The organism is Leptospira barantonii (genome assembly GCF_002811925.1).
GTDB classification, from domain to species: Bacteria; Spirochaetota; Leptospiria; order Leptospirales; family Leptospiraceae; genus Leptospira; species Leptospira barantonii.
Genome location: NZ_NPDS01000001.1, coordinates 401,787 through 459,457 on the forward strand (window position 1 = coordinate 401,787; position 57,671 = coordinate 459,457).

The 57,671-nt window shown below is 45.0% G+C and carries 55 protein-coding genes (2 of these 55 cut by a window edge); 22 read left to right on the forward strand and 33 right to left on the reverse strand.

Annotation, left to right across the window (positions count from 1 at the left end; genetic code table 11):
* On the forward strand, window positions 1-481 hold the 3' portion of the coding sequence (gene kdsB, locus CH367_RS01875; RefSeq protein ID WP_100760806.1) for a 3-deoxy-manno-octulosonate cytidylyltransferase. It extends 260 nt beyond the left edge of the window; 481 of the gene's 741 nt are visible here — the last part of the coding sequence; its start codon lies off the left edge, out of view; its stop codon occupies window positions 479-481.
* Here kdsB and CH367_RS01880 read toward each other — a convergent pair.
* The 6 genes from CH367_RS01880 to CH367_RS01905 form a co-directional block, all read right to left on the reverse strand.
* Complete coding sequence (locus CH367_RS01880) at window positions 474-812, reverse strand: STAS domain-containing protein (protein WP_100760807.1); 339 nt, start codon at window positions 810-812, stop codon at window positions 474-476. The two genes, kdsB and CH367_RS01880, sit on opposite strands and share 8 nt — an antisense overlap.
* A gap of 49 nt (window positions 813-861) precedes the next feature.
* Window positions 862-1,074, reverse strand: coding sequence for a hypothetical protein (locus CH367_RS01885; RefSeq protein ID WP_100760808.1), 213 nt, complete (start codon window positions 1,072-1,074; stop codon window positions 862-864).
* A gap of 91 nt (window positions 1,075-1,165) precedes the next feature.
* Entirely contained in the window at window positions 1,166-1,582 is a 417-nt protein-coding gene (locus CH367_RS01890) for a c-type cytochrome (protein ID WP_020985592.1), read from the reverse strand.
* 115 nt (window positions 1,583-1,697) lie between these two features.
* A complete protein-coding gene (locus CH367_RS01895) occupies window positions 1,698-2,054 on the reverse strand; it encodes a Zn-ribbon domain-containing OB-fold protein (RefSeq protein ID WP_100760809.1) in 357 nt (118 codons plus the stop codon).
* A 2-nt stretch (window positions 2,055-2,056) separates the two neighbouring features.
* Window positions 2,057-3,217, reverse strand: coding sequence for a thiolase C-terminal domain-containing protein (locus tag CH367_RS01900; RefSeq protein ID WP_100760810.1), 1,161 nt, complete (start codon window positions 3,215-3,217; stop codon window positions 2,057-2,059).
* A 262-nt stretch (window positions 3,218-3,479) separates the two neighbouring features.
* Entirely contained in the window at window positions 3,480-4,532 is a 1,053-nt protein-coding gene (locus CH367_RS01905) for an Lsa36 family surface (lipo)protein (protein ID WP_100760811.1), read from the reverse strand.
* Between the two features lie 253 nt (window positions 4,533-4,785).
* Between CH367_RS01905 and CH367_RS01910 the strand changes: the two genes are divergently transcribed.
* On the forward strand, window positions 4,786-5,748 hold the full coding sequence (locus CH367_RS01910) for an ABC transporter permease (protein ID WP_100760812.1): 963 nt from the start codon (window positions 4,786-4,788) through the stop codon (window positions 5,746-5,748).
* A 48-nt stretch (window positions 5,749-5,796) separates the two neighbouring features.
* A complete protein-coding gene (locus CH367_RS01915; RefSeq protein WP_100760813.1) occupies window positions 5,797-6,507 on the forward strand; it encodes a class I SAM-dependent methyltransferase in 711 nt (236 codons plus the stop codon).
* A 160-nt stretch (window positions 6,508-6,667) separates the two neighbouring features.
* Here the strand turns inward: CH367_RS01915 and CH367_RS01920 are convergent, their stop codons facing one another.
* Window positions 6,668-7,435, reverse strand: coding sequence for a beta-ketoacyl-ACP reductase (locus tag CH367_RS01920; RefSeq protein WP_100760814.1), 768 nt, complete (start codon window positions 7,433-7,435; stop codon window positions 6,668-6,670).
* Between the two features lie 160 nt (window positions 7,436-7,595).
* Between CH367_RS01920 and CH367_RS01925 the strand changes: the two genes are divergently transcribed.
* The 4 genes from CH367_RS01925 to CH367_RS01940 all read left to right on the forward strand — a co-directional run bounded on the left by CH367_RS01925 (window position 7,596) and on the right by CH367_RS01940 (window position 10,397).
* Window positions 7,596-8,303, forward strand: coding sequence for an alpha/beta hydrolase (locus CH367_RS01925; protein WP_100760815.1), 708 nt, complete (start codon window positions 7,596-7,598; stop codon window positions 8,301-8,303).
* Window positions 8,300-8,974: a hypothetical protein gene (locus CH367_RS01930; protein ID WP_100760816.1), complete on the forward strand. Its 675-nt coding sequence runs from the start codon at window positions 8,300-8,302 to the stop codon at window positions 8,972-8,974. The genes CH367_RS01925 and CH367_RS01930 overlap by 4 nt, the downstream gene beginning before the upstream one ends.
* A 230-nt stretch (window positions 8,975-9,204) precedes the next feature.
* Window positions 9,205-9,561, forward strand: coding sequence for an FxLYD domain-containing protein (locus tag CH367_RS01935; protein ID WP_244284475.1), 357 nt, complete (start codon window positions 9,205-9,207; stop codon window positions 9,559-9,561).
* 26 nt (window positions 9,562-9,587) lie between these two features.
* Window positions 9,588-10,397: an SPFH domain-containing protein gene (locus CH367_RS01940; protein ID WP_100760818.1), complete on the forward strand. Its 810-nt coding sequence runs from the start codon at window positions 9,588-9,590 to the stop codon at window positions 10,395-10,397.
* A gap of 108 nt (window positions 10,398-10,505) precedes the next feature.
* Here CH367_RS01940 and CH367_RS01945 read toward each other — a convergent pair whose 3' ends face one another.
* The 6 genes from CH367_RS01945 to CH367_RS20955 all read right to left on the reverse strand — a co-directional run bounded on the left by CH367_RS01945 (window position 10,506) and on the right by CH367_RS20955 (window position 15,591).
* On the reverse strand, window positions 10,506-12,731 hold the full coding sequence (locus tag CH367_RS01945; protein ID WP_100760820.1) for a WGR domain-containing protein: 2,226 nt from the start codon (window positions 12,729-12,731) through the stop codon (window positions 10,506-10,508).
* 140 nt (window positions 12,732-12,871) lie between these two features.
* Window positions 12,872-13,588, reverse strand: a complete 717-nt coding sequence (locus CH367_RS01950) for a phosphate signaling complex PhoU family protein (RefSeq protein ID WP_100760821.1) — start codon at window positions 13,586-13,588, stop codon at window positions 12,872-12,874.
* A 57-nt stretch (window positions 13,589-13,645) separates the two neighbouring features.
* A complete protein-coding gene (locus CH367_RS01955) occupies window positions 13,646-14,077 on the reverse strand; it encodes a PRC-barrel domain-containing protein (RefSeq protein WP_100760823.1) in 432 nt (143 codons plus the stop codon).
* Window positions 14,061-14,510 (reverse strand): hypothetical protein, encoded by a 450-nt coding sequence (locus CH367_RS01960; protein ID WP_100760825.1) that lies wholly within the window; start codon window positions 14,508-14,510, stop codon window positions 14,061-14,063. The genes CH367_RS01955 and CH367_RS01960 overlap by 17 nt, the downstream gene beginning before the upstream one ends.
* A gap of 4 nt (window positions 14,511-14,514) precedes the next feature.
* On the reverse strand, window positions 14,515-14,937 hold the full coding sequence (locus CH367_RS01965) for an MAPEG family protein (protein ID WP_100761314.1): 423 nt from the start codon (window positions 14,935-14,937) through the stop codon (window positions 14,515-14,517).
* Between the two features lie 87 nt (window positions 14,938-15,024).
* The gene (locus tag CH367_RS20955; protein ID WP_244284442.1) at window positions 15,025-15,591 is read right to left on the reverse strand and encodes a hypothetical protein; all 567 of its coding nucleotides are present in this window, start codon (window positions 15,589-15,591) and stop codon (window positions 15,025-15,027) included.
* Window positions 15,592-15,770: 179 nt separating this feature from the next.
* On the opposite strand from CH367_RS20955, the gene CH367_RS01975 reads away from it, so the two are divergent.
* Complete coding sequence (locus tag CH367_RS01975) at window positions 15,771-16,982, forward strand: WD40/YVTN/BNR-like repeat-containing protein (RefSeq protein WP_244284443.1); 1,212 nt, start codon at window positions 15,771-15,773, stop codon at window positions 16,980-16,982.
* 91 nt (window positions 16,983-17,073) lie between these two features.
* Here CH367_RS01975 and CH367_RS01980 read toward each other — a convergent pair whose 3' ends face one another.
* The 9 genes from CH367_RS01980 to ppk1 all read right to left on the reverse strand — a co-directional run bounded on the left by CH367_RS01980 (window position 17,074) and on the right by ppk1 (window position 30,250).
* Window positions 17,074-18,291: an imelysin family protein gene (locus CH367_RS01980; protein ID WP_100760826.1), complete on the reverse strand. Its 1,218-nt coding sequence runs from the start codon at window positions 18,289-18,291 to the stop codon at window positions 17,074-17,076.
* Complete coding sequence (locus CH367_RS01985; RefSeq protein ID WP_425268777.1) at window positions 18,288-19,811, reverse strand: di-heme oxidoreductase family protein; 1,524 nt, start codon at window positions 19,809-19,811, stop codon at window positions 18,288-18,290. Before CH367_RS01985 ends, CH367_RS01980 begins: the two co-directional genes overlap by 4 nt.
* A 31-nt stretch (window positions 19,812-19,842) precedes the next feature.
* On the reverse strand, window positions 19,843-21,165 hold the full coding sequence (gene lruB, locus CH367_RS01990; RefSeq protein WP_100760828.1) for an imelysin LruB: 1,323 nt from the start codon (window positions 21,163-21,165) through the stop codon (window positions 19,843-19,845).
* 184 nt (window positions 21,166-21,349) lie between these two features.
* The gene (locus tag CH367_RS02000; protein ID WP_100760830.1) at window positions 21,350-23,827 is read right to left on the reverse strand and encodes a TonB-dependent receptor family protein; all 2,478 of its coding nucleotides are present in this window, start codon (window positions 23,825-23,827) and stop codon (window positions 21,350-21,352) included.
* A gap of 301 nt (window positions 23,828-24,128) precedes the next feature.
* Entirely contained in the window at window positions 24,129-24,758 is a 630-nt protein-coding gene (locus CH367_RS02005; RefSeq protein WP_100760832.1) for a VTT domain-containing protein, read from the reverse strand.
* On the reverse strand, window positions 24,745-25,113 hold the full coding sequence (locus CH367_RS02010) for a transmembrane 220 family protein (RefSeq protein WP_100760833.1): 369 nt from the start codon (window positions 25,111-25,113) through the stop codon (window positions 24,745-24,747). The genes CH367_RS02005 and CH367_RS02010 overlap by 14 nt, the downstream gene beginning before the upstream one ends.
* Window positions 25,095-26,678, reverse strand: coding sequence for a bifunctional GNAT family N-acetyltransferase/carbon-nitrogen hydrolase family protein (locus tag CH367_RS02015; protein WP_100760834.1), 1,584 nt, complete (start codon window positions 26,676-26,678; stop codon window positions 25,095-25,097). Before CH367_RS02015 ends, CH367_RS02010 begins: the two co-directional genes overlap by 19 nt.
* Window positions 26,678-28,096, reverse strand: a complete 1,419-nt coding sequence (locus tag CH367_RS02020; protein ID WP_100760836.1) for an FAD-binding oxidoreductase — start codon at window positions 28,094-28,096, stop codon at window positions 26,678-26,680. Before CH367_RS02020 ends, CH367_RS02015 begins: the two co-directional genes overlap by 1 nt.
* A 15-nt stretch (window positions 28,097-28,111) precedes the next feature.
* Window positions 28,112-30,250 (reverse strand): polyphosphate kinase 1, encoded by a 2,139-nt coding sequence (ppk1, locus tag CH367_RS02025; RefSeq protein WP_100761317.1) that lies wholly within the window; start codon window positions 30,248-30,250, stop codon window positions 28,112-28,114.
* A gap of 418 nt (window positions 30,251-30,668) precedes the next feature.
* Here ppk1 and CH367_RS02030 point away from each other — a divergent pair, with 418 nt between their 5' ends.
* Together CH367_RS02030 and CH367_RS02035 are read left to right on the forward strand one after the other, a co-directional pair.
* Entirely contained in the window at window positions 30,669-31,112 is a 444-nt protein-coding gene (locus CH367_RS02030; protein WP_100760837.1) for an Rrf2 family transcriptional regulator, read from the forward strand.
* A 115-nt stretch (window positions 31,113-31,227) separates the two neighbouring features.
* Complete coding sequence (locus CH367_RS02035; protein ID WP_208861967.1) at window positions 31,228-31,875, forward strand: NAD(P)H-dependent oxidoreductase; 648 nt, start codon at window positions 31,228-31,230, stop codon at window positions 31,873-31,875.
* A gap of 23 nt (window positions 31,876-31,898) precedes the next feature.
* Here the strand turns inward: CH367_RS02035 and CH367_RS02040 are convergent, their stop codons facing one another.
* Window positions 31,899-33,095 carry a M23 family metallopeptidase gene (locus tag CH367_RS02040; protein ID WP_100760839.1) on the reverse strand — a complete coding sequence of 399 codons (1,197 nt, stop codon included), beginning with the start codon at window positions 33,093-33,095 and terminating at the stop codon, window positions 31,899-31,901.
* Between the two features lie 129 nt (window positions 33,096-33,224).
* Window positions 33,225-33,947, reverse strand: coding sequence for an MIP/aquaporin family protein (locus CH367_RS02045; protein WP_100760840.1), 723 nt, complete (start codon window positions 33,945-33,947; stop codon window positions 33,225-33,227).
* A gap of 135 nt (window positions 33,948-34,082) precedes the next feature.
* Here CH367_RS02045 and fliD point away from each other — a divergent pair, with 135 nt between their 5' ends.
* Entirely contained in the window at window positions 34,083-36,002 is a 1,920-nt protein-coding gene (gene fliD, locus CH367_RS02050) for a flagellar filament capping protein FliD (RefSeq protein WP_100760841.1), read from the forward strand.
* Between the two features lie 14 nt (window positions 36,003-36,016).
* Complete coding sequence (locus CH367_RS02055) at window positions 36,017-36,973, forward strand: hypothetical protein (RefSeq protein WP_100760843.1); 957 nt, start codon at window positions 36,017-36,019, stop codon at window positions 36,971-36,973.
* Between the two features lie 11 nt (window positions 36,974-36,984).
* Here CH367_RS02055 and CH367_RS02060 read toward each other — a convergent pair whose 3' ends face one another.
* The 4 genes from CH367_RS02060 to CH367_RS02075 form a co-directional block, all read right to left on the reverse strand.
* On the reverse strand, window positions 36,985-38,781 hold the full coding sequence (locus tag CH367_RS02060; RefSeq protein WP_100760844.1) for a SpoIIE family protein phosphatase: 1,797 nt from the start codon (window positions 38,779-38,781) through the stop codon (window positions 36,985-36,987).
* A 2-nt stretch (window positions 38,782-38,783) separates the two neighbouring features.
* Window positions 38,784-40,523 carry a SpoIIE family protein phosphatase gene (locus CH367_RS02065; RefSeq protein ID WP_100760845.1) on the reverse strand — a complete coding sequence of 580 codons (1,740 nt, stop codon included), beginning with the start codon at window positions 40,521-40,523 and terminating at the stop codon, window positions 38,784-38,786.
* A gap of 169 nt (window positions 40,524-40,692) precedes the next feature.
* On the reverse strand, window positions 40,693-42,117 hold the full coding sequence (locus tag CH367_RS02070) for an OmpP1/FadL family transporter (RefSeq protein WP_100761319.1): 1,425 nt from the start codon (window positions 42,115-42,117) through the stop codon (window positions 40,693-40,695).
* Window positions 42,118-42,423: 306 nt separating this feature from the next.
* Window positions 42,424-43,365, reverse strand: coding sequence for a bifunctional riboflavin kinase/FAD synthetase (locus tag CH367_RS02075; protein WP_100760847.1), 942 nt, complete (start codon window positions 43,363-43,365; stop codon window positions 42,424-42,426).
* Window positions 43,366-43,397: 32 nt separating this feature from the next.
* Between CH367_RS02075 and CH367_RS02085 the strand changes: the two genes are divergently transcribed.
* Window positions 43,398-44,003 carry an LIC10729 family protein gene (locus CH367_RS02085; RefSeq protein ID WP_100760848.1) on the forward strand — a complete coding sequence of 202 codons (606 nt, stop codon included), beginning with the start codon at window positions 43,398-43,400 and terminating at the stop codon, window positions 44,001-44,003.
* A gap of 26 nt (window positions 44,004-44,029) precedes the next feature.
* On the opposite strand, the gene CH367_RS02090 is transcribed toward CH367_RS02085, so the two are convergent.
* A complete protein-coding gene (locus tag CH367_RS02090) occupies window positions 44,030-44,362 on the reverse strand; it encodes an STAS domain-containing protein (RefSeq protein ID WP_100760849.1) in 333 nt (110 codons plus the stop codon).
* Window positions 44,363-44,484: 122 nt separating this feature from the next.
* On the opposite strand from CH367_RS02090, the gene CH367_RS02095 reads away from it, so the two are divergent.
* From CH367_RS02095 to CH367_RS02115, 5 genes are read left to right on the forward strand one after another with little or no spacing between them, the layout of a single operon-like run.
* Window positions 44,485-45,186 carry an LIC_12936 family protein gene (locus CH367_RS02095; protein WP_100760850.1) on the forward strand — a complete coding sequence of 234 codons (702 nt, stop codon included), beginning with the start codon at window positions 44,485-44,487 and terminating at the stop codon, window positions 45,184-45,186.
* Window positions 45,187-45,195: 9 nt separating this feature from the next.
* Window positions 45,196-45,921 (forward strand): DnaJ domain-containing protein, encoded by a 726-nt coding sequence (locus CH367_RS02100; protein ID WP_100760852.1) that lies wholly within the window; start codon window positions 45,196-45,198, stop codon window positions 45,919-45,921.
* 5 nt (window positions 45,922-45,926) lie between these two features.
* The gene (locus CH367_RS02105; RefSeq protein ID WP_100760853.1) at window positions 45,927-46,919 is read left to right on the forward strand and encodes a type I phosphomannose isomerase catalytic subunit; all 993 of its coding nucleotides are present in this window, start codon (window positions 45,927-45,929) and stop codon (window positions 46,917-46,919) included.
* Between the two features lie 9 nt (window positions 46,920-46,928).
* Window positions 46,929-47,231 (forward strand): HNH endonuclease, encoded by a 303-nt coding sequence (locus CH367_RS02110; RefSeq protein WP_100760854.1) that lies wholly within the window; start codon window positions 46,929-46,931, stop codon window positions 47,229-47,231.
* Window positions 47,228-47,560 carry a DUF1292 domain-containing protein gene (locus tag CH367_RS02115; RefSeq protein ID WP_100760856.1) on the forward strand — a complete coding sequence of 111 codons (333 nt, stop codon included), beginning with the start codon at window positions 47,228-47,230 and terminating at the stop codon, window positions 47,558-47,560. The genes CH367_RS02110 and CH367_RS02115 overlap by 4 nt, the downstream gene beginning before the upstream one ends.
* Window positions 47,561-47,611: 51 nt before the next feature.
* Here CH367_RS02115 and CH367_RS02120 read toward each other — a convergent pair whose 3' ends face one another.
* Entirely contained in the window at window positions 47,612-48,100 is a 489-nt protein-coding gene (locus tag CH367_RS02120) for a hypothetical protein (protein WP_100760857.1), read from the reverse strand.
* A gap of 233 nt (window positions 48,101-48,333) precedes the next feature.
* On the opposite strand from CH367_RS02120, the gene CH367_RS02125 reads away from it, so the two are divergent.
* Window positions 48,334-50,094, forward strand: coding sequence for a hypothetical protein (locus tag CH367_RS02125; RefSeq protein WP_100760858.1), 1,761 nt, complete (start codon window positions 48,334-48,336; stop codon window positions 50,092-50,094).
* A 3-nt stretch (window positions 50,095-50,097) separates the two neighbouring features.
* Window positions 50,098-51,486 carry a cytochrome-c peroxidase gene (locus tag CH367_RS02130; RefSeq protein ID WP_100760859.1) on the forward strand — a complete coding sequence of 463 codons (1,389 nt, stop codon included), beginning with the start codon at window positions 50,098-50,100 and terminating at the stop codon, window positions 51,484-51,486.
* Here the strand turns inward: CH367_RS02130 and CH367_RS02135 are convergent, their stop codons facing one another.
* Window positions 51,487-52,713 (reverse strand): molybdopterin-dependent oxidoreductase, encoded by a 1,227-nt coding sequence (locus CH367_RS02135; RefSeq protein WP_100760860.1) that lies wholly within the window; start codon window positions 52,711-52,713, stop codon window positions 51,487-51,489.
* 159 nt (window positions 52,714-52,872) lie between these two features.
* Here CH367_RS02135 and CH367_RS02140 point away from each other — a divergent pair, with 159 nt between their 5' ends.
* Window positions 52,873-53,670 (forward strand): TOBE domain-containing protein, encoded by a 798-nt coding sequence (locus CH367_RS02140; protein ID WP_100760861.1) that lies wholly within the window; start codon window positions 52,873-52,875, stop codon window positions 53,668-53,670.
* An 8-nt stretch (window positions 53,671-53,678) separates the two neighbouring features.
* Here CH367_RS02140 and eat read toward each other — a convergent pair whose 3' ends face one another.
* Together eat and CH367_RS02150 are read right to left on the reverse strand one after the other, a co-directional pair.
* On the reverse strand, window positions 53,679-55,034 hold the full coding sequence (gene eat, locus CH367_RS02145) for an ethanolamine permease (protein WP_244284444.1): 1,356 nt from the start codon (window positions 55,032-55,034) through the stop codon (window positions 53,679-53,681).
* Window positions 55,035-55,105: 71 nt separating this feature from the next.
* A complete protein-coding gene (locus tag CH367_RS02150; RefSeq protein ID WP_100761320.1) occupies window positions 55,106-55,843 on the reverse strand; it encodes a motility protein A in 738 nt (245 codons plus the stop codon).
* A 470-nt stretch (window positions 55,844-56,313) separates the two neighbouring features.
* On the opposite strand from CH367_RS02150, the gene CH367_RS02165 reads away from it, so the two are divergent.
* Window positions 56,314-57,671 carry the 5' portion of a cellulose synthase family protein gene (locus CH367_RS02165; protein WP_165783193.1) on the forward strand. It continues 193 nt past the right edge of the window, so 1,358 of the gene's 1,551 nt are visible here — the first part of the coding sequence; its start codon is at window positions 56,314-56,316; its stop codon lies beyond the right edge, outside the window.

A 57,671-nucleotide genomic window follows, 5' to 3' on the forward strand; every position in this document is an offset into this window, starting at 1 on the left:
ATTTCCCGATTATTCCGTGATCGTAAACATCCAAGGAGACGAACCCGGAATCGAACCGGAACTCGTGGACGGGGTCGCGAGTTTAAAAGCGTCTCATCCGGAATGGACGATGAGCACCGCGGCCGTTCCTTTATTAGAAATTTCTCATGGAACCGATCCCAATCGCGTAAAGGTCATCATGGATCAAAACGGAAAGGCGATCTATTTTTCCAGATCCTTGATCCCGAGTCAGTTTAAGGTCACGGTTCCCTTGTATCGACATCTGGGAATTTACGGATACGACCGTGATTTTTTGTTGAAGTACAATTCTCTACCGAAAAGCGCATTGGAAGAATCCGAATCGCTGGAACAATTGCGTGCGATCGAAGCCGGTTACGGAATCGGAGTTTACGTTGCGAAGGAAGCTGGGTTGTCCGTGGACACGCCGGCGGATCTGGAAATCGTAATCGAGGATTTTAAAAAACGGAAGTGGATTACTTAAGAGCTTCTTGAAGAGAATTGTGGATTAAGACGAAATCGGTTAATCCGACGATGTCCATTACCTTTCTGAAATGTTCGTTCAGACCGGCGAATTCGATCTTGCCCTTCGTTTCGGAGGCTCTGGTGATCAGGCTGATTAAAGTAGCGATCCCGGCCGAATTTATGTAGGAAGTTCCCTGAAAGTTCAGGATCACTCTGTTTCTTTTTTCAACGGGAATGGATTCGTATTTACCAACGATCTCCTCATCTGCTTCCGAAGTGATTTCTCCTTCGATATGAATAATGGGAACGGAAACGGTGAGATCTACGAAAATTTTGAACTCGTCGGACATAAGGAATCTTTCAACTAAAAATCGCTAAATTCCATTAAAGTCAATCGAATTACGCATAATTTCCGAGCTCGGTCGGAGACAATTGGTCAAATTGTCGCCCACATTTTTTGCAATAAAATTTAACGGACTTAGGTTTGGATGAAATTCCAAACAGGATCAAAAAGATGCCGAGTTTGGTATAAGTTTTTTCTTCCCTTGAGTTGGGAGAGGTCCTACTGATTCCGCAGTCTTCACCGCAGGGTGGTTGGTTATTGGGATTCACAAGAATAACGTGCTTTTGGGGTTTAAAAAATGCCAGTCGAAAAACCGGAAGTGGACCGGAAAACGAAAGTCTTCCGATCCGAAAGGGATTCTTAGTTTTGAGAAAGGTGAACTACGTATTTTGCAAGTAGTTTCAAATTCTCGTCGCCTAAGAACTTGTAAGCGACCATCGGACTCGCTGGGATCCCGTTGTTCAAAGTTTTCAAGATTCCCGCTTCCGTGTTTCCATTCTTCCACTGAGCGGCAGGCGCCTTGTAGTTACGAGGTTTCGGATTTAAGCTCGCGGCCGCGGCTCCGTCTCCAGCTCCTTTTTCACCGTGACAGGAAGAGCAATTTTGTAAAAAGATTTCCTGTCCTTTTTGAAGTTCGGGGCTTAGAGCTGAAGCGGTTTCCGTCGCGGCAGGCGCAGGAGTTTCAGCTGGTTTCTCGGACTTATCTCCGCAGTTCAGAAAAAGAACCAAAGAGGTAAGAGCGATTACGATGGAAATGATCATATTTTTGGAGTTCATCGAAAATCACCTCTATATATGCGAACCAGCTTATCTTAGGAGGAAAATTCACGATAGAATTTTTTTGTCAGATAATTGTCACGGGACTTGATTTTTCTCAAGCCCCGTAAAAGAATTAAGCGGGGTTGAAAATGAATCCGGTTCCGGATTCTTCCCTTTGAAATCGAACAGGAAGATCGATCTTTACCGATTCGGTTACGGCAACACCGGAAACTTCTCCTTCCAAGATTCCCATCGTTTTGATTCCTTCCTCCAACTCGATCACGGCGAGAACATAAGGCGCTCGTTTTGCGAGATGACCGAAGCCTACATGCACAACCGTGTATGTATAAATTTTTCCTTTACCGGAGAATTGAATTTCGGACGTTTTCGAACTTCCACATTGCGTGCAAGCAACCGAAGGTTCCGTCATTTGAAAACCGCAGTCGTCGCATTTTTTTCCTTTCAATATTTCTAATATAGTTTCCGACATGTTTAAATCCTCTGAAGAATATGAATACAACTCACCGCGCCCGGTCCGCCCAACACGTGTGTCAATGCGGTTCTCGCGTTGGTCACTTGACGTTTATCCGATTGATCCCTAAGCTGAAACGTCATTTCGACGATCTGGCCGATTCCGGTCGCTCCGACAGGATGTCCTTTCGCTTTGAGACCGCCCGATGTGTTTACGGGAAGTTTTCCGCCGAGACGGGTATGTCCGTCCATCGTATAAGAACCGCCTTTGCCCTTGTCCACAAAACCAAGATCTTCGATGTTGATGATTTCGGTAATCGTAAAACAATCGTGACATTCCAAAACGTCGATTTCTTCCCGTTTTACTCCGGACATTTTAAATGCTTCTGCGGCGGCTTGAACCGTTGCGGGAAAACTTACCGAATCCTTTTTTAATGCGACGTTGAAATAATCTCCTCCGATTCCCGATCCTTTGATGACAACCGGATCTTTGCGAATCGATTTCGCTTTGTCCAAGGTAGTGATCACAAGCGCGGTGCTTGCGTCCGTCACTAAGGAAACGTCATGAAAACCAAACGGAGTTGTGACCATTCTCGCTCTCATGATATTGTTAAACGAAATCTCCTTTTGTTTGTGTGCGAACGGGTTCAAACTTCCGTGATAGTAATTCTTTTCTGCGACCTTTGCGAGCATTTCTTTGGTCGTTCCGAATTCGTACATGTGACGGATCGCGTTGAGGGCGAAACCGGAAGGTCCGGAAATACAATAACCGCCTTCCACATCCGCATCTTGACCTCTTGCTACGATTTCCATCGTCGTTTCAGGATCGAGCCCGTTCATCTTTTCAACACCAAGAACCAAAACCGTATCGTAGATCCCGGCGGCTACGGCCAAGAATCCCTGACGCGCCGCGATTCCTCCGGATGCGCAGGCTCCTTCGGTGCGAATCGCAGGACGATCGCCTAATCCGAGTAAGTTGGCCGCATAAGAACCCATCGTGTTTTGTTTGTTGAATTCGTTACCCGCGTAGTTTCCCACGAAAACCGCTTGGATTTCCTTACGATCGATACCCGCGTCCAGAATCGCTCCGTTTCCCGCTTCGGTTACAAGATCCCTCAAGGTTCTGTCCTTATGATTTCCGTGTTCCGTTTCGTAAGCTCCGATGATCGCTACTTCTCTCATGGAAGTCTCTCCGTTTATAAAATTAGAATTTTAGAATATACTGATTTTTAAAGCGCCGATCGGAACAAACTTTTTGAAACGTTTTTTAAAATGAATGAACGTTCATTGGTAAGGTCGTTTTCGATCGGAATCTATGGAAGAAGAATCAGGAAAGGCTTTCGAGTGCACTTCTTTTTTTGTAGGGAAATATCAGTATGAGATCCTACAAGACGGAGAGTTTTAGTTTTTGGATAAAAGCCTAAAGTAGGAATTCCTTCGATTTTTAAAAATGAAACGCCGCTCCCGCGCTGACCGATTCCGAGTTTTGATTTTTTAAATATTCAAGAAGGAAGTTTGCGTTCTTCCATCTAAATTCCATTCCGATCGTTCCATACCAATTCGAATGACTGATAAAAAGATTTCGTTTTAAGTCTATAAACGCAAGAGTAGGGTTTGTCAAAAAATCATCCCGATTGCTCGAAGATGAAAGTGCCACGTTGCGATCGACTCGAATGTTCACCGTACCTTGGTTATACATCGCGCCCAAACCCCCATACATGGTAAAGAATCCGATCGTCTTCGCATAACGAAAGTCTACGGTCGCGGAATACAGATTCGAGTTGTAGGAAAGATCGTTGATCCCGATCCACTTTCTTCTTTGACCTGAAAGATTGACGTTGGTCGGTCTTCGATCGTAAGAATGAAGTTGAATCGTCTGCAAGGATTGATATAAACCGAATCCGAAAGAAAGTCCGTCGTTTGTACCTTCTTCCGAAGAATTTTTTTCCGCAAAAGGAAAGTATCTTAGATTGAGTCCCGAGTTTGCGACCTTGCCGTGTAAGTCCGTTTTTCTGATTTTTAAAAAAGGAACGTTCTGTTCCGAAAGTTGATACGGAAAATAATGAAAGTGAAGATTCCATTTGTAAAGTTCGGAATTCGAATTCGAGAACAAAGCTCCCAAGTTCACTCCTAAATTGACGGAGGGCGACGCGGCGATTCCTTGTTTCGGAAGTTCGCGTAGTTCCGAGTTTTCGAAAAAATAATTTCTCGGACTCAGGTTCGTTCTTGCGACCGAGTAACCAAGACCGATTCTCCCTTTAGTCAAACGGGTTCCACCCAACAAGGAAGAATTGATGTTTTGTAAAACGGCGGATTCTCCCATGGAAAGAAGAAATTCTTTTGTATAAACGGCGTCTAACGCGGGATCGATCAGATTTGCGCCGAACGTGATTTCGCTTGGAATCGACGCACATTCCACACCGATGCAAAGCGCTTCGGAATACGAGCTTTTTGAAACTAAGAATAAAAAAAGAATTATAAAGACGTAATGTTTCAAGGTTGGGAACAGTTTGTGAAAAACGCATTCTTAGGAAAGCGTTTTACGAAGCGCGAAACCTGCGAAATTCTTTTATCTTTTTCCGATTTCCGGAAGTCGTTTTGCTTGAAGAAGAGTATTCTTTTGAAAGAACAATATTTTTGAACATGTTCAAAAATATTGTTGATGGAAATTAACGTCTCTGCAGAATCCGGTTTTAGATCTCGGAAAGTTTTGCGTTTTTAAATCCCCGGATCGTTTAAGGAGAACTTTTATGGAAACGGAAAAACGAAAATTTAAAGTCGCACAAATCATAACCGCTTGTGTGATCGCAGGCGCGTTGATTGCGTTTCTGATTTTCGCTCCGTTTTGGGCTCTCAATGGAAATTATGGATACGTTCTTTTTATCGCATATCCGTTTTCACTGGGTGCCTTGGGCGGATTTCTCATTTCCATTTTTACAAAAGACGCCGTACGGACTTTCGGTTACGTTTTCAAAGTGACGTTTATACTTACGATCCTTTCCATTCTCGTATTTTTTGTTTACGCAAAGGAAGGAATAATCTGTATTTTGATGGCGCTCCCCATCGTCTACGTTCTGCTTTTTATCGGAACGTTATTCGGCTCCGTGATTTATCAGAGAGTTTTTTCCAAGTATCTGCTGATATTGACGGTTTTGTTTTTTAACGTTTCCGCGTATCTTTACGACTACGGCGACAAAGAATCGGATCTGCACGAAGTCCGAACCTGGGTCGAAGTCGACGCTTCTAAAAAGGAAATCTGGGAAAAACTCGTCTCCCCGTTCGAGTTCGGAGAGGCGAACAACTTTTTTCTTCGCAACGGAGTTTCCTATCCGATTTCCATGAAAATCGTAGAATATAATAAAAAAAGAATATTATATTGCGATTATACGAACGGCTCCGCCTCGGCGGATATCGATTCCTTTGTGAACCAGGAAAAAATATCCTTCTCCTTTCCCGAACCCCAGGTCACCATGAAGGAAACTTCGCTTTACGGAGAAGTGGAGCCGAAACATATCCGCGGAAAGATTTGGGCCAAATCTGGAGAATTTCAATTGATGGAAATTTCCGGAAATCGAACCAAACTAATCGCCGTTACGAAATACGTGAACAACCTAGGTCCGAAGTTTTATTGGGAGTTATGGGAGAATTATCTGGTGGACGAGATGCACCTTCACGTTCTGAACAAGGTCAAAGAAAAACTCGAGTCCAGATGATTTCAATTCGTTTCGCGAATTCGGATCGGATTAGAATATAATAAAAATATGATATTATCGGGTAACGTCGAGAATCAAAGGAGATTTTTCGATCTGTTTTCGAGGAGTTATCATCTGATGGAATTTTTTACCTTTGGGTTGGCCAATCGGACGAGAAAACGTTTTTTAAGAATTTTGAACCCTTCGAACGAAGGAATCGTCTGCGATTTGATGTGCGGAAACGGAAACAACATAGGAATTTTAAAAAAAGATTTTCAGTGCGGGAAAATCATCGGCGTGGACGTTTCCGACGGCATGATTCGAGTCGCGCGAGATCGTTTCGGAGAAGAGGACGTTTTTTATTTTAACGAAAACGCTTTGTGCTCTTCGGTTCCTTCGAATCACTGCGATTTTGTGAGTTGTAGCTTTGGACTTAAGACCTTACAACCCGAGCAGAGGGTTCTTTTGATTTCGGAAGTGTATCGAATTTTAAAACCTTCGGGAACCTTTGTGTTTATGGAATTGTCCAAACCTATCGGTTTCGTTTCCATATTCTGGAAATTTTATTTTTTGTTTTTTCTTCCTCTGATCGCAAGACTGTTTTCGTATCCGTTCGTGAAAAGGAAATATTTAACGGATTCGATTTATGACTTCGGAAGTATTTTTTCTGACGAAACGTTCTATCGTTCCGTATTTTCAAAATTGAGATTTTTTCGTTGGTATGGTGGAATCGTAACCGGAGTTTCCGGAATGAAATCTGAACCATCTAACGTTTGTTAACTGAATGTTCGGTTCGGTTGGGTGCGGAAAAAATTTTCAGGAGAAGAAGAATCCGGATACGAAACAACCCGACTGCGGGGATGCGGTGCAACTAAAACAACAAACAAAACAAACAACGCAGAGATAAAAAAGAATTCTTCCCTCCGCGTTGCAACGGATCTTACATTCCGATCGCGGCGCCTCCGTCCACTCTCAGATACGTTCCCGTGATATAGTTGGATTGATCGCTTAAGAAAAACTTAACCGCGTTGGCGATCTCTTGTTGTGTTCCAGGTCTTCTCAAAGGAATGAACATAGGATCGGTCAATTTCTTTTGAACCTCTTCCGGTAAAGAGGAAGTCATATCGGTTTGAACGAAACCCGGACATACCGCGTTTACAAGAACGTTTCTTCCCGCAAATTCTCTTGCCGCAACTTTTGTAAGAGCGATCACTCCCGCTTTGGAAGAGGAATAGTTTGCTTGTCCCGGTTGTCCCGTAAGACCGGAAACGGAAGAAATGTTTACGATTCTTCCGGACTCGGCTTTGAGAAGAAGTTTGGAAGCATACTTGGTCATCAAGAAAACTCCCTTTAAGTTTACGTCGAGAACGAAGTCGAATTCTTGTTCGGACATTCTTATGAAAAGATTATCCTTAAGTACTCCCGCGTTATTCACGAGGAAATCCAATTTACCGAACTTCTCCTTAACACCCGCGATCACGGCCTCACAGTCGTCCGGTTTGGTGACGTTGCAGGGAATCCCTAAAGTTTTAACGCCGAATTCTTTAGCGATGTCGGTCGCGGCTTGTTCGATATGTTCTTTATTGAGGTCGACTACGACTATGTCGCCTCCTTCTTTTGCGATTGTATTTGCGATGGCTCTTCCGAGACCGCGAGGAGACGCCGCTCCGGTAACGAGTGCTACTTTCCCTTCAAACTGTTTAGACATGATTTCCCTCGTGTCGAGATTCTAATTGGCTTTCCATTTCCGTAAGAGAAATAGAATTGCCAAGTAAAAACTTTCTTTCGAATTTCCTTTGCGTTTCTAAATTGAAACTATATATTCGTTAGATGAACATTCTTTCATTTCATTTTTGGAGAATTTAAACATGCAGTCTTCTTACAATCGTCCTTTAGAAATGGTGGGTCCGATCGAAGCGGTTCATTTACCGGGAAACCCGGATGCATATACGGTGATTTTATTTCACGGTTACGGAGCGAACGCTTACGATCTTTCACCGCTCAGCGCGTACTTGGATCTTCCCGACGGAACCAATTGGTTGTTCCCCAACGGAGTTTTGGAAATTCCGGTGATGCCCGGTTACAACGGAAGGGCTTGGTTTCCGATCGATATGGAAGCCTTACAAAGAGCGATGATGACCGGAGGTTATCGGGATTTTTCGGATCGTTATCCTGCTGGTTTGGAAAGCGCGCGTGAAAAAGCGATGGAGATGATTTCCACTCTCGGTGTTCCGATGGAAAAGATCATCATCGGTGGATTCAGCCAAGGTGCGATGCTCGCAACGGACATCGTTCTTCATTCCGAAGTTTCTCCCGCGGGTTTGTTGATTCTTTCGGGAACGTTGATCAGCGAAACGGATTGGAAGAGACTCGCCGAAAAGAAGAAGGAATATAAATTCTTTCAGAGTCACGGAAGAATGGATCAGGTCCTCGGTTATCCCGCCGCGAAAAAACTGGAACAACTGTTAATCGGAGCCGGATGGAAAGGGGAAATGATCGCTTTTCCGGGTGGACACGAAATTCCCGAGATCGTACTTAGGGGTATGAACCTGTATCTCAGGAACATCACCGGATGACGAAACTCGTAGAGAAATACATCGCTTTAAAAAACAAATATCGGAACTACGATACCAAAGAAGCCCTGAAAAGAATGCAGGCGTTTCGAATCGCCTTAAAGGAATTGGAAGACAAGGGTTTTCATACCGGAGTCGAAATCTTGGGTTCGATTAATTTCGGAATCGTGGAAACTGCTTCCGATATCGATTGTATTCTACTTCACTTTTGCGATCTTCATAAAGAAGTGGAATGTCCCGAATACTGTCCTAACTTTCTTTACGAAACCGAAGAAATCAAATCCTCCCTTTGTAAACGTTTGAACGACGAAAACCTAAAGGTCGAATTTTTGGATTGTATCAATCTAAGAATGGTCGAAAAGGCGATGGAGAAAAAGGAAAATCTAAAGGACAGCGATCTTCTCAAACGATTGATGTTTTATAGGACCATCGGAAGACCCGTTAACCGTCCTCTCTTCATTCCTTATTGCGAAAAACTCGAAGAGAACGAAGAGTTCATCCAGGATATTCTCGATTGGGGTTCGGAAGCTTTGGAGGATTATCTAAGAACCTCCAGACATAGATTTTCCTTTAGCAAATACAACGAGAGAATCGAAAGTTCCGGACTTCAGTTGCCTCCCGGACTCAAGGAAGAATTGAAAAGTTATCTCGACGAAGTTCCGGAGAACGGTTAGAGTTATATAAGAAACACGGAATGGAATTTTCGTTCGGATTTTTCTGTAGAAGATTCCTTTTTTGCATCGTATATTTGAAAAATTCCGAAAATATCGGAAACTAATCGGAAAGCGGCTTCCGTTTTTTCAATACAATGATACGCTTTTAAATCGGGTATTCTATGAGCGATAAATCCTATAACGCCGTTCTCTTCGGCAGACAAATTCTTTCCAAACGTAAAAGAATCATAATGGAAGTTGTTCCTTTCGTATTATTTTTCTTTCTTTTAATTCCGGCTCTGAGTTGGAGCAAATCAAACGGGGAACTCACCCTCGACGGAAAATACAAATACTACAACGTCGGGCTTCAGGATCAGTTCACCTTTCTTGAAATCAACGGGCAGATAGAAAACGTTTCCGGCAAGGATCACGCGGAAGCTTTTTTCACCATGAACCTTTATGATAAGGACGATTTTCTATTGGAATCCTGCCGGTTCGCGGTTCAGGGATTACCCGTGGGTCATAAAAGGGATTTTTACGCGAGCGCCAAATACGTGGATCCGAAACTGATCAAACGGTTTACGATCGAGTTCGAAGACGGTAATTAATAAAAAAAGGATATAAGAGATTACTTATGAATAGATTCAAATTCTTTCTTTCGTGTTTTTTGGTTTTCACCTTGAACTGCGGTTCCACCGTTCATCCGGGACAGATCGGATTGTTTTGGAAACCGTTCGGAATCACGGACGTCGGACTCAGTCAGGATCCCGTTCTCAACGGATTCTATTGGTTGCTTCCTTGGAACGATATTTATACGTATTCCACTCAGTGGGATTCTCATAAGGAAAAAGTGGACGTGCTCACCAACGACGACTTGAAGATAGACGTTCAAGCGGTGATTATTCTTCGTCCGATCCGGGCGGAAATTTATCAGCTTCATATCGAGGTCGGTCCCGAATATTACAGAAGTATTGTGCAACCCGAGTTCAGGGCTTCGATTCGAAACGTGGTTTCGCATCACCAGATGATTCAGATCTCCAAGAACAGCGCGGTTCTCGCAAAGGATATTAAGTCCGCGGTCGTGGAAAGAACCAAGGGCAAACACATCGAGGTGTTCGACGTGATTCTCGACGACATAGAATATTCTCCGAATATGTTACACGCGATCGAGGCGAAACTCACCAAACAACAGGAACTCGAACAACAGAAATACGAACTTGAAATCGCCGAAAAGAATATAGAGATCGCCAAAAGAAAAGCGAGAGCCGATGCGGAAGCGCAGTTGATTCGTGCGGATGCGCAGGCCAAGTCTCAGGCGATCATCAACGAGAAGTTGACCACAAAATATCTTCAGTATAAGGCTTTTGACAATCCGAACTCGAAGGTGATTTTTATTCCGCAAGGAAAGGACAATCTTCCGGTCGTAGTCAGCCCCAAAGATTAAAAGTTTTGAATGTGCGTTCGGACTTCTTCGGGCGCGAGGTTATAAAAAAACGCGGCTCGGGATTTCGTCTCGGGCCGCGTTTTTTCGTTTAGGATTGTGATACGGGGATCAGTGTGTGGCCGCAAACAATCCGGAAAAGTCGGAGTCGTGACGGAAGTTATCGAAATCGCTGTCCTCGAAATCGCTCGGAGGTTTTCCCAAGTGAAGGGCCAGTTTCGTATAACGCAGAACGTTCTCCTTGTTTTTTTCCAAAGAATTCAAACAAGCAAGGTTGAACGCAAGTCTTGCGTCTTGAATGTCCGAAGGTAAAAGATCCTCGAGTAGGGAAAGATATTTACCTCCGCCGTATTTGGCGATGAATACGATGATGTCGCCCGCAAAGTATTCGGCCGTGTTATAGGAGTTACCGGTTTCGTTTCCTTTGAGAGTGGAGTTTCTTCCGATTCCCAAACTTTGATAAATATCGAAATAACACTGAAGCACCCAGCCCGCAGGATCCGGTTTATTCTCCCTTAAAAAACGATTGAGAGCCGCGGAACTCATCTGCATTCCCAAATTCATCAGAGTGATTTCGTCTTCGTCGCTCGAAGACTTGTCCTTATATTCAAGAATTCTGTTGAACTCTCTTTGATAACGTTCTTTGTGTTCGTGAAAGTTGCTCGCGATCCGATCGATTCCTTTTTCGATCGTACTTTTCCAAACCCATGGATAGTCCTCCATGACGTCGCCGACGATATCGTCGATCAATTCCTGTTCGTCTTCGGGAACCTCTCTTTCCTTTTTATTCTTACCTTCGGTCGAGAATAAACTTTTGAAAAATTCCTTTTTGATTCCTTCGGAAGAATGATAAGCGACTTCGGCTTCTTCGTCGTGATAATGCGAATACGCGATATAAACGCCTTTCTCGTCCAAAGGAAGTTTTTTAAAATCCTCTCCGTTGGCGACGGAGATCAAGTTCTCGACGGAAAGATACGCGAGAATATCTCGTGTGATCGAATAGTCGTCTTCTAAGATTTCAGTAATCTCGTCTCCGCTCAATTCGGAACTCGGAGCGTTGCCCAAAACGGATTTATAGAACGGAGTAAAGTCGAGAATGTATTCGATGAAGTTCGCTCCTTCCGAGATCGCGTCCTCGTAGTCGCTTCCGGAATGCCAATCGAAACCTAAGAATACAACTTCACCGGCGTCGTCCCAATACGAATCGATCACGAGAATCTCGTCGTTCACCGCGCCGTCTTGAGAAAGAAAGTCGACCCATTTCAAAATCGTTTTGTGTATATAAGAAGCCAAAGAATGCCAATCATACTCTAACAGACGTTTGGCGACCTCGGGACGATTTTCGGAAAGTTGTACGGCCTTTTTCGCCATGAACTCTTGAAAGTTTCTCGTAACGACCGGCGAACCGGAAAGCGACAAATCGTGTCCCGAGTCGATCTGGAGATCTAAAATCCAAGAAGCGATTTCCCGAAGAACAAAACCGCCCATTCCGTAGCGAACGACCGTTTCGTCCAGCTCGCAGGATTCGTGACTGACGGTGGTGATCCCGAGTTCTCCGAATTTGTTTTTGACGATCGGGTGAAATACGAACCAGTTTTGACATTCGTCGTAAGCCCCGAAACATTGAACGTCTCCGAAATCCTTTTCCACGATTTCAAGAGGGGAGATCCACCAATCCTCTCCTTCTTCTAAAATTTCTTCTTCCCAACCGCCGTCTCCTTCTACGCGGGCCGATTTTTCTCCGTAAGGCCGAACGCCTTCCACATAAAGATTCGCGAAGTCGTCGTTGTCATGGTTGAAGGAAACTCCGTTGAAAACGGACACGAACTTTGCGGTCGAACCCGGAACGGAGGGATGAATTTTTCCGAGATAAGGAGAACTCCATCGGATATGCACTTTGGTTTCTTCGTCGTAGTGCCAAGGAAGAGTAAACACGAATTGATCGTTTTCAACATAGATGTCTTCGATTTTGGAAACGATCTGATTGAGGACTTCCTTACATTCTTCCGTTTCCGTCAAAACTTGAAAATGAGAACGAAGCGCTTCCTTGGGCTCGGAAGATTCCACGATACGATTCCATGTTTCGAGATAGTTTTGATTTCCGCTCAGGGTTTTGAAATTCGGAACGTGATCGGATTCTTGAAATCCGGATTTCGATTTTGAACTCACGAGTTTATCGAATTCTTTGAGACATTGATCTCGCGTTTCGAAGATACGAATGGAGCGTTTGCCCACGGAGCCTTTTTTTCCCGAGGAAAGAATCAAGGAATATCCCGAAAGTTCGATTTGCCAAAAATTTTCGGAGCCGTTTTCCGAACGAATGAAGTGTTTTCTCATGCTGGAACCAAATTCTTTTATGATAAAAGTGACTCGAGCAGTATAACCGATACATTCGAGTATTGCCAATCAGATTATATTCTGAAATTGATTGAATTATATTTCCAGAATATTCGACAAACGACGATCAGTTGAAAGAATCAACTTGTGGTTTTTGCGATTGCTTGAACGGGATCGGAAACGTGACGAATGTCCATTCCGGTGTTCAAACGAACCAATTCTTCCGCGATGTTCACCGCGTAGTCACCGGTTCTTTCCAAACAAAGAATGAGTCGATATACGTCCGCAAATTGATTCTTATCCAATCTCGGATCCATCACAAATTTAAGAAAGGCGGATTGGCAGAGATTGTTGATTTCCTCTTCCACGGAATGAACGCTTCCATAGAAACGATTCTTTTCTTCCACTAAGGATTCGACCGCCATTCCCACGATTGTGATGACCCTGGATAAGAGTTTGTTGAGAATTTCCTCGTCGCAAAAGAATCGATTCGGAATCAAACCTCTTCGAAAACATTTGGCGCAGTTTACGATCTGGTCTCCCATTCTTTCCAAGTTTCTCGTGATTCGAATCGCGGAGAGCGCGAAACGAAGAGGATCTCGTTTGAGAACGACTTCTCCGTCCACTTGGTCCATTCCCATGGAATTGCGGTTTGCCACCGCTTCCAAAATCGCGTTTTGAGAAAGGTTGTCGTTTTGTTTTTCGAGATTGTCGATGAGATCGTCGCGGTCGATTAGCTTTCTTGCAAGTTCGGTATCGTCCTTTTCCAGAGCGTCGTCGAGAAGAAGGACTTGTTCCAGGCATAGTTCGGCCATGCTGTATAAATTTTTGCGAAGGAAGTCGAACTTGGAAGACATAAGAACTAAACGGACAAAAGAAATGTAAAAAGAATCGTTCTTAAAAAAATCGTTCGGTCAAGTAGATTTTCTTTTTAACAAAATCTTGTCTCCGATTTCCTGAATCTTGGAAGCCGGAATTTTATTTCTATCCTTTGAGAGTGGATTGATGGAGGTCTTTACGATCAGAAATTCCAGTTTTCCGTTTTTGGAAATCACTTCTTCCACGATTCCGTTTTCAGAACCGTCGCTGTTTAGAACTTTCAAACCCTTGTACTTTTCGAAAGGGATCGTGTTCAGAAGAATCGCGTCCACTCCGAGAGTTCTTACGTAATCGATTCCCACAAAAAGATCCGGCTTCATAAAACCTTGATCGATCGTAATTCCGGTGATCTTTTTTTCCGCCCGATCGATATGAAGTTTTACCACAACTCCGAGAACCTGGCCCTCCGGATCGAGAGCTTCTTTACCGAGAATATCGTCCGAGGTGATATTATCTTCGTTTTGCATGTTCTTTTTTTAATAAGACATTCTTAATGGAGGTTTGGATGTCTTCGGGATAAAATTCCAACTTGGGTGTGAACGGAAACTTGCGGACCCAAAAACGGATGAGTTTGACCGTTCCGGGTGAAACTTGAATTTCGGCTACCGACCCTAAAAATCTTGCGTTCTTGTCGTAAACTCGTTTGCCCAATAGATTGCTCGGCGGATCGATCTTCAGTAAAATTCTTTCCTTAGAATCGGTCTTGAGATGTTCTCTGGAAAAATAGATTTTTCGAAATCCCTTGAGGACCACGATGCCGGAAAGATTTCCGGAGAGAAAACAAAGGTCGACGAGTCTTCCCGAGTTTTCTCCCGATTTGGAAATTACGTTTCTTCCGAGAGAAGCCCAGAAACTTTTCGCTTCCTTGGGCTCCTTTTCTTTATCCGCAAATACGATCATCGATTCAGACGATTCCGGCTTTATGGAGAATCTGCCAAAGCAGAAATGCAAAACATCCGTACTGAGTTACGAAGCCGGTGAAACGAGCGTTGACCGCGAGAACGGAACCGGAACTGAGATGCGAAAGCGTTTGGAAAATTCTCGCGCCGAAAACGATTTGAGATACGAGCGCGAACGTTTCGTCTATAACTCCCGTAAAGGCTCCGATCAAAACCAAACTTGCAAAGATCGGAAGGTTCTCGATGCAGTTGACGTGAGCTCTGTTGAGTCTCCAATAGAATTCGCTTCCGTGTTTGATTCCCGCCGGGAACTCGTTCGATTGTTTTTCTTTGATCAACACTTTGAAAGTTCGTATGCTCACAAGCCAGAGTCCGAGTATAAGAGTCCAAAGTAAAAAGCCTAATAACGCTACGATTGCCGGATTCATTCCATTCTCCATTGTTTGTTTTTCCCGAGAATGAAATCAAGACACGCTTGGAATGCAAGTAGGATTTGGGCGCGTCGAGTCCGGATTTTAGAGCCCGTTGGTATTCGACGTCTTTCGGATGATGGCGAGAATTTCCTCTTTTTTATCGGCGGATTCGACTCCTCCGCTTACGCTTGATTCGTATTCTCCCGGCTTATCGGTCGAATTTAAGAATAGTATAAAGTTCTGATTTGTTTGTTCCGGATTCTCGGAGACGGAGGATTGATAGTGCATATAAATCGGCGACTTGGAAAGTCCGATTCCGTAATACAACGCGTGCAGTTCCAAGGAACTTTCGTAGTCGGCGGGTAGGGTTTTGATTTCCTTTTCGTTTATGTTTCCTTTATAAACTTCGAGGACTTGATACTGATAGATTCTTCTTTCAAAATCCGGAATTTTGTTTTTGGGTTTGGTGGTGATCCCGAGTTCCTTCAAAAGTTTTGAATCTATCTTTACCTTTCGGATCGTATAAGCCGGATCGGATGGTCGAACCAGAACGATATGCGAGGAACTTCGGATCAATTCCTCAAGTGTGATATTTTCGTAGTGGATCTGACTCATACAAAGAAAGGAAAAAGGAAGATAGATTAGAATTTTAAAAAGAATCCGTTTCATATCGATCCGCCGCGGTATATTCGAAAGTCGTAAATCTGATTCTGTAGCGGAGTCGTTTTTTTTAAAGAAAAATATGACTTGAATCCTTCGTTTTCGGATACTATTGTTAAACGAAGTTTTATCGACTGTGTTCGGGCCGATTTTGGGTCTTATAAAATTTCGATGAGGAAGGATTCGAAATGAATCGTTTGCAATCGCGATCCGCGTTCTATATAAAATTCCACCTCGTTCTTTTTTGCGCTTTCTTCTTATTTGTCGCGGATTGTAAGAAAGAAGATACGATCGACGAAACGCAACTTTTGATGATGACCTGGTGCGCTCAAGCCTCGTATGCTCCGCCGAAGCCGATCACGGCAAACGAAATCAAACTCTTTTCTTCCGGTTCGATCGCGACCGCGTACAGTCGATCGGGTTCTTACGAAACCAATTCCAAAGAAGAAGTTACGTTATCGTTCAGCACGGATGGAGTTCTTTTTTCAAATCGAACTCCGACTTCTCCGGTTAAGGGCGGTTATACGTTCGGTTATTCATTTCAATCGGAAGCCGCGATTTATGCGATCAATGGGGAGACCGTAACGTATAAAACTTCGGATGCGGGTAACAATTGGTCTCCGATGAAATTCGAATCCGCTTATATAGGCCCCATCTATGTCGGTCCGAAATCTACCGGGAATTACGACGGGATTTGGTTTACGGATGCGTCGAACGGGATTCGCAAAGGATATGTTTATAACGGGAGTTATAGTTCCGAAAAATTTCTGGATCGAACCGGAGACGGAGGAGAATCTTGGGTTCGTTATCCGATCGGAAAACAAATCGGGATCTATGATCTTGTGATGCTTTCCGCTTCGGAGATTTTATACACCGCTTCGAATTCCGGTTCGGGGATGAACGTCTTTCGTTCGACCGACGGAGGTGCGAATTTTAATGCGACAAACGGTCCCACGTCGTATCGATCCAAACTTTTCTTTTTGGATTCTTTGAACGGTTGGGTGGGCGCCGCGAATTCCTTGGGGAAAACCGTAAACGGCGGAGCGTCTTGGACAACTGTGACGCATAACTTGACCGGGGGAAGTTTTTGGAAAGTGAAGTTCTTAACGGTGAACAACGGTTATGCGCTCTACGGAGTCGATTATTCTCTCATGAAACTTTATAAAACAACGGACGGAGGGGCGACTTGGACGCTGATTCCCTTGTCGTTTGCCACAACCGGTATCGATGGTACGTTCGACTCGGTGACTGGAAAGATCGCCGTTTCTCATAAAAATTATTTATACGTTTCGACGAACGATTTCGCTTCGTATTCCACGGTGGATCCGGGGCTTACGAAACATTCTTACGCGTATTCGAACGCGGTCGGAAATGCGGCCTGTATTCCATTCTCCCTTTGAAGAATGGAATATTCTAAATTCAGAATGTAGTTTTGATTTTCTTTTTAGCCCGGATTCTTTTGCAAGAATCCGGTTTTAGAGAAGTGTGGGGTCAATCCCCGTCCGCGTTGGATGGAAGAGCGTTGGCTCCTAAGATTCCGATCACTTCGGTCGCGAATGTGACTCGAAGATCCTTAAAACGCGTATAAATCTCGGTGTTTACGAAATTTAGATTTCCGGTCAGATCTGCTTTGAGAGTTACGGATGCGTTGATTCTTCCTTGAATCAAAGACTTTAAGGTGGCTATCTTTGTTTTCACCCGCGCGTCGAGTGCGCTGTTTTGAAATTGAACGAGATAACTGAGGGATCTTGCGTCCGATTCTCCGGCGTTTCCGTAATAGACAAGCTCCAAACCTTCGAGAGAGGACAACAAATCCTTGTAAGCCGAATCGCTGTAAACCGATTCCAACTTAGCGGGAAACTGCGTGGTTCCGGCTAACGTAAGTCCCGCGGGAATTCCGATCCGAACATCCTGGTTTACGTATTCCAACTGAACCATTCCGTTGATAAACGAATCGACCGCGTCCTTGATTCCTCCGAAGGAACCGCTTCCGGTTGCCAATTCTCCGGCGAAGTTTCCGGAAGTATTGCTCCAAGAATTGGAAAGACGAAGCGCGTCCAATTGAATCACGTTTGCGAGCGAGACGATATACGCGCGTCGACCCGCGCTCCCCGTGTTTGCGGCGTTGATGTTTGCGGCCACGGCGCTTCCCGCGCCGTCATTGAAGATGAAATATTCGAGAGCAGGAAAACCCTTTCGAGTCAACGGATAAGAATCGACCGTGCTTTGGCTTGGAGTTGTAGCCGCGGCCGTATCCAAATCACTGGCTACGGGTCTGCTCGTTTCTCCTAAGATATAACCGTCCAATCTATGAAAATAATTGGAAGGAAGATACGAACGGTTGATGTAGAAGACCTCGCACTGTTTGAAGATTCTTCTCGCGGCGAGCCATTTGGTTTGAAGATCGCCTAACGTAGTCGCGTTCTGAGTTGTATTGTACGCGGCCGCGCTCGTTTTCAAATCCTGAGTCGCGGTCACAAGACGGTTGAACTGAGGAACCGCGACTTGATTCGCGGAGTAGTTTAAAAATTCTCCGGTACTCGCGTTTGCGAACAAGGCCACGAGTAGGGTTTCGGTTCCTGTGATTTTACCGAGGTCCTCGCAACGAATTCCGGGAAGAATGATCGCAACGCTGAGAACCAAAATTTTGATTTTTCGGGCGAGCGCGGTTCTCGCCGAAGGAATATCAGTAAATTCTAAAATTCTCATAAAGACTCCAGGAACAAAATCAACTTATCCCGATCGGCTTTCGGAAGATTGACGAATTTATTTCTGGATGTCAAAGCCTCGCCTCCGTGCCAAAGAATCGCTTCCTTATGGCCTCTGGCGCGTCCGTCGTGAAGTAGATTGTTGTGACCGTTGACTTTTTGAATGAGCCCCGTTCCCCAAAGAGGTGCGGTTCTCCATTCCGAACCGGAAGCTTCGAAGTCTTCGCGGTTGTCGGCGAGATCGGTTCCCATATCGTGAAGAAGAAGATCCGTATACGGTTTGATATGTTGGAACGAAATCTCCGGGAATCCGTCCACGTAACCCGTATAAATATAAGATTTGTGACAGGAGTTACATCCGATTTCGGAAAATATTTGTTTCCCACGAACCACATCGGTGTGCGTCCAGTTTCTTCTTCCGGGAACGCTTACCAGTTTTGTGTAAAGGGTCACTAAGTCCGCGGTCCGATTCGAAATCTCGGTTCCTTCCGCGGTTCCGTTGTTACCCGGAGTGGATGCGAGACAATTCGTCTGAGCCGCAGTACAGTTTTGAGTGGAGAAGAGGGGACTTGTGATTCCTATATCACCCAAAAACGCGCCTTGGTTTTGTTGGAATAGATTCGGTTCGTTCGCCTTCCACCCGAATCGACCCAATACTTTTTTCTGTTGTTTCGCATCCCAGACAGTATTCGGTTTTCCTGATATACCATCTCCGTCCGCGTCGTTTTCGTCCGCAAAGGAACGGATGGTCGCTTCCGGAATCGCTTCCAAAAGTCCAAGACCCGGAATCATAGGAGTTGTACGAGGGGATTGATTTACGACGGCAGGTGTTCCGAATGCCCATGCGGAAATCGTAAAGGTCGGTCTTCTTAAAGAATACGCTTCTCCGTCCGGAAAGTTTCCGGGTTCTTCCGCAAACGTAACCGTCGTAGTCGCTTCACCCGGAACCAAAGGAGGACCGGTAACTCCGTGATCGTTGATCTGAAGACCGTAGTTGTCGAGTCCCACGGGTCCGCCGGTGATCGGATCTTTTCCGTTTTTACTGACTCGAATCAACATCGTTGTAAAAGAACTGCTTCCGCTTGCGGGTGGAGTTCCTCTTCCGTCTTTTACGTGACAACCGTTGCAGGACGTGCTGTTAAACACGGGACCGAGTCCGTCCGAAGCGGAGTTCCCGCCTTGAACCCAAAGACGATTGAAGAATGAATTCCCGCCTTGAAAATCTATATTACCGCCGTCGCGAAGATTGGCCGCAACGAGATCGAAGGCGTTGACCGTAGAATCGAAGGTGGTCGTCAAACCGCCCGAGTATTGTTCACCCGGATCTTGGTTCGCTAAAAAAAGAAGAATCGCGGCCATATCCTGATTGTGGTTCTTCTTTTTGTGATCCAACAAATCGGTGTTACATTGTGTTAATAAACCAAAAAGGATTCCGAAGAGGAATCCGATTTTTATTTTAGAATCGATTGAAACCGAGAGGGAAGAATTCTCTTCCCTCTTTTTTGATATTTTGTCTTTCATAACCATTCATCTTTTGTAATATATTTTTAACTTAAATCGAAAAGTCGGTGATGGACACGCCCACGGATTTCGCCGCGTCGGTGATCGTTTTTTTCAGAGTGTCTCCGATCAGCTTTTGAGTATCAAAAAGAATCTTATACTCCGAATCGGTGTTTCTGATGATTTGATCGTATCTTCCCGTTAAAGATCCGGTCGGACAAGAAGTCGTGTAGTTCGGATCGGAGGTTTGTTCCGGGAGATTCAAACAGAACGCGTTTCTGGAAGCGGTAGTCTGAGTTACGATCGGAGGACCGGTTAACGTTCCGAATAAACTTCCGAGTCCCGGACCGGTGGAAACTACGGTTCCTTTTTTAAGTTCGTAAGCTCCGTTCCAAACGTTCAACACACCTTGTGCGTCGTAATAAAAGTCCGCTTTGGTAGTATCGCTAAAGCAGGAATGTTCCTCTTCTTGTTGTCCGTCGAAGGTTCCGGTAAGTCTTTGACCGCCCCATTCTCCGGCGATGAATTTTCCAAGACCTTGGAAGATTGCAGTGATCGCCGCGTCGGGATTCGATTTGAGTTTTGTGGAATAAGCGGTTCCAGTTGCGTATTGGTCGCGGATCAGTTTGAGTTGCGCAACCATCGCGTCGGTTACGGCTTTCATATAAGCTCTTCTTTTGGCGCCGCTTGCGTTCGCGTTTGCGAAATCACTCACGGGGCGTTGGCCGGAAATTTGGTTTACTCCGCCGTTGGACAAGTCTTGTCCCCAGAGAAGATATTCGATCGCGTGCCAACCTACAAGAACCACTTTTTCGTCGTTTCCTTCCGGTGCGTTAGTCGCCGCGGCGTCTCCGTTTGCGGCTAAGATTGTCGCATACGGATATGCGCCCGCTGTAAGTGCGGTGCTCGTGATGAAATTATCGATTGATACTTCGTCTAACGGCCATGCGTTGATCAAACCTTCGCATTCCTGAGTTCCCGATCCGTCAGCGACGTTTCCGCAACCGAGAACGTCGGAGTTGTCCACGGGACCGGAAGAAAAACGAAACGCTTCGGTCACTAAGTAGGAAGCTCTTCCGATTACGTAAAGATTTTTGAGATTCGTGTGATCCGCCGCGGTCGGAGTTGCGGTTGCATTGAAAGTCGTCACCGCAGTTTGGAGAGCGACAGCGTCTTTGTAACTTTGATCATACGATTGATAACCGAGTTGCAGATAACGGTCCACAACCTGCGCTTTGTTTGCGGTCGGCACGGTTCCCAGCGCGAGAACTCCGGCTAACATGGTTGTGTCGTTGGATTTATCCGCCGGTTTGCAATTGGAGAATAAAATCAGGCTCGAAATGAGGAGAAGGGAAGCAAAAGTTTTTAGATTCATAAAGGTTTCCTGGATGTCTTTGAAAAAAGGTCCCGGAATTGGGCTGTTCGCCCGCAACCGGGGAATTTTCGATGAACTGGTTGTTATGATATTGATACTAATTCTCAATATCATTATTCTTGTCAATCGAAAATATGGGGTCGTGATGAATTTGCGGGAACTCCCGCTAAAAATTCCGGAATGATCAGAGTTCAAAGGTAACTCCTACGTTGATTTGGCGGAACGGACCGACCTGAATTCCCTCGGGAAGACGACCGGAAATGTAACGAACGTCGGCTAAATTCTTACCCGTAAGAAAAACGCTCCAACGTTTGACCGGATGTTTATAACCCAGAGAAGCGTTGATGAGGGAATAGGCGGGAATGACCCCGGTTTCCCCCGAGCTGTTGGAGCTAATATTCATATATTGTAATACTTTTTTTCCGAGAGGATCGGTGATCGAATCCGCCCAATAAACGGTGCGTGTGTTCGCGTCGTCGTGGAATTGAGCGGAGAAATACTGATATTCCGCTCTCGCATAAAATCCTTTTTGGTGAATGAATCCGAGCGCAAGAGTCGCGGTATCTCTGGAAACATAAGGAACGTAGTTTCCGTTCTTATCCCTTTGTGTGACAATGAAGTCCAAAAGAGATTGGTTCGCCGTAACCTTGGAAGTGTCGATGGAATACTGATTCATCTTCGCATCGGCTCTCGTATAAATCAGATCGATCGGAAGTTTGAAGGAAGCGTCGAAAAGTTTTGCGGGGTCGAACGTTACGTTGGTTTCCAAACCGCGGCTGTAGGTTCGTCCACCATTCTTAGCAGATGAAGCGGAATCGTTTCCGGAAGTGGAAGAAGTGATGATGATCTGGTTGATGTAATTCAGATCGAAGTAAGTCACCTGAGCATTTAAGTAATTCGTAATATCTCCGCGAATCCCGGTTTCATAGTTATACGAATATTCGGGATCGATCTTGTTGATCACACCGGAGTTGTTCAACGCGTCTTGGTATCTAGGAGGGGAGAATCCCTTGTGCGCTCCCGCGAACCAAGTCAGATCCTTTCGAATATCATAGGTAAGACCTAAACCGGGAATGACAACGTGATAAACGTGTCTGCTTCCCTTGTCCACTTCCTGAGAAGGAGCGTTCGGATCGGGTTGATTCGTCGCCGGATCGATCGCTTGTTGACGGAGAATCGTTCTGTTTTGTGTGAACGTTTCGTAACGAATTCCGGGAATCACGGAAAACTTATCATAGAATTTAAAACTGTTCTGTGCGAATCCCGCGATCGACTTCGTGTTGTTGACTTCGTGATCTCTTAGGTTTCCGGATTTCGCTAAAGAATATTCGGAAGAAGCCGTTCCGGTCGGCGGGTTGCCGAGTCCGTTTCCGAACACCGCATAATCGGGTGTAGACGGTCCGTCCAAATATTTGATGTCTGCGGTTTCATAGTGATACCGAAGACCTGCGTCGAGTTGATTCTTAATTCCGAAAAATTGATAATCCATTTGATAGCGGGATTCAGCGCCGACGAATCGATAAGAACGATCCCTGTGGCCCACACTATCCAACATATAAACCGTATCACCGGGACGATTTACGAAAGGTTCCGTATCATACGCTTTGATTACGTTGCCCGGATAATTGTTAAAATAAGAACCGGTGTTCCGAACGTAGTTTTGTCTCGCCCAGTTTCTTTCCGTATAAGCCGCGTAAACCTTCGTTACGAGTTTGGAATTATCGGTAAGTTTCCATTCGTGACCGATATCGCCGGAATATCTTTGAAGTTTTCGGTTATCCTGTTCCGCAAAGTTCGAGGAAGAATTGTTCCAGAGCTGAGCGGTGGTCAAACCGAGATAAGTCATATTCGCGTCCTGAGCGGTCGCTAAGAATTTAGAAGTAAGAGTATGTTTTTCGTTTAGATCGGTTACCGATTTAAAGGAGAATTCGTGCAGTCGAAAATCCTGATGATCCCTAAAGCCGTCTCCTTGTTTTCTTAATATGGAAATGTCGATTCCCGTATTGCCGAACGTTCCGCCGTAAGAAACCTGAGAAGAAAAGAATCCGTAAGAACCTCCCTGTGCGGAAACGGAAAGAACCGGTTCTTTAGGAGGACGTTTTGTGATGAAGTTGATCACACCTCCGATCGTGGAGGGTCCGAAAAGAATCGCGCCCGATCCTTTTACGACTTCGATTCTTTCCATACGATCGATGTTAGGCGTGTAGTATTGTTTCGGTGCGGAGTAAGGATTTAAGGATGTGAAGATTCCGTCTTCTAAGATAAGAACCTTTCTTCCGAGATCGTTGTTCACACCTCGAAAGCCTATGTTTAAAATCAAACCGGTATCTTGATAACGGATCGAAGCGCCTGGAACTCTTCGTAAGACTTCCATCGAGTCGACCGGTTTTACTTGATCTAAGAATTCTTTTTCGATCACCGTTGCCGATCCGGGAATCCGTTTGAGATCGGTCTTTCGTTTACCGATTACGGAGATGGTTCCTTTAGACCATTTTTCTTTTTCCGGATCTTCTCCGTTTGTCGGGACAGGTTGTTGTCCTTGGCCGTTCGGCGTTTGTTTATCTTTGTCGACCGGCGGATTCTCTTCGGGTTGTGCGGGAACTCCCCAAGAGAATAGAAATAAAATCAGAATAGAAAGAGACAGAATTGATTTTTGTTTCATTTGTTTGTTTTTCGATTTTGAATTTGAAAATGATTCTCAATATTTTTCTACGGTGTTCAGAGTCAAGGGAGAATGCGGAGAAATCATTTATGCAGTCGGAAAAAATATTGGAAATCAAGACTTAGGGAATGAGAAAGTCATGACACTTCCCTGACAATTGGTTCGTAAGAGAAGTGTAGGAACTACTACTTCATCGTGCTTGTGTTAGAATTTGTTCTTCGAACGAATGTAGGAACTATTACGATCTCTTCATTCTTCGTTTGAATTTGTTTTTAAAACAAATGTAGGAACTACAACGTTTTTAAAAAACCTTACCGGTAAAAACATAACGAACGAAAAAAAGAATCACCAAACACTGCGTGAGTTGTCCCGCAACAAACACCGGATAAAAAACTTTTTTCTTATAACGGATTACACCCAAAACGGCGCTTAGGATCGGAGCGGGTAAAGGAAGCGCGTTGAACGCGAAGATCGCAAGAACACCGTATCGATTTAGAAAACCTTTCATACGATAGAATTTTTTCGGACTGATCAGTTTGATGCACGCGCGCGCGGCGATTCTTCCCAAGAAATAATTGATCGTAAAAGAGATTAATAAACCTAGAATATGCAAAAAAACTAAATCACTTCCGTCGAGCTTCGAATAGGTCGCGCGAATGTATAAGAATTCGATGGGAAGATAAAAGAAGAACAGGCCGCCGAACAATGTCGTGTAGAAAACGCCGATCAAACTCGGCTTTTTGATTTCTTTTCCGATGGAAAGCGCGAGCTTTTGAATTTCGCTTAAGCCGGGAATTTCTAATTTAAGAATTCCGAATGTAGTCAGCGCCAGAAGAAGAACCGCGAGAAAAACGGAACCGAGAAAGATCAGACCGGAATAAAAATTTCTCTTCTTGTGATATTGAAAGATTTCATTCTTATGAAATCGCACTCGATTCTCTCTTTGCTTCCCGCTTGCGGACCCAATATCCCGGAATTCTCGACCAAATCGCGGATAAAATCAAACCGCCCATCTCTCTCGTAACCTCGTCGTCGAAGGAGAGGTTTTGGATCTGCATCGCCGCGAGAACGGTTCCCGCCGAAAAAAGTGCCGAAAGAATCAGGGAAGTTCTGAGCCAGAGTTTCGTTTTTTCCGGATACATTAAATATCCTGCATATAAAAACACGACGCTCATATAGATCGGAACCCAGAGCCAAGGATCGGGATCGTTGTACTGAAGGCCCGCAAACAAAATCCAAAGTAAAATCGTAACGATGGAGAATATTTTCATGATTCGTAAATCCATTTGAGTTCGTATAAGTCCTTTCTTCGATTGGAAAGATTTCGAACGGAACCTTTCTTGCGAAGTTCTTTCAAAAGATCCAAATCCAAATCCGCGATCAAGGTCATCTCGGTATTCGGAACGGATTCGGCCGCGACACAATCATGCGGGAACGCGAAATCGGAAGGAGTAAAAACCGCGGACTGCGCGTATTGAATGTCCATATTTTCCACATGAGGAAGCGCACCGACCGAACCGGAGATCACGACGTAACATTCGTTTTCGATCGCTCTTGCCATCGCACAGTGTCTGACTCGGTTGTATCCGTTTTTAGTATCGGTGTAGAATGGAACAAAAAGAACGTCCATTCCCTGTTCCGCCAAAAATCTCGGAAGTTCGGGAAACTCCACGTCGAAACAAATTAGAATTCCGATTTTACATGCATCCGTGTTGAAAACGGAAAGATTATAACCGCCCTTAACACCCCAATAAAAATCCTCGTCGGGTGTAACGTGAAGTTTGTATTGTTCTTCGTAGGTTCCGTCCCTTCTGCAAAGATACGAAACGTTGTGAAGAGTATTATCCCTATACTCGGGCATACTTCCCGAGATGATGTTCACGTTGTATGAAACCGCAAGCTCGACCATCTTTTCGATGATGCTGTCTGTGTGACTCGAAAGCGCGCGCATTGCGTCGGAAGGACTTCGATCGTTGTATCTCGCGAGTAGGGACGCATTAAAAAATTCGGGGAATAATACGAAGTCGACGTTGTAACCCGCGACCGTATCCACGAAAAATTCCACCTGACGCATCAATTCTTCGATGCCGGAGACCGGACGCATCTGCATCTGAACGACTCCGACACGAACCACGGTTTTCTGGCCGCCGATCAGAGCGGTTTCTTCCTTTTCGTAATATATATTCAACCATTCTAATAGAACTGCATATGAACTGAAACCTTTGGTGTTTCCGAAATATCCGCGTTTGAGTTTACGAACGTGAAACCCGTTCGCGAGTTGAAAGGAAAGAACCGGATCGTAGATCTCCTTGTCTCTCACCTTTTCTATATACTGCGCGGGGGTCATGTTGTCTTCGTAGTTTTCGTAACCGGGCATCCAAGCGCCGACTACGATTCTTTTGAGATTCAACTTCTCGCAAAGTTCCTTTCTCGCGTCGTAAAGTCTTCGGCCCAAACGAAGTCCGCGATACTCGGGATGAACGAAGATATCGACTCCGTAAAGAGTGTCTCCACTCTCGTTGTGGTTTTTAAGGTCGCCCTTTCCTACGATTTCTTCGTAGGTATGATTGTCTCCGTAATCGGACCACTTGATGATCTGGCTGATGGCCGCGCCGACTACTTTCCCGTTGTCTTCGATACAAATCTGACCTTCGGGAAATTTCGTGATCTGAGATTCGAACTGATTTTTTTTCCAAGCACCGTCGAACTCCGGGAAGACGATGTCCATGATTTCCTTAACGTCGGCGTAATCGTCCAGAGTAAGACTTCGCATAACAATCCGGTGTTCGGATTGTATTTTCTTCTTTCTCTTGCTCGGTTTTTTACCGCCGGAACCGTTTGTGGAAATCATCAGAACACTTTGCCCGGGTTCATGATGTTTTTAGGGTCCATGGACTTTTTGATTTCCTTCATAAGAAGAATTTCGCCTTCCGTTCTTGAAAAATGGAGAAAGTCCTTTTTTAAAAGCCCGATTCCGTGTTCGGCGCTGATCGATCCATGATATTTTTGTAATAAACGAAACATATCCGGGTCTACGTTCTTGCACTTTTTGAAGAATTCCTCGTCGGAGATATCCTTCGGTTTAACGATGTTTAGGTGAAGATTCCCGTCGCCCACGTGACCGAAAAGAGCGATTTCAAAACCGGGATACTTTCCGTTTAACAACGCTTCCATGTCCACGAGAAACGGTTCCATGTTTCTTAGAGGAAGGGAAATATCGTTTTTGTGAACCGTATATTCGATGGAAATACTTTCGCTGATTCCTTCTCTGTATTTCCAGAAGGTTTCGGATTGTCTTGAGTTTTGAGCGAGGCTTCCGTCGCTGATCAGACTTTTTTCGGTGATCGTTTCCAAAAATCCGAACAGTTTTTCCTCGTCCGATTCTTCCGCGATTTCGAATTCCATCAAAACATAATATGGACTCGGGGCTTGGAACGGATCGGAAACTCCGAGGTGGGCTTTTACTTTTCCGAGACAATATTCGGTGAAGAATTCAAAAGCCAACAAAGGAACTTTAACCTGATGCGTTTCCTTAAACAGGGAAAGAATGGAAGAGAAGTCGGGGACCGCAACGAGCAACACTCGGTTATCCAGAGGTTTGGTAGTGAGCTTTAAGGTCGCTTCCGTGATGACGCCTAACGTTCCTTCCGAGCCGATGAATAGTTGTTTGAGATCGTACCCTGTGTTGTTTTTTAAAAGTTCTCCGTTGAATTCCAGAACCTCGCCGGTTCCGGTGACTACGGTAAGACCCAAAACCCACTGACGGATCAATCCGTAGTGAACCACTCTCACGCCGCCCGCGTTGGTCGCGATGTTTCCTCCGATATGGGAAGAACCCGTGGACGCGAAGTCCACGGGAAAATAGAAATTTCTTTCTTCGGCTTCTTTATGAAGATTTTTCGTGATCATTCCCGCTTGAACCTTGATACTTCCGAAAAAGGGATCGAAGTCCAAAACCTTGTCCATCTTAACGAGGGAAAGAACGAGCTCCTGATTTTTTGCGATCGCTCCGCCCGCGTATCCGGTTCTGCCGCCCGAGGGAACGATCGAGATTTCGTTTTCGTAAGCGTACTTTACGATTTTTGCAACTTCTTCGGTGGTGGTAGGAAACGCGAGAATGTCGAAGTCCGGTTTGTATACCTTGGTTCTGTCCGTTCCAAAGGAAAGAAAGGTCGCTTCGTCAAAGTCCGGATCGTTTCTAAAAAATATTTTTCCGGGTCCGATGAGGGATTTGAGTTCCGTTTTGTTGATTGTCGAGGTTGTTGTCATGTTCTTTTGAAATTTTTAATCCACGAAAGTCATTCTTTCGATTTGGGAATCCACGAGTTTTTCGTCTTTTTGTAATATTCTTTTTTTATAATGTCCGTCCGGGTGAAGGAAACGAGCCTTTACGTTGTCCCTGAGTTGAACATCCAGGATCTTTTTGATTCTTTCCTTGTTTTTGCCTTCGATGATCGGGAACAAAACCTCGATTCTTCTTTCGAAGTTTCTAGGCATACAATCGGCGGACGCGAGGAAAATCGATTCCGCTCCGCCGGAATGAAAGTAGTAGATTCTTGTGTGTTCCAAAAATCTTCCCACGATCGAAAGAACGGTTATGTTTTCGGAAATTCCTTTGAGACCGGGTTTGAGACAACAGATACCGCGGATGATCAGATCCACCTGAACGCCCGCTTGGCTCGCCTTATATAAGGAAAGAATAATATGCGGATCGACGAGCGAATTCATCTTGAAGATGATTCTCGCAGGTTTTCCGGCGAGGGCATTCTCCCTTTCCTTGTCGATCAGCGTAAGGAAAGTCGATTTCAGATTGTGAGGAGACGCCGCCAAAAGATTGAGAGTAGGCATCTTCGCATAACTCGTAATCGTGTTGAAGATCGTCGCTACGTCCTCCGTAATCTGTTTGTTCACGGTGAAGAAGCTGAGATCGGTGTAATACTTCGAAGTGGTCGAGTTGTAGTTTCCGGTTCCAAGGTGCACATAACGCACCATGTGGTCGTCTTCCTTACGCACGACCAAAAGCATCTTACAGTGAATTTTTAATCCGACAACGCCGTATACGACGTGAACGCCTCGCGCTTCGAGTTTCTGCGCCCACTTGATGTTTCTCTCCTCGTCGAAACGAGCTTTGAGTTCCACAAGAACGGTCACTTGTTTTCCATTCTCCGCCGCTTGTCCCAAATATTGGATGATCGGAGAATCCCCGCTCGTACGATAGAGGGTCATCTTGATCCCGAGAACCTTGGGATCTTCGGAAGAAATTCGAAGCAAGTCTTCGATCGCGGAGAAAGATTGATACGGATGATGTAGAAGTCTGTCTTTCTTTTTGATCGCTTCGAAAATCTTTTCGGGCGTATCGAACTTCAGAGTCGACTTTTGTTGAAAGAAAGGATATTTGAGTTTGGACGTATGATCCAATCCGTAAAAGAACATCGCGTCGTTGATGTTTAAGATCGAAGCGACGTCGAACACTTCGTGATCCTGAAGTTCCAAAAGCTCGCGTAACGTGTTTTTGATAAAGGGAGAAGTTCCTTGATGAATATCCATCCGAACCGCGTCGCCCCAGATTCGGTTTCGAAGTTCGTCTTTCATCGTGATGAGCAAATCTTTAACGGACTTTTCTTCGTCGATGGAAATGTCCGCGTCTCTTACGATTCGGAAGGGATAAATTTCCTTTACGGTCATTCCGTAAAAAAGATCGTCTACGTGCAGTTTTATGATTTCTTCCAAAGGGAAGAATCTTCTTTCTTCTCCCTTGTTTTTCAGTTGTAAGAATCGAGGAAGAACCGAAGGCACTTGTACGACCGCGAACAGATCTTTTTTTCCTCCGGTCTTTTCGTCTTCGGTGCTCAATACCATCGCGAGGTTTAAGGACTTGTTGAGAATATGCGGAAACGGGTGGGCCGTGTCGATTGCGAGAGGGGTTAAGATCGGAGATACATCTTCTTTATAATACGTTTGGATCTGTTTGATTTCGTCTATCGTCAATTCTTCCGGATTGAGAATGAGATGGATCCCGGCTACTTTCAATTCTTCTAATGTAGTTGCCAGGGTTTCGTATTCTTCGCGGACGAAGGTGCGGACCTTATCCGATACGTCGGAAAGAATTTCGGAAGCGCTGTCTCCGTTTAAACTTCTTTCGTCGTTTCCTTCCTTTACGAGATTGCGAAGTCCGGCCACGCGAACCATGTAGAATTCGTCGAGGTTCGTTTCTGTGATGCTTAAGAATTTCAATCTTTCCAAAAGCGGATTTTCAGGATCGTTCGCTTCTTCCAACACGCGTCGGTTGAAATCCACCCAGGAAAGTTCCCGATCGAAAAATATGTTCGGGTTGGTTAGAATGATTTCCGTTTGATTCCCGTTGGTAGAACCGTTTTGGCCCGTTGTCGTAGGAGTTTGTTCCTGTACTTTTGGTTTTGACACTTGGATATCCTGAAAATTCTCGAAATCCACGGATTCAAAAACCCGATTGGGTGTTGTCGGTGGATTCTATTCCTGTTTAAACCTGCTTTACCGGGAGTCAATGATTCTAAGGGAGATTTCGATGACAGGTTTGTACTTCCCTTCTAATTTTTGGACGGCAAGAAGGTCGTGATTCGGTTATTTTTCGGAGGTTGTAAGAGTTCCCACATTTTTTGTCTGCTATGAGATCTCTCTGAGATAGAGAAATGTAATAGTTCCTACATTCCTTTGGGAACCGAAGAGTTTTCCTTAAGAACTGATTCCCGATTTTTAAAAAGAAAATCTTAGATGAAAACCGATATTATTCCCAAGAAAAACCCGAATTCTTCTTGGCAGAGACCTGTCTAAACCATTGAATACTGACTAAAGGAACAAAATCTTGGCCATTCCCAGTCGTTACGCCGTTGCAATTCACATTCTAACTTTTCTGGAAGACGGAAATGGGGGAGATACGACCTCCGACACGATCGCAGAATCGGTAGGAACCAATCCCGCAATCGTAAGAACTCTGATCGGAAAATTGAGAAAGGCCGGTTTGGTTTTTACAAGACAAGGCGTTCCCGGAGCTTCTTTGGCAAAACCCGCGACGGAGATCCGACTTTCCGATATCTACCGCGCGATCGAGGCTTCTGAATGCCTATTCAACGTTCACGATCACCCGAAACAGGATTGTTCCGTCGGAATGGGAATTGTCCCGACGCTCGAATGTATCTTTGCTCAGGCCCAAGCCGCGCTCGAAGCGAAGTTGGGAGAATTCTCCTTAGCCGACGTGATGCATCAGGTCCGTGGAGAATGCCAAAAAAAAATGTCCCTCTCTCACTGATTTTTTGTTTTTTTACTTTTCATTTTTTCCGTCTATCTTGTTAGGATATTTGTAACAGGTTAACATCTCAAACCACTCAAACAAAAAACGAGATACGACTGATAGGAGAATGATCATGGATTTGCTGGAAAAAATGAACTGGCGCTATGCGACCAAAAGAATGACGGGGGAGAAGTTACCTCCGGAAAAAGTGGAAAGAATCGTGGAATCGATTCGCCTTACCGCCTCGGGTTTCGGACTGCAACCTTACAACGTTCTTGTTATCGAAGACGAGGAACTCAAACGTAGAATTCTTCCAGTCGCCAACAATCAACCTCAGATCGTAGAATCCTCTCATCTTTTGATTTTTGCGGCTTGGGACGGAATCACCGAGAATAAAATCGAAAATCATATTCAATTAGTTGCAAATACGAGAAACATTCCCCCGGAATCCCTTCAAGGTTTTAAAAATTCGATGCTCGGTTGGCTGAAGTCTCATACCCACGAATCCAGTTTTAACTGGGCCGCAAGACAAACCTACATAGCTCTTGGAACGGGAATCGTAGCCGCCGCAGTCGAAGATGTGGACGCGACTCCGATGGAAGGGTTTAACGCGGCGGGCTTGGACGAACTACTCGGTCTTAAGGAAAAAGGATTGAGATCCACTTCCATTCTCGCGCTCGGTTATAGGGACGCGGACAAGGATCATTTGGTGAACGCGCCCAAGGTGCGTAAGTCGAAAGAGGATTTTGCGATCCGCTATTCTTCCTTGGCAACAGTTTAAGAATCTTTAATATTCTAACGTTTCTAACGTTCCACGATCCAAGTCTTGATGATTTCTATATCGTTGATGACTTGGATTTTATATTTACCCGGTTGTTGCGGGAAAAGACTCCAATCAAAATAAGAAACGGACGACTTCCATTCGGGTTGAAGATTCCAATCGATTCTTTTGCAGACCGAATCCGGATTGCAGACTTCCACTTTGAGTTCGTACTTGCCCGGTTTTCTCACTTCCAACGCGAGAATCGGTCTTTTCTGAGGATTGAACTTGTCCTCGCATTCGAAAAGTTTTTTCTGAACGAACTCTGAACAAATTCTTAAATCCTCTTCGAAGAATATCTTTCCTGCGGGTAAAAGAATCGAAGGATACCAATATACGACTCCTTCTTTGAGTTCGTCTAACACGCCTTCGTCGGTTTCGAACGCGGTCGGAAAAGAATCCAAGGTTTGAAAGTCGCTCGTAGGTTTGAAAACGTGAAAGTGCAAATGAGGTGCGCTACTAAATCCGGTGTTGCCGGACAATCCGATTCTTTCTCCGGTTCTCACGGTTTGTCCGACTTGAACCAAAACGCCCTTGTGTTTTAAGTGTGCGTATTCCGCTATGCTTCCGTCCTTATGAAGAATCTGGATGAAGTTGGCCTTGTCCCTAAAAAAAGGTGTGGTTCCGCCGGAATGATATTTGTCCTGCGTCGCGATCACAAGACCTTCTCGTGCGGCTAAAACGGGACTTCCTTCGTTGAGAGTAAAATCCAACGCGTACGGAAACTGTCCGGTATGAGTGAACTTTCCGTTATAACCTTGTCCGATCCGGGAAGCCGATTCGAACGGTAAACGATAGATGACGTTTTTGTTTTTAGGCGCGTTAAAATCTCCGGCTCTCACATAGATGCTAGAACTATACGAGCCGTTTTTATCGGGGCTGATCGGGGTTAGGGTAAAAACTTTTTGAGGTTCCGAACTTCCCTTGGAAACATAAGGAAAAGGTAATGTTACGTCGGATCGATAATTTTCAAGATCGGAAAAATTAAAATAAAGCGAAAATGGATATTCTCCCGAAGGACTTCTATTCTGAACGTAGAATTCTATCTTATTGTTGTCGTTTCTGGTAAGAACGCAGATCCATTCTTTCGGTTTGCATTCTCCCTTTAGATCGTTCGGCTGTGCGGACAAACCGAGGGAAAAGAATACTATAAAAATTAAAGCGACAATCTGATTTCGCATATCAATTTCATCATTTCGGGAATCCGATAAATCCGTAAATCATGATTTTATAGTTCGATACTCGCGTTGCGGATCGGATTTTCCGCAACGCAGAATTCGGAACATATTAGAAAAACGGAACATTCTCCCTTAAACTTTCAGAAACCCCAAAAGCAATCCCGCACAAGCGGCTCCGCTCAAAGGAGCTACCACGGGAAGCCACGCGTATTTCCAATTGGAAGAACCTTTGCCCGCGATCGGCAGAATAAAATGCGCGAATCTCGGACCTAAATCCCTCGCCGGATTGATCGCGTAACCGGTAGTTCCACCCATGGAAAGACCGATGCTCCAGACTAGAATTCCCACCAAGAACGTACCGAAATGCGCGCTTAAACCCTGCATAAGCGGGGAGAAAATCGAAACGATTCCCAAGATAAGAAGAAACGTTCCTAAGAATTCGCTGAAGAAGTTGGATACGATATGCGAAATCGCGGGTTCGGTGGAAAACACGGCGAGAATTTTTCCCTTGTCCTTCGTTTCCTTCCAATGCGGAAGATAATGCAAATAATTGAATACGGCTCCTAAAAACGCGCCGCCGATTTGAGCGGGAACGTAGGATATCAGCTTGGAATAATCTCCCGACTTAATTGCAAATGCAAGCGTTACCGCGGGGTTTAAATGCGCGTCCGAACTTCCGAAAGCGTTCGAAACAAAAACTCCGATCATCACCGCAAAGGCCCAACCGGCTGTGATTACGATCCAACCCCCGTCCTTGGATTTGCTTCTTTCCAACAAAACCCCGGCGACGACGCCGTTCCCCAAAAGAATCAATACAAAGGTCCCCAAAAATTCTCCCAAAACAGGCGATAACATTCATTTCCCCCTACGAAAATCGGAACTAAAATCCACGGATATTGATGATCGGCAATCGGTTTTTCCGGCATCGAATTTTTTCATTTTCCCTTATCTTTTTTCCGATTCGACCGATTAAGAATGTAGGAGGACAATATGCCCGCATTTACGATTCCAGGACTTAGCTCCGGACAAGATACAAATATGATCGTAAAGAAATTGGTGGAACTGGAAGCCAAACCGATCCGCCGACTTGAGCAACAGAATTCGTTTAACAAAGCTCAGTCAAAAGCCTGGGGCGACCTCAAAATAGTCACGACCGACTTACAGAATAAAACAAGAGCACTCATATCTTTTACCGCTCCGTTTGCGATGAAGAATATCGTATCGGAACCGGAAGGTGTGGTGAGCGGGGACGCTTCTCGTTCAGCCAGCGCCGGTAAACGCAAAATCGAAATCAAAGAACTCGCAACGTATCATCAAATCTCCGGCGATAAAACGGACGCGAACAAACAAATCCCGGCCGGAAGTTTTAAAATTTTTTCGGGGGATAGCGAGAAGGAAATAGAATTCTCGGGTGGAACGATCCGAGATCTCGCGTCTTCCATCAAAGTTTCCGCGGCCGGACTTGTCAGCACCGGGCTCGTAAAAGTGGACGGGGACAATTACGTTCTTACTCTTACCGCGGGATTGTCCGGTAAGGAACGCAAACTTAAATTCGAAGATTCTAATGGAGTTTTGCAAGCCGCAAACTTGGTCGGCGCGAGCGAACCTGCGGATCCTCCGAAAGTAATGAATCTTCTTCCCGAACAGGATCAGATTCTCGTTTTTCAATCCGAAAAATACGGAGTGCCCGCGGATTCCAAACCGGTCTTTAAAGAAGAGAACGGAAAGAAGTGGATGGAAATCGCGAGCGTGGGTTCGTTTCAATTCGGAATTCCGACCACCGAGTTGAAGAAGAACACAAGAATCGAACTCATCACATCGGTCGAATTCGCGCAGGAAGACAAACTAGAATTAGGAATTCTTTATAAAGAAAACGATAAAGAGAAGATGATCTTTGAAACCGCTTCCAAACAAAACGGAAAGGTCGTGTTGAATCTGAAAAATTTTCCCACGGGACAAAAGGCTCATAAGATTCTTTTCGCAAATTCAAGCGGCAAAACGGTAATATTAGATTCTTTTCATATAGTGATTCCCGGAGAATTTCGCGGCGCTAAACCCGCGAAGGAAATCGCGGAAGCGAAGGACGCGGTTTTTTTAGTGGACGGGATCGAAGTCAATCGTCCTAAAAACGAAGGACTTACCGACGTTCTCGACGGAGTCTCCCTGAATCTCCATAAAAAAACCGAAACACCCGTGAACATCGACATCAAAACGGATTCCGAAAAAGGAATCGAGATGATCAAAGAGTTCATCGCGGCTTACAATACCGTATTAAAGTTTTCTAAAGAATCCACCGCGGTCGATAAGAATGCGACCGTTCGAGACGGGAAAGAGGAAGGCACGGAGATCGGACAAAGTTTTTGGGAAGGAAAAACGAAAACGGGTCTTTTATCCGGGGAACATACCGTTCTTCGTCTGATTGCGGGGATGAAAACGGTCGCGAGTTCCTCTTATCCGGTAAGCGGCGAAAGTTCGGTAAGAATGTTAAGCGACATCGGAATCAGCACCGGAAATGTCGGAAGCAAATGGGCCGATATTCAGGACGGGTTTCTGATTCTCGACGAGGAAAAACTCAAAAACAAACTCGCTGAAAATCCCGATGCGGTCCGAAATCTTTTTGCGATCGATACGAATTCGGACGCGAGAATGGACACCGGAGTTGCGGTCGATCTTCTCGAACACGTGAAACCTTACACTCAGTATGCGGGCGGACTTGTCGCCGGCAAGGTGAAGATGTTGGAAGAGCAGGTCACCGATAACAACAAGAAGATCAAGGAATACGAAAATCATCTCGTGAGTTACGAGAAAAAACTGAAGTCCAAGTTTCTTTATATGGAACAGGGAGTCGGTAAGAACAAAGCGGTCGGCGCCTATTTGAACAACAATCTCAAAGGCGCGAGAAACGAGTAAAACAGGAGAGAGAAATGGAAATCTACATCAACGAACATCTCTTAGATAGTTCTCTTGAAAACGAAAAGAAGTTGGGCGAAGTTTTCGGCGAAATCAACAAGTGGGTTGAATCGAAGGGAAAATATCTTCTCGGTTGCACCGTTGACGGAATCGAATTTCAAGCTTCCAGCATGAACGAACAGGGAATCGATTCCGCGAATAAGATGGAATTTTTCGTGGGCGAAGAGATGGACTTTCTCGTTTCCACTCTGACCGAACTCGATCTTTACGTGGACAAGGTCGGTTCCACTTTATTCGGAAGGGATTCGCTTACCGAAAAAGAATCTTCCGAACTGAGCGACGGAGTCAGATGGATTCAAACCGTTTTGAATTCCGCGTCGAACCTGTTGCATCTTAAACTCGATCAGATCAAACCGATGGGGACCGGTAACACGGTTTCGGAAATCGTATCCGAGATCTCATCCAACTGCGGAAGTCTGGATAATACCGAAACGATAGAAGCGTTTTTGGAACATCTCAGAGACCTGAAACTTTTCATCATGGACTTGATCGCAAGAACTCAAGTGTTGGATTTGGATCTTCCCACTTTGAAGGAAATTCTGGACACGTTTATCGGAAACATAGGCGGGCTCAAAGAAGGTTTCGTAAAAGTGAACGAGGCGTATCAATCCGGAAAGGACGAGGTCGCGACCGAGTTGTTGACCCAATCCATTTCACAGATCAACGTTCTTCTGACTTCGTTTATCACTTTGAAGCTCCGAAAACCGGATCTGGATCTCGCAGGGATCTCGATCGACGGAGTCGGCTTCGAGGAAAAGACGGGAGAATTGAGCGAGATTCTCGCGGGAATCGCGGTCGCCCTGGAAGAAAAGGACATCATTCGCGCCGGGGATTCCATTGAATACGAATTGCCCGGAACCTTGGACGAGTTTCTTCCGTTCTTGAAGTCGATCCGCGAAAAGATCGCGTAAATTAGAATATTCTAAAATACTTCCAGACAAAAGATCGTAACGTCGTCGGACATCTCTCCTTCTCCGAAAGAGCCGGAGTAGGAGAGAATCGATCGAATCATGGAACTCGTATCGTCTACGACCAGCGATTTGACCGCTTCCAAAAATTGATTTCTGCCTAGAATATTTCCTTCCCCGTTTTTCACCTCGAACAAACCGTCCGAATAAAAAAGAATCCTGTCTCCTTTTCGAAGATCGAGTTCGTATCTCTGGATTTTCGGAGAAGCGATCGCAAAAAGAATTCCTCCGGAACCTTCGATAAAACTGCAAACGCCGTTCCGGATCAACAAACCTTGATGATGTCCACCGTAACTATATTCTAATCTTCGAATGGATGGAACGTATCTCATATAAACGGAGGAAAGAAAGTGAAGTGTGATCGTGTCCTTCAAAAGCTGATGGATAAAAAGAAGATTGTGATCGGTCAGTTTGCTTCTTTTCGTCGAAGCTCCGAACGCGATGGAAGTCATGGCCGCAACCATGGCCGCCGAAATACCGTGACCTGAAACGTCTCCAAAAAGAATATGAAGACTGTCGTCCTTCTCCTTGATTACGTTCAGTATATCCCCGCCGACTTTTACGTAGGGTTGAAAATGGGAATGGATTTTGTAATCGGGAGAATCCGGAAAGTCCCTCGTTGTGATCATCTCCTGGATGTCCCTTGCGAGATCCAGATCCAGGTCCAATCTATATAATAATTTTCTAATTTTCTCGAGGGATTCTTTTTTTTCCGTGATGTCCCTGAGGATGTAAACCCTTCCTCCGTTTTTACCGGAAAGAGGAATGGGGGAAGAGGAAACTTCCAGGTATTTGTTTTCGGGCACGTGTAAAAACTCTTCGTGCAGTCCGTAGGATTGTTCTTTCGTTTGAACGCTGAGGTTTACGAATTCTTTTCTTTCAAAAAAAGAATCGGAAGGAAATTCCTCGAGATAACCGGATAGATCGAAGCCGATTCCGGTTCCGATATTCTCCGGAAGACGAAGCATCTTTCTCGCGGAAAGATTGATAAAAAGAAGAATCCCTTTCGAGGAAAGAAGAATCACACCTTCCCGAATTTCGGAATAAAGTCTGAGAGCGATATGTTCCAATTTGAGATCCATAAATCCGTATTTCTGAATCGCTATGAAAATACAGATCGATTGGATCAAGGCCGCGCTTCCGCTGATCGGCGGGAACGTAAGGGAAGGGTTCCAATAACGCGGAAGAAGGGTCGTGCTATAACTCAAAAGATACGTAAAGATCGTTCCGTAAGCTACGAGTCTGGATTGTTTTTTCAAAAGAGGATTGTTGGAACGGATTCCGCTTTGAATGAGAATCAAAGAAGCGGCTAACGTGGGAATTCCGATCACGAACGTGGTGACCGGAAGATACAAGGGCCCGCCTACGATCATATCCCCCCAATACGCTCGGGAGCTTCCGGCGATCACGAGATCGGTGCTGATCGTGATCAGAAAAGATACTAGAGATAGGCCTCGGAAAAAATAGATTAGAAATCTATAATTCGATCCGGTGAACTGAACCGCAAACTCGAAAAACAAACAGCCTATGAAGATCCAGGCGAACGACGAGACTTTAAAAACGATTACGGGTAAATTGCCGGGGAGAAAGGACCAATAAAGAATCAGCGCGATATGCCAAACCGAAAGAAGAACCGAAAATCTTTGATACAAAGAAACGGTCCGCGACTTTCCCTTGAGTGCGCTTACGTATGCGAACAAGGAACCGTTGATGAGCAACGCGGAAAAAGGAATGAGAGCGTAGAGATTCATCGTTAAAAAATCTCCAAGATTAGAACGGCCAAATCGTCGGTAAGTTTCCCCTTTCCGAAACTCAGGGCCTGATCGATGGACGTTTTTAAAATGTTGGAAGGGGTGTGCACCGGGATCTCTCTGATCTTGAGCATGAAATTTTCGTAACCTAAAATTTCCCCTTCGTTGTTTCTAACTTCGAAAAGACAATCCGAATATAAGAATAGAATATCGCCTTTTTTCAATTGAAAGCTGTAGTTGTTCAATTCCGTTTCGGATGTGATCAGAAGAATTCTTCCGGCGCCTTCCAAGGAAATGATTTCCCCGTCTCGGAAGATCAGAATCGGATGATGACCCGCATAAGAATATTCTAATATTTTTGAATTCGGATCGTAGGAGAGATAGATTGCGGAGATATGATGGTTTAAAACCGCGTTTAAAAGCAGAGTTTGTATCTTTTCGAGCGCGGCTTTCGGGGAAGGCCTCGTTTCGATAACCAATTGAAAGGAAATCGAAAGCATTCCCGCGACCATCGCGGAAGAAATCCCGTGACCGGAAACGTCCGCGAAAAAAATATCGAGTTTGCCGTCCGAGCGTTGAAGCGCCCGGAAAAAATCCCCGCCCACGAGTTCGAAAGGTTGAAAATGAGAATGGAATTTATATCGGGAACTTTCCGGAAACTTCGTGGAGATCGCGGAAGTCTGCGCGATCTTTGCGATCTCCAAGTCCTTGCTCAAAGAAGAATAGATACTTTCTATCTTTTCCCTGGATTCAATCTTTTCGCTGATGTCGCGAAGAATAAAAAGATAACCGCTTTCGTTGCCGGCCAATTCGATATTCGACCTCGTAAGTTCCACACCCCTACAGTTGCGGTTGAAGATAGGCTGATATTCCCTGGAAAGATGATTGGGACTTTCGAGATAACCTTTTAAAAAATCGGAAGGATAAAAATGAACGGGAAGAGTATTCGAAATTCCTAATATTTTCATCGCGGATTCGTTCATAAAATAAAGCGAACGATCCTGTTTGACAAGAATCATTCCGTCGTGTATGTCTCGGAATAATTCCACCGCGAGACCTTCGATGTTGATTCTCAGAAAGCCGTATCTCGTGATCGCGAAAAAGATAAGACAGGATTGGATCACGACCGCGATCGGTGTCAACGGAACGCTCAACATTCTTCCTTGTTCGTCGACTTGGATGATTTCGGAATAAAAACTGAGAAACATCGCCGACATGGAACCGAGGATCGCCAAGCCGATTTGTTTTTTCTGATCCTTACGGGAAACGAAAAAGGATCGGATTAAAATTCCCAATCCTATAAAACCGGGAAGAGCGACGAAACAAAGAATGACCACAAGATACAAAGGACCCGGTTCGTTTTCATAACCCCAATAATAACGAATGCTTCCTTGGATCACCCAATCCGTTGAAAGTGTGATGAGATAGGAAATCGGAATTCCGATTCTAAAAAACCAAAGAAAAACGCCGGGGACCCTGTTCAAAAAAGCGTAGATGAATTCGAGATAAAGCGCTCCGACCGGAAGCCAAGTTGCGGAAAGAATTTTGAAAGCCCATGTCATCCAGGACTCGGGCGGATATGACCAACTGAAAGCGTAAGTGAAAAGCCAAGCGTTGAGTCCGATGGTATAAAGAAGATAAGAACGGATGATCGGGTTACCGGTCCGTCTTGCGTAAACGAATGCGATGAACACCGTATTCGCAAAAAGAGCCGCCATTGGAAAAAAAAGGTAATAATTCATACAACAAGAACGAATTCGAGAATCGGGCCCGGCCCCAGTATTCGTTTTGACGATGAATTTGAAACTATAAAATATTTATTTCTTAAATTCTTTCGGAAAGATTCGAAGCGCCAACAAAGAATTCATGAAATTCTAATGAAGACTGGATCGTCGCCTCGAATTCTATTTTTTAGTCGAAGCGGCGGGTCGCTCCGATGTTCACCGCGAGAATCGTGGATTCCGCTCCGTAAGAATAGCCCGCATTGTTAAACGAAGTCGGACCGGTTTTGATCGAGTGCGAAAGATCCCAATCCGTTCCCTTGGCTCCGGTAACGTGATTTTTCGGACCGTTGTAGCTGACTCCAAGATCCAAACTCCATTTGTCGAAAAGATAACTGAATCCTCCCGCAAAAACGTGATAGACCGAGAAAAATCCTCCCGTGGTTCCGCCGAGTCCGTTGCTTTTGATCGCAAGAGAATTATAGGAATAACCGAGTCTGTAAACCCAGGAATCGGAAAGTTTGTGTTCGAATCCCACAAGAACGCCGCCTTGATTTCTAAAGTTGAGATGCGCGTCCGCGTCCGCCAAGTTTCCGAAAGGAGTGGGAAGCCAAGGATCTTCCAGTTTTTGATTCGCTTTTTTGAGATAAGAACCGTAGTTCGTGTAGATCAGATCCACGGCGATTTTTATATTCTCGGGTCCATAAGAAAAACCTAATGAATGTTTTTCGGGAAGATCGAACTCGTAGGAAACTCCGGTTCTTCTATAATAATAAGGATTGTTTAAGCCGACTTGGTAATGTCCGTTTAATGGAACGGAAGAATGCGCCTGATAGGAATAGGCGATTCTAAATCTTTCGGTGAACGCGTAGTTCGCGCCCAAAACTCCGCCGATCGAAAACGCCTTCTTGCTACTTTCGTAATAATAACCTTGTCCGGGAACTTCCACGGTTCCGGTTATATCGTAGTATTTTTGATTGAGCTTTTGTGTCCCGTAAACCGCTTCCAAACTCGCTCCTAAGGAAAGATTTCCCAAACGAACGGAAAGACCGTTTACGAGTTTGACAACGGCGAATTGATTGCTGTTAGTTTCCTTGATTTGTTTGGAATCTCCGATCGGTCCGGGAATGTTGACTCCGGCCCAATCGTTTAAGGATTGTCCGGTCGGAGTGTTTCTTGTGATCTTATCCACGCCTCCGATCGCTCCGCCCGGAATATACAACGCGACTCCGTAATCCACGTTATCCGTAACCGGAAGTTTCAAAGCGATGTAGGGGGCGGGCGCGTTGACTTGACTTTTTTTATCGTTCGTATACGCGTAGTTCGGATTGGAATCGAGGAACTGATCCTGATAACGATTGTAGATCGTTGAATTGCCGAGACCGAATTCCAATTTTTTTCCTTTTGTCAAAGAAAGATTCGCGGGATTCAACGCGACGTCCACCGGAGAACCGCCTAACGCAGTGTTGGTTCCGGCCAAGGCTTCGTATCTTGCGTTGATTGCGTTTCGAGTCAAGCCGTCCACCGCCCAAAGCGTAGAATCGAAAAACGAAGCAAGAACGACGAGAATGCCCGGATACAAAAGCCGGGTTTTAGTTCCTAAGTTTGAAATCATTTCGGTCTCCTGAGAAAAATCTTCTTTCAAGATGAATCTAGGCTCGAAGCGTTCAATCAGGATAACGGATATGGTATCCGCTATATCCTACAAAAAATAGAAAAACGGAAAAGTATGTTTTGCAATTTGTTAAGAATCTTGGAATTCAATTTCTATCATTGCGACGGAGCGTGAAGGAAGAATCAAAAACCTTTCAGTAGTCCGCGCGTGTTCGAAAAGATTTCGTCAAAACGAAATGATATTGTGAACCGCGTTTCCCTAAAGAATCTAAATTTTAGAATATTCTAAAATCAGAATGTTTAATTCTTATTTCGTCGCGACGCTTTTGAGAATGTTTCTTGCGGAAATTTCGTCTTCTTTGAGCTGAGCGATCAGACTATCCACGCCGGAAAATTTTACTTCATTTCGAATTCTTTCCGTGAAAATCACCCGTACGGTTTGATCGTAGATCTCTTTTTGGAAATCGAAGATATTGGATTCCAGTGTGATCGCGTTTTCTCCGAAGGTAGGATTGCGTCCAATGTTGATCATCGAAGGATATTCTATTCCCTCGACCACCGTAAAGCCAGCGTAAACGCCGATTCCCGGCAGAAGAATGTCCGAGTTTGGTTTAACGTTTGCCGTGGGAAAACCGATCTGTCTTCCTCTTTTATGCCCTCCGACGACGATTCCCGAAACGGAATAAGAACGGTTGAGACAACGGGTCGCTTCCTTAACGTTTCCTTCGGAGATCAATCCTCTCACGTAAGAACTGGAAAGTTTTACGTCTTCCAAAAAGACCGGATCAACTTTTTCCACGGAGTATTTTAGCTTTTCGGAATATTCTTTTAATAGTTCGAAGTTGCCCCTTCTTCCCTTACCGAAACAATGATTGAAACCGATGATGATGTTTTTGGCCTTGATTTGATCGAGAAGAATCTCCTCGAGAAAGGATTCCGCACTCATCTCCGCCAACTCTTTGTTAAACGGAAGAACGACTAAAAAATCGATTCCTTGTTTGCGAATCCATTCTTCCTTGTCGGCGAGGGTCATGAGACTTTTCATTTCCGGATTTTTTCCGAGAACGATCGCGGGGTTCGGATCGTATGTCACGACACAGGAAGCGAGACCGGTTTCCTTGGAAACCTTCAAAACCCGATCCAGAAGTGCCTGATGACCGAGGTGAATCCCGTCAAAATTGCCCAAAGTAACGACGCAGGGAGAATGAATTGTTTTTCCGGCTTGGTCAAGTGTATGGATTGTGATCAAATTCTTCCCGGTCCTGTCGATACTAAAAGTAGATGGTTTTGCACCGATTCATACTCGTTTTTTTATGTTTTACTTTTACCAGTACGGGGTTTCTCCAACCGGAAGAAAATCCGAAATTTAAAAAATTCATCAACTTCGATCATCAGGGCGAAGACGGAGCTCCTCTTCATACCGAAGATTTTAGAACATACTCCGAGCTTTCCACATGGGCGATTCACAACGGAATGCAGTTGGAAAGGGACAGAGGGGATTGGGCTCCGGGCGCAGGAACGGGTCGATTGCAGGACGGACTTTGCAGAATGATTCCCGAAGAAGGACTCCGATTTTATCTGACCGCGGACCCTTCCCGCAACGAACCTCTGTATGTTCAAATGGATTTAACGCAGTTTACGTTTACCGAAAGACCGAAAGGATTGAAACCGAGAGAACTTAGAATTTATATGAACGGCGTTTTGAAAACCACGGTTCGATTTCCGGGAGGAGGGGATTATTCTTCCCAATTTCCGGTTCGGTTTCGAGTAGATCCGGGCGAGTTGATCGAGGGGAGAATGGACTTTCGTCTCCTGCCGAACGCTGGGGAACTTGGTCGTTTTTGGGGAATCTGGGATGTTTTATACAACTATCGCCCGCAACAATAATACGCGTTCGTTGTTTGCTACGGGTTTTACGGAAAGTTCGAACTGAATTCTGCGGGGCTGATGGTCTTGAAATAGGAAGTAAGACCGGCGACTTTGAAAACCTTTTCGATTGCTGGTTTCATGTTCGCGATAAAAAAGGAACCGTTCAAGTCTTGCACATAGTTCAACTGCTTGATGAGCATTCCGATTCCGGAAGAATCGATGTAGTTAAGCTTTTCAAGATTTACGACTACGTTTTTATTATCTTTATTGATATTAGTTTCGAAGAATGTTTTGAGGTCGATTGAGGTATAGATATCGAGACTGCCCGAAAGACTTACGATGTTGGTTTCTCCAGACTTTCTATGAATGATTTCCATACCGTTCCTTTCCTTCCCTTTTCCCAGAATTTGACGATAAGTTCAATCTATTTTTGATAAAATTATAGGGAAAATCCCGGAACCACCGAAACTATTAAAGGACGGGTCTGGAAAATTATACAATGAAAGCCAAATTATTTTATTTCCTGATAATGATATCCGCCTTAGCCGGTATTTCGAGCCAAGAGTTTGAACCGGATGGTAAAGTGAAAATCCTACCTTATGAACAGGGACAAATAAAAGACCTGGAAATTTTGGGAAAGGATATCGCGGAGTTTCACAAGCGAATCGAAAGTCGCCTCGCATTTTTAAACCGAAGAAAACAGATCCAAGACAATCTTTACAGTCAGTTTATTCCCGCGTACGAGGATCAAATTCCTCAAAGTAGAAATCGGTACATGCTCGATTTGAGATTCGTTTTGAAAGTTTCCGGCGCGAAGGAACAAAGCACGGCTTTGAAATTGGAATCGATCGTTTTCTGGAGCAGGAAATCATTAATTTCCAAAATGCGTCCTCAGTATGAAGAAATCAGCATTCTTAGAAACGATAAACCTACTTCCGAAACTCCGGATTCCATCGAATTGGTGGTGAGAAAAAAAACGGATTCCGGTACGAAAGAAGTCGTTTATAATGTGGCAACGATCCGTGAACCCGCACAAAGGGTGAAACTTGTCCGAATTTATAGAACCAACCTCCTGGAAATCATCCGTCGAATCGATAAGTATGTGGAAGGAAATATCAAAACCACCGCAGAAGACGTGGAAACCACTCTTAGCGAGGTGGAAAACGGCGGACCTTATCAGGAGAACCTTCCGAAGGAGTAGAATTCTTGTATGAACGATCCGGGGTCAAAAAATAATTTCCCGGATCATTATAAGAATCTCGGGCTTTCTCCTTTGGCTTCCGTCGAAAGGGTAAAATCACGTTATCGGGAATTGGCGAAGATATTCCATCCCGATAACAGAGAAACCGGTTCCTCCGATCTTTTTCAGAAATTCGCACAATCGTATCAGATTCTCACACACCCGACTCGCAGAAAAGAATACGATCTTCAATATCTTTCCAGACATCCCGAAATTCTTTTTAAGTTCAAGTCCGCGATCGAAGGGAAAAAAGATCCGCATTCTCCCGCAAAAATAAAACAGATCCCGGCTTCTCGGATTTTATACGCGGGTCAGGCGGTGGAACTCGCAAGACGCGGATTGCTGCGCGCGGGGATGCGAAATAAAGAACGCAAAAAATATTCCGGCATTCATTACGATATTAGAATTCTATTAACTACGGAAGAATTAAATTCTCCCTTTTCCGCGAAAATTCCGCTGGTGGTTCGGGTTCTTTGTCCGGATTGTATGGGTTCGAACGTGTTCTGCGATTCCTGTGGCGGAAAAGGGACGTATAAAAGTTTTAGAAATCTCAACCTCGAAGCGGAAGCGGGAAAACTTCTTCCCGGAAAAATTTACGAGCTGGATCTTTCCGGACTCAAACCCGAAGGATTCGTTCATTTTAAGAAAAACCGTCTCAAAGTAAAAATTGAACTTCTGGACGGAGGGAAAAAATAGGTCTTATGCAGAAGGTGATCCGATTTAATCCGATTTATAAGGATAGAATTTGGGGCGGTAGAAAACTCGGAGACTTCCCCGGAAGAAAAATACCGGACGGAAACATCGGAGAATCCTGGGAAATTTCGGATTACGGCGAAGACGTTTCCGTAATCAACAACGGACCTCTCGCGGGAAAAAATTTTCGCTCGGCATATCGGGAAAACACGGACGCGATCCTGGGAAAACCATTCCGAGATAAACCCTTTCCTCTTTTAATCAAGATCATAGACGCCAAGGAAAAACTTTCCGTTCAAGTTCATCCCGACGATTCATACGCCGAAAAATACGATCCGAAGAGCGCGGGAAAAAAAGAAGCATGGACGGTTCTACAGGCGGAACCCGGTTCCAAACTCGTATGCGGTTTTTTGAATGCAACCAACAGGGAAGAATTCAAATCCCTCGTGGAACAAAATAAGGCCGAAGAAGTTTTAAAACAAATCACGGTGAAAGAAGGGGATTCCTTTCTTTTGAATCCGGGAAGAATCCACGCGATCGGCGCGGGAATTCTTCTGATGGAAGTGCAGCAATCCTCGGATTCCACTTACAGGGTTTACGACTACGGGAGACCGAGAGAATTGCATCTTCAAAAAGCGCTCGACGTTTTGGATTATTCCGGACCTTCCGAAAAGGACGTGATGAAACCGGAATCGAAATCCTGGAACGAAGGAAAAAGATTTCGTCTAACGGCAAACGACAAGTTTCTGATGGAAACGCTCGAAGTTTCCGGAATCGGAAAAACATTCCAAATTCCGAATGTATATTCCGAACCGGTGTTTCAGATTCTGATCGTTCTTAACGGAAAGATTCAAGTCGAAGGTGAAATTCTTTCCCAAGGAGACACTCTGTTTTTAACCGCCTCCGGTTTGAACGAAGGAATCTCCGCGGTCAATCTCGCGGAGAATACGAAACTTTCCGTCAGCGGTCCCGGCTCCGATTGGGCCGCGTATAAAGATTAGAATTTTCGAATGGAACCCGAAGAAGAACCGATCGTCTGGATCAGCGAGGAAGAGCTCGCAAAACAAAGAAGGATCGCAAAGGATCTCAAAAAAACTCCGTGGTGGAAAAAGAAAAAGGGTGCGGGCATCTGCCACTACTGCGGTAAAAAATTCTTACCCGAAGAATTGACGATGGATCATCTCATTCCTCTCGCAAAGGGAGGAAAGTCCATCAAGGCCAACCTAGTTCCAGCATGCAAAGAATGTAATTTTGCAAAAAAGAATAAACTTCCGTTCGAGTTCGATTCGGAAACGGAAGGAAGCGGATCGTGAACGATCTTTCTCAAGACGAAGAATCCAGGGAACACGAAGAACAAAGCCAAGAAACGGTTCAGCTCTTGGACGAGGACGGAAATCCGCATTCCTTTATCGTCTCCGAAGCATTGGAGATCGACGAAAATCAATATCTCCTTTTGTCTCCGGTTTTGGAAGAGGATTTGAATTTGATCAACTTGGACGTGAGCTCCCTGCGAGGCGAAGACAATGCGGGTTATTTTGCGGTTCGTCTCGAATCCGAATACGGAGAAGATCGTCTGATCGAAGTGCGCGATAAAAGAGAACTCGAAGACATTCTCGCGGAACTGAACGTGGACATCGTTTAATCCCGACTTCTGTTATAAATAGAATTGCAGTGCTTTTGAATTGATTTCGTTTTAATTTTTTCTCTTTGCGAGATAATAGAAAAGAGAATTGAACAAGATCATTCCGACAATCGTGGGAAGATAAATCGTTCCCGTTGAATTTTCCGCGTCGTTGACCGCGCTCCAGATTACTTTCGAAATCACCATCAAATTGGCAACGATCGCGCCGTATAAAAGGGAACGTTTCCAAAATGCGACGCCGAGAAGAATAAAACCGAGAGGCACCAACGAACCCATCAGAATTTTTCCGATCGTCCATTCGGATGTCAGATATTCCTTTTCCATTTCCAAAAAGTGAATCGCTTCCTCGCTCGGGGGATTCGGAGCGGGAAACCAAAACATACTCGTCGCTAAAGCGACTAACGTGAGTAGAATTCCGTTGCCGCTTTGTTTATATGCAAAAAAACAAAACGGGATCAACATGATCGGCCGGATATACCAGCTGAGTGGATTGTGATGACGGGCCCAGGCCCAGGATAAGAAATCGTTTAAGAGTTCCATAATGAACGAGAAACAGATTATACGAATTCTACAAAGGAAAGAAAGAACAAATTGAATCGTTTCAACGATCGACGGGTTTCGAAAAATCCCTTTTTCACAGGAGGCGATTTCGTTTTAAGAATCGGTATCCCCTCTGGATAAGGCGCGGGGCGTCGACCGGGTTGTGCTCAAGTCGTAACGGAATTTACGTTTCCTTTTCTTGACATGCGCTATATATTTTATTATATAGCGATATGCGCCGTCTTCGATCGTTCTTATTTGGAAAAAAAATATTCTTTCTTGTTCTTCTGTTTTCGATTTTTCAATCCGCTTGGGCCTTTGACGCGATCACGGAAGACAAAAAGCTCGGGGTGGCTTCCAAATTCAGCGTAGATGGTCGGCTTTGGGTGGCTTACGACCTCAATGACAAAAAGCCGAACGGCGCTCCCGATTACGCGGGACCCAATCATCAGAATACGGGCTTTCGAGTTGCAAGAGCACTTATAAACTTCCAAAGCGAAATTCAAGAAGGAGAATATAAGGGATATGGATTTCGCATAACACCGGACGTTTATTCGACATACGCTCAGGAAGCGAACGGTTGCGCGAACTATGACGGAAGTCAGGTTTGTCAGGGCTTCAACGATTACGCGATCAGTTTAAGATTCGCATATTTTAATGTTCCTTTATTCGACGGATTCTTAACTCTACGCGCCGGACAACAACCCGCGGCAACAACGGTCAGTCCCGTTTACAATCTTACGGAGGTGATGGGCCATCGATATATCGACGGAGATCCGACCGGAAGAATGGGAGCATCCGCGGCGTTTCAAAACTTCGGTTTTTCAACGGGAGTGGAAAGAGGTCTGAGTTTGTTTCATAAATCCGAATATTACGGATTTCAGTTGACGATCGGAAACGAATCGACTCACAGAAGAAACAACGCTCAGAATTTGGAGATTCTTACCATTACCGGATCGAACGATAAGTTAGACGCTCTTGCAAAAGGTTCGGGCGATTCTTACGGACTCGATCTTCAAGGAATTCTAAACTTCATTCCGACCGGCGGTAATAAAAAATATCTTCTGGGTCTGAGTTCTCCGTTTATATTAAAGAACGTAACCGGAATCGATCGGGACGAAGTCGAATATTCTTCGGCGAATTTCGTATGCACCGCCGATTGTCAAAATCATCCTCGGATCAGAATTTTTCACGGAGAGAAAAGAGCTAAGAAGGATCTATATTACGGATTTCAAATGGACCTTGTGTATAACATGGATTCGTTTTCGTTCACACTTGGGGGCGGTCCGTTTTTCTTTTTGGATCGAAGAGGAAAATCCTATCTTCTCAACGAACAAGCCTTGTTCCCGGACGATTTTTTCAATCAGGGTAAGGATACTTCCGTCAATTCGAACGAGTATAGAAAACTCTACGCTACGAATACGAGAGACGAAAGAGATTCTTTAGCGAAAGGAATTTATCTCTACGCCCACGTTCGATATGAAAAGGTCGGCGCGTTTTTTATGTACACGGCCGGGATGGGAAACGGAATCGGACGTTCTCAAGATCCTGTGACCGGAGTGATATCCGCGCCCTCCACGGTTCCTTGGTTCGAACAAGTGGTTCGTTACGATCTTCAAACGGACGGAGTGTATGGAAATTTGGGAAGCAGGGATTTGTTCGATCTCAGAAATCACGTCGATCATGGAAAGGCAAGGTTTCACAAAACGATCAGTGCGGTAAGTTATTTTCCGATGGAACGATTGAAAGTATCGCTCGCGGTCATTCAGATTTTTTCGTTCGATCAAACGGGACGACCGATGAAAGTGAATTCTTTGGAAAGAATTCGAGGGGACGAAAGAACGACCGGGATCGAATCACAAAACGTTTCGGAACAATTTTCTCAAGTGGTTTTGCCGAACATGGGTTTCCCGAACGGCGTTACCGTAAACGACTTTATGGGAAGACCGATGATCGAAACACAAACGTTAGTTGCAACGGAATACATGTTTTAAGATATGATCCGATCCGAACGAAAGTACATTCCGTTTTTATGTTGGATTTTGTTTGCTCTCGTTTCGTGCGCGCCGAAGTCCGGATCTTCCTCGGATGTATTGTTTTCGTTTTTGCTTTTGGATCGAAAAACCGTAGACGATCGACTTCGATCTCTGTTGGACGCAAACGGAGTAAAACCGCTTGCTCCGCTCGAAACGGTTTCGCCTTCGATGTTGAAGTTGGGAGAGGCGCTTTTTTTCGATAAGATTCTTTCGGGTAACAAAAACATTTCCTGCGCGACTTGTCACGGGCCGGCGTTGGTTGCGGGTGACACTTTGGTTCTTTCCATCGGAGAAGGAGGAAACGGCTCCGGACAAAATCGAAGTTTAGGCGCCGGGAATTTTATACATAGGAATTCGATCGAACTTCACAATCGAGGCGCGGCGAGTTGGAAAAATTTTTTCTGGGACGGGAGAATCGAGATCAACGAAAACGGAAGTTTTGTTTCTTCCGAAACCGCTTTGCCTTTCGGACTCAAGAATTTATTGTCCGCTCAGGCGATGTTCCCCGTTCTATCGAGAACGGAAATGCGGGGTCAAAACGGAAGTAACGGAATCGCCAATCTTCCCGATTCGAATTCGCAGGCGATCTGGGACGCGTTAGTCGCTCGTTTAACCGCGGTACCCGCTTACGTAATTCTTTTTCAAAACGCTTATCCTTCCGTGAACACGGTCGATCTAAAATTTCAACATTGTGCGAATGCGATCTCCGATTTTACGGCGCATCTTTGGAACACAACGGATTCTAAGAATTGGAGTTTGTCTCCTTGGAATCGATATTTGGACGGAGACGACAGCGCTCTCAACGATAAGGCGAAGGACGGAGCTTTTTTATTTTACGGGAAAGCGGGTTGCGCGGATTGTCATTCCGGTTCTTTGATGACGGATCAAAAATTTCACAACCTCGCCGTTCCTCAATTCGGTCCGGGTTTCGGAACCTCGGCGCCGTTGGATCTCGGACGATCCGGCGTAACCGGAAACGTTTCGCAGGAGTTCGCTTTCAGAACTCCGCCTCTCCGAGAAGTATCCTATACGAGTCCGTATTTTCACAACGGAGCCTATGTTTCTTTGAAAGACGCGGTCGTTCATCATCTCAAACCTTCCGCATCTTTATTGAATTACGACGTGAATCGAATTCCTTTTTCGTTGAGAAGCACGTATGTTTCCGATGTGGCGACTCAGAATCGAATTCTACAAACCTTGGATCCTTTGTTAAAAAGAAATTTATCTCTCACCGAAAAGGAAATCGATCAAATATTAGAATTTTTGAATGCACTATCCTCGCCGACAACCTTGACGTTGGGAAACCGGATTCCGTCGACGGTTCCCAGCGGACTTCCGGTCGCCGATTGATCATTCCACGTATTTTAAAACGATCGAATTCAACCAGCTCATCTTCCGAGGACCGAGGTTGATGCCCGCGGAAACGTCGCCTCCGTATGCGGCCGTGTCCTCGCTGGAAATTGTGGCCGTATAATCTCCGTCGCAAACGTTACCCGTTCCCGTGCAGGAAGTGTAATCGCCCGTCGAAGCGGGAGGGTTGTAATAGTTTCCGCCGAGACCCTTTTTGAATTCGGAAATGACTACAACTCCGGGAGAAGTCAGCGAACCGATTCCCGGACCGATTTTTGTATTGATCAACTCCGCGTAAGAATGTGTAATCCGATATTTATCCGTCGCTTCGAGGATCACGTAGTATTTTTGAGGTTGGTCGGGATGCGCGAGTCCCGCTTTGGCGATCACTTCGCTTAACAAAACACCTTTTCCTAATATATAATGTTTGCTGTTCGAGATCGGTCCGATCGCGCTGAAGTCTCTGTTTGTAAACAACGCTGGGTTTTGTAGATCCGCAAGAGTGAAGTTTTTCGGAACGGAAACGTCTCCCGTAACGCTGAATGAGGAAGTGGTCCCCGTTCCGCTTTGAGTCAACCAATCGTTGATGACTCTGATTCTTTTTAAGAATTTTACGTAACGCATTCCTCGGTTCGTATCCGATTTCGAAACGACCGCCATACTACCGGAGCTTGCATCCAAAAGCGCGCCGTTCTTTTCATAAGCGACGATCATGTTCGCGCCCACTTCGGTTCTCATCAACTCCGTATAGGAAACGATCGCCTTATAACCGTCGTTCCCTTCGAGAACGATCACGGTCGCTCTTCCGTCCTTTCCCTTATCGAAAGGTTTGAACTTGGCGCCACGATTGATCACGTCTCTTAACAAAACTCCCTTAAAACTGTTCGCAGTTTCGATCACGGTTCCATTCTTATCTTGAATGGCGACGTTTGATAAGACGATCTTTAAAGGAAACTTGGAATCGTCCTGCAAGGAAGTTACGGTGAATAAGCCCGACTCAAAATACGGAGCGACCGTCAAGTCCGCATTACCGCCGTTATCCGGTCCTTCCAAAGAGAAGGACGTGCTATAAGAAGAATTTTGAGATACGAGTGCGACCGCAAGTGCCGAAGAATAATCGTCTCCTGCATGCGGAGCGCAGTGGAACAACAAGGGTTGAATCGTAAGAACGATTCCGATGAGAGACGTTTTCAAAAGAATGGCGGTTTTTCGAATCAAAGAGAACATTTTTCACTTCCTCGGGGATGATCCCATCACAAACAAAATCGCTATATAGTCAATTATATAACGAATCGTATTTCGAAATTCCATAAGAAAAAGGCTTTCGGAAGAATGGAACGATCCGTAGAATTCTTCTTTTGAGAAGAATCAAGAGCGGAACGACGAATGAAGAATAATCTCCAGTTGGAAGGAAATCTTTGGCTGAAATACAATAAGGCCAGCAATTTGGGAAAGGAAAAGATCGATCTACTTCGCGCGATCGATAAATGCGGCTCCTTATCCAAAGCGGCAAAGGAAGTCGGAATCAGTTATAAAACCGCGTGGGATTCCATCGACTTAATCAATAACTTGCATAAGGAGATTCTTGTCGAAAAGAGCGTCGGCGGCGTAAGCGGAGGCGGGGCAAAGCTGACTTCCAAAGCGAAGGATATCATTCGACTTTTTGAGATCGTAGACGAAGAACATAATAAATTTATAAATCGTTTGGGCGAAAGGATGGACAATCCGCTCGAGCTGTTGAATTTTTTAAGTAGGATCGCGATGAAAACGAGCGCAAGAAATCAATTTTACGGAAAGATCAAAACCGTCTCCAAGGGCGCGGTGAATTCTCAAATCGTAATCACTCTCAAAGGGGATCAGGAAATCGTTTCGACGATCACCAATCGAAGCGTTGAGGACTTGGGTCTTAAAGTCGGAAGTCCGGTGTACGCATTGATCAAGGCTTCTTTCGTTTTACTTGCGGTCGATTCTTCCCTTCGTACGAGTTCGGAAAATCTTCTTTCGGGAAAAGTTTTTTCCATTTCGAAAGGTGCGGTCAACGACGAGATCATCGTGGAGTTGAACGGCGGAAATAAATTGACTTCGGTGATCACGAGTCAGGCGACCGAACGTTTGAACTTAAAAGAAGGGGAACCCGTTTACGCTTTTTTCAACGCTTCTTCCGTGATCTTGGCCGTGGAATAAAATCGAATTTAAAAATCGGTATCCCCTCTGGACAAGGAACCTTCTTCCCGATCGGGGGAAAGGGAAGAATGGGGAACCCTTTTGAGATCGAATCCGTTATTGCCCCAATAAACCAAAAACGAAAAAACAAGTCCTCCGCCCAAAATTAAGAATAGAAAAGTATTATAAATCGCTAATGTGATGAAACAGACAAATCCGAGGACGATCGCCAAGATCGGAAGAGCGGGATAAAAAGGAACCTGATACGGCTTTTTCTGGTTCGGGTTTTTGATTCTCAGCACAAAAAAAGAAATCATACTGATACAATACATTCCGCAGGCGCCGAACGCGGACAACGTGATGAGTTCTCCCGTGTTTCCGAACTGAAGGGAAACGAGCCCGACGACTCCGCCCGCGAGAATCGCAAGACTCGGAGCCTTCGTTTTCGAATTCAGACCGGAAAGAATTCTCGGTAAAAAACCTTCTTTGGCCAGCGCGTAGATCTGTCTCGAATACCCGAGAATGATTCCGAGCAACGAGGCGATCAAACCGAACAAACCGATAAAGGTGAAAAGAAGAACGGTCCAAGAAGAAGATCCATAAAGATTTCCTAATGTAAACGAAAGAGGGTAATCCAATTTGGAAACTTCTCCCGTGGAAACGACTCCCGCAGTTCCGAACAATACTCCGAACGCCAAAAGAACCAAGGTGCCGATTCCCGAAAGATAACCGAGAGGAATGTCCTTGGAGGGATCTTTTACTTCTTCGGCGGCCATAGCCACTCCTTCCACCGCTAGAAAAAACCAAATCGCATAAGGAAGGGCCGGAAACAAATTCCAAAAATTGAATGTGAAATCGCCGGTAAGTTTAGCGGTATCGAAATGCGGAAAGATGAATCCGAAATAAAAAAGAAGACCAAAAACCGCGGTGAGTGTTACGAACAGTTCGAATCTCGCGGTTTGTTTGATTCCTAATAGATTGATCCCGATCAGAAGGATAAAAAACACGTTAGACGCTATTTCGGCTCCGATCGAAGGAATCAAAAAATGAAAGTATCCTCCGAGCGCGGAAGCGATTGCGGGCGGCGCAAGAACGAATTCGGTAAGCGTAAAAAATCCCGCGGCCAGTCCGCCTAACGGTCCCAAGGCGACATGCGCATAAGCGGACGGCCCACCCGCGTGCGGAATCGAAACCGCAAGTTCCGTAAAACAAAGCGAAAAACAGGAATAAAAAATCGCGATCAAAGTCACCGCGGCCAAAAATTCCCAAAAGTTCGCGTGCGCCCAACCGAGATTCCAACCAAAGTAATCGCCTGAAATTACGAGCCCGACCGAAATTCCCCAGAGATGAAACGGCCCGAGAACCTTTTGTAAAGAAGAAGACATGAAGGAAGAATCAATTCCCGATGGGAAAGAAAGGAAAGAAATTTTTAATTCGAAATGGCGAAAGTCGAACCTCAACCGCCGATAAACGGAGTCATTCTTTCCATAAGTATACGACGGTTGTCTCCGCTTTGAAGTGCGATCACACCTCGGATGATGGCTTGTCTACGATCGGATTGTTCTTTGGACCAGGACTTGATTCTGTTCGCAAGAGGGAAGAATAGAAGGTTCGCGAATGCGATTCCGTAAAAGGTCGCGATAAATGCGGTTGCGATTCCTTCTCCCAACGCGCGCGTTCCGGCTCCTAAGTTTTCGAGAACTCCGACAAGACCCATTACGGTTCCGATGATTCCCACCGTTGGAGAAAAACCTCCTGCGGTTTCTAAAATTTTCGCGGAGTTTGCTTCCTTGTCTTCCATCGCGATCGCGGATTCAAAAAGAATTTCTTCCACGGCTCTCGGATCGGTTCCGTCTACGATGAGTTGAATTCCTCTTTGTAAAAACGGATCTTGGATCGACTTGAGATTGTCTTCGAGAGAAAGAAGTCCGTTCTTACGAGCGCGTTCCGCGAAATCCAAAAAGAGTTCTCCGAGTGGAAGCTTTCTTCTTGGAAAAACGGCGGTTTGAAGGTTGAGAATGAGGTCCTTGATTTGTTCCAACGAAAAGCTGGCGAAGGTCGCGCCTGCGGTTCCTCCGATGATTAAAAGAAGCGCCGAAATTTTTAAGAAGGAAAGGAAATGCGCTCCTTCCAAAAGAATCGCTATCAGGACGGACAAGAATGCAACGGAAAGGCCAACGAGAGTAGGATTCATTTCCGCAAGAGTTCCCGCAATCACGGGTTTTTACAAGAAAATTCTGTCTCATGTGGGAATGCTGGTCGGCGGTAATTTTATAGATGTGAAGGAGTTCCCACAAATTCAAAGGACTGCGATCTTACGATCTCAGCCGCGCTGAGAACCAACCTTATGTTTCGACCCGTAGGGAGAAACATTGAGTTCGACGTTCCACTGCCTTTTGGTTATCTCGCTCTTTTGAATCGCTCGATAGGTACAAAAAAAGGGGACGGTGTAACTTTCGTCCCCCCGTCCGTTTCAAAATGAAAATTCGCAGTGGAGGAACACAACCAGGGAGGTTGTTGTCCATCCATTGAAAAGTATCGGTCGCAGGAGTTCCTACATTAGGCTTCTCGCTAAAAAATACCGGGCCATTTTTAAAAACTAAAAATTTTATGCGGTGCAAAACCTTTGACTTTTAACGGGCAAAATTTTTCCTGGCTATCATTATGCTGACCGTCGTAACTGTACTGTTTCTAGCCATTTATGGGATCGACATCGTCGCTCTCTTTTTCTTCGGGATTCATACCTACGTAATGGTATATCTCTACAAAAAGAACCATGCATACTGCGAATCTGAACCTGATAAGATTCTCGACGTCAACGATCCGAACCTTCCGGTCGTAACCGTTCAGCTCCCGATTTTCAACGAATTCTACGTTGTGGATCGTTTGTTAGAAACCACTGTCGCACTTAAATATCCTAAAGATAAACTTGAGATCCAGCTTTTGGACGATTCTACGGACGAAACGGTCGAAAAGTCCAGAAACCTAATCGCTCACTACAAATCTCTCGGTTTCGACATTCATCACTTACACAGATCCGGGGCGGCACGCACCGGTTATAAGGCCGGAGCTCTGGAAGCGGGAATGAAAGTGGCACGCGGTCAGTACATCGCCATTTTCGACGCGGACTTCATGCCGGATCCCGACTTCTTAATCAAAACCGTTCCTTATTTCGAAGATTCTAATATTGGAATGGTTCAGGTTCGTTGGGGACACGTAAACGCGGACTACAACGTTCTTACAAAAGCGCAATCTTTCGGAATCGACGGTCACTTTATGATCGAGCAGGTTGCGAGAAACGGTTCCCATCTTTGGATGAATTTCAACGGAACCGCGGGAATCTGGAGAAAGGATTGTATCACCGACTCCGGCGGATGGGAGCACGACACTCTTACCGAAGACTTCGACCTTTCTTACCGCGCAGAGATGAAAGGCTGGAAATTCCGTTATTTTAAAGATATTGAATGTAAGGCTGAGATCCCTGCGATGATTTCCGCTTACAAATCCCAACAGTTCCGTTGGTGTAAGGGATCGATCCAAACCGCGGTTAAATTGCTTCCGAGAATTCTCCGTGCGGATCTTCCTTGGAGAATCAAGTCCGAAGCCATCGTTCACTTGATCAATTATTCGGTTCACCCTTTGATGGTGATCAATATTCTTTTCAGCGCCCCGTTGTTGCTGATGGACTACTGGTCCGGATTCAGCTTCTACGATCTTCCGATCGAGATTCTGATGGGAACTGCGGCGATTCTTTCCGTAGGATCCGTTGGTCCGATGATTTTCTACGCGTATTCTCAGAAAACCCTTCATAAAGATTGGAAGAGAAGAATGGTTTATCTGCCGATTCTCATCATGATCGGAACCGGAATCGCGATCGTAAACACAAGAGCTTGGCTCGAAGCGATTCTCGGAATTCAATCTTCCTTCAAACGCACTCCGAAACTCAAAATCGAAAAGAGCACGGACGTATTGAAAGAAAGACTGAAATACACCGTTCCATTGGATTTCCACGTGGTTCTCGA

Excerpts from the sequence above, each read along its gene's own strand:
- CH367_RS01880 (WP_100760807.1), bottom strand. The coding sequence starts at position 812 with ATGTCCGACGAGTTCAAAATTTTCGTAGATCTCACCGTTTCCGTTCCC.
- CH367_RS01890 (WP_020985592.1), bottom strand. The coding sequence starts at position 1,582 with ATGAACTCCAAAAATATGATCATTTCCATCGTAATCGCTCTTACCTCT.
- CH367_RS01895 (WP_100760809.1), bottom strand. The coding sequence starts at position 2,054 with ATGTCGGAAACTATATTAGAAATATTGAAAGGAAAAAAATGCGACGAC.
- CH367_RS01900 (WP_100760810.1), bottom strand. The coding sequence starts at position 3,217 with ATGAGAGAAGTAGCGATCATCGGAGCTTACGAAACGGAACACGGAAAT.
- CH367_RS01910 (WP_100760812.1), top strand. The coding sequence starts at position 4,786 with ATGGAAACGGAAAAACGAAAATTTAAAGTCGCACAAATCATAACCGCT.
- CH367_RS01915 (WP_100760813.1), top strand. The coding sequence starts at position 5,797 with ATGATATTATCGGGTAACGTCGAGAATCAAAGGAGATTTTTCGATCTG.
- CH367_RS01920 (WP_100760814.1), bottom strand. The coding sequence starts at position 7,435 with ATGTCTAAACAGTTTGAAGGGAAAGTAGCACTCGTTACCGGAGCGGCG.
- CH367_RS01925 (WP_100760815.1), top strand. The coding sequence starts at position 7,596 with ATGCAGTCTTCTTACAATCGTCCTTTAGAAATGGTGGGTCCGATCGAA.
- CH367_RS01930 (WP_100760816.1), top strand. The coding sequence starts at position 8,300 with ATGACGAAACTCGTAGAGAAATACATCGCTTTAAAAAACAAATATCGG.
- CH367_RS01935 (WP_244284475.1), top strand. The coding sequence starts at position 9,205 with ATGGAAGTTGTTCCTTTCGTATTATTTTTCTTTCTTTTAATTCCGGCT.
- CH367_RS01940 (WP_100760818.1), top strand. The coding sequence starts at position 9,588 with ATGAATAGATTCAAATTCTTTCTTTCGTGTTTTTTGGTTTTCACCTTG.
- CH367_RS01945 (WP_100760820.1), bottom strand. The coding sequence starts at position 12,731 with ATGAGAAAACACTTCATTCGTTCGGAAAACGGCTCCGAAAATTTTTGG.
- CH367_RS01950 (WP_100760821.1), bottom strand. The coding sequence starts at position 13,588 with ATGTCTTCCAAGTTCGACTTCCTTCGCAAAAATTTATACAGCATGGCC.
- CH367_RS01955 (WP_100760823.1), bottom strand. The coding sequence starts at position 14,077 with ATGCAAAACGAAGATAATATCACCTCGGACGATATTCTCGGTAAAGAA.
- CH367_RS01960 (WP_100760825.1), bottom strand. The coding sequence starts at position 14,510 with ATGATCGTATTTGCGGATAAAGAAAAGGAGCCCAAGGAAGCGAAAAGT.
- CH367_RS01965 (WP_100761314.1), bottom strand. The coding sequence starts at position 14,937 with ATGAATCCGGCAATCGTAGCGTTATTAGGCTTTTTACTTTGGACTCTT.
- CH367_RS20955 (WP_244284442.1), bottom strand. The coding sequence starts at position 15,591 with ATGAAACGGATTCTTTTTAAAATTCTAATCTATCTTCCTTTTTCCTTT.
- CH367_RS01975 (WP_244284443.1), top strand. The coding sequence starts at position 15,771 with ATGAATCGTTTGCAATCGCGATCCGCGTTCTATATAAAATTCCACCTC.
- CH367_RS01980 (WP_100760826.1), bottom strand. The coding sequence starts at position 18,291 with ATGAGAATTTTAGAATTTACTGATATTCCTTCGGCGAGAACCGCGCTC.
- CH367_RS01985 (WP_425268777.1), bottom strand. The coding sequence starts at position 19,811 with ATGAAAGACAAAATATCAAAAAAGAGGGAAGAGAATTCTTCCCTCTCG.
- lruB (WP_100760828.1), bottom strand. The coding sequence starts at position 21,165 with ATGAATCTAAAAACTTTTGCTTCCCTTCTCCTCATTTCGAGCCTGATT.
- CH367_RS02000 (WP_100760830.1), bottom strand. The coding sequence starts at position 23,827 with ATGAAACAAAAATCAATTCTGTCTCTTTCTATTCTGATTTTATTTCTA.
- CH367_RS02010 (WP_100760833.1), bottom strand. The coding sequence starts at position 25,113 with ATGGATTTACGAATCATGAAAATATTCTCCATCGTTACGATTTTACTT.
- CH367_RS02015 (WP_100760834.1), bottom strand. The coding sequence starts at position 26,678 with ATGATTTCCACAAACGGTTCCGGCGGTAAAAAACCGAGCAAGAGAAAG.
- CH367_RS02020 (WP_100760836.1), bottom strand. The coding sequence starts at position 28,096 with ATGACAACAACCTCGACAATCAACAAAACGGAACTCAAATCCCTCATC.
- CH367_RS02035 (WP_208861967.1), top strand. The coding sequence starts at position 31,228 with ATGGATTTGCTGGAAAAAATGAACTGGCGCTATGCGACCAAAAGAATG.
- CH367_RS02040 (WP_100760839.1), bottom strand. The coding sequence starts at position 33,095 with ATGCGAAATCAGATTGTCGCTTTAATTTTTATAGTATTCTTTTCCCTC.
- CH367_RS02045 (WP_100760840.1), bottom strand. The coding sequence starts at position 33,947 with ATGTTATCGCCTGTTTTGGGAGAATTTTTGGGGACCTTTGTATTGATT.
- fliD (WP_100760841.1), top strand. The coding sequence starts at position 34,083 with ATGCCCGCATTTACGATTCCAGGACTTAGCTCCGGACAAGATACAAAT.
- CH367_RS02055 (WP_100760843.1), top strand. The coding sequence starts at position 36,017 with ATGGAAATCTACATCAACGAACATCTCTTAGATAGTTCTCTTGAAAAC.
- CH367_RS02060 (WP_100760844.1), bottom strand. The coding sequence starts at position 38,781 with ATGAATCTCTACGCTCTCATTCCTTTTTCCGCGTTGCTCATCAACGGT.
- CH367_RS02065 (WP_100760845.1), bottom strand. The coding sequence starts at position 40,523 with ATGAATTATTACCTTTTTTTTCCAATGGCGGCTCTTTTTGCGAATACG.
- CH367_RS02070 (WP_100761319.1), bottom strand. The coding sequence starts at position 42,117 with ATGATTTCAAACTTAGGAACTAAAACCCGGCTTTTGTATCCGGGCATT.
- CH367_RS02085 (WP_100760848.1), top strand. The coding sequence starts at position 43,398 with ATGGTTTTGCACCGATTCATACTCGTTTTTTTATGTTTTACTTTTACC.
- CH367_RS02090 (WP_100760849.1), bottom strand. The coding sequence starts at position 44,362 with ATGGAAATCATTCATAGAAAGTCTGGAGAAACCAACATCGTAAGTCTT.
- CH367_RS02095 (WP_100760850.1), top strand. The coding sequence starts at position 44,485 with ATGAAAGCCAAATTATTTTATTTCCTGATAATGATATCCGCCTTAGCC.
- CH367_RS02100 (WP_100760852.1), top strand. The coding sequence starts at position 45,196 with ATGAACGATCCGGGGTCAAAAAATAATTTCCCGGATCATTATAAGAAT.
- CH367_RS02105 (WP_100760853.1), top strand. The coding sequence starts at position 45,927 with ATGCAGAAGGTGATCCGATTTAATCCGATTTATAAGGATAGAATTTGG.
- CH367_RS02110 (WP_100760854.1), top strand. The coding sequence starts at position 46,929 with ATGGAACCCGAAGAAGAACCGATCGTCTGGATCAGCGAGGAAGAGCTC.
- CH367_RS02120 (WP_100760857.1), bottom strand. The coding sequence starts at position 48,100 with ATGGAACTCTTAAACGATTTCTTATCCTGGGCCTGGGCCCGTCATCAC.
- CH367_RS02125 (WP_100760858.1), top strand. The coding sequence starts at position 48,334 with ATGCGCCGTCTTCGATCGTTCTTATTTGGAAAAAAAATATTCTTTCTT.
- CH367_RS02130 (WP_100760859.1), top strand. The coding sequence starts at position 50,098 with ATGATCCGATCCGAACGAAAGTACATTCCGTTTTTATGTTGGATTTTG.
- CH367_RS02135 (WP_100760860.1), bottom strand. The coding sequence starts at position 52,713 with ATGTTCTCTTTGATTCGAAAAACCGCCATTCTTTTGAAAACGTCTCTC.
- CH367_RS02140 (WP_100760861.1), top strand. The coding sequence starts at position 52,873 with ATGAAGAATAATCTCCAGTTGGAAGGAAATCTTTGGCTGAAATACAAT.
- eat (WP_244284444.1), bottom strand. The coding sequence starts at position 55,034 with ATGTCTTCTTCTTTACAAAAGGTTCTCGGGCCGTTTCATCTCTGGGGA.
- CH367_RS02150 (WP_100761320.1), bottom strand. The coding sequence starts at position 55,843 with ATGAATCCTACTCTCGTTGGCCTTTCCGTTGCATTCTTGTCCGTCCTG.